This is a genomic window from Streptomyces sp. E2N166, assembly GCF_003671715.1.
Taxonomy (GTDB): domain Bacteria; phylum Actinomycetota; class Actinomycetes; order Streptomycetales; family Streptomycetaceae; genus Streptomyces; species Streptomyces thinghirensis.
The window spans coordinates 242,285-297,583 of sequence record NZ_RAIF01000006.1 but is presented as its reverse complement, the minus strand read 5'-3'; the positions used below and the strand labels follow the sequence as shown (position 1 = coordinate 297,583).

Below are 55,299 nucleotides of genomic sequence, written 5' to 3'. Positions count from 1 at the left end.
ACCCAGGTCAACTGGGAATCCGTCGCCGAGGCCGAGCCCGAAGTCATCGTCATCCTCGACTACGGCGACCTGCCCGCCGAAAAGAAGATCGACTTCCTGAAGAAGTCCCCTCACACCAGAGGACTCCCGGCCGTGAAGAAGAACAACTTCTTCGTCCTCGACTACAACGAGGGCATCAGCGGCCCCCGCAACATCGACGGCCTGGAGAAGTTCGCCACCTACCTGCGCGAACTCAAGGGTTGAGTCACCGCGTGCCAGGGCCTGTCCGGCGGACGTGAACGCCCGCCGGACAGGCCGCACTTCGACGTGGGCGCACACCACCCCGTTATGCGAGAGGAGAAGGACCCCATGGACCGCTACTCGATCGGCCAAGCTCTTCTGGAGCAGCTGCCCCCACCTCTGCCCGCCGACCGGATCATCGCCCTCAACCAGCCCAAGGCCGACCTGCACACCACTCGTACCTACGAGTGGAACGGCTGGACGTTCGACGTTCCGCCCGGCGTCTTCATACCCGGCTGGACCAGCCGCCTGATCCACGAGCGGGTGCTCGACGGCCGTATCGAGACCCGCGGCCTCCGGTACGCCGCCATGGGCGTCGGCCTGGGCGTCGAGGCCGTGGCGGCGGGCATCCGTGGCGCTCGGGAGATCCACGCGCTCGACGTCCACGCGGAGAGTGTGGCCGCCGCCACCGGTCACTACCGGCGCCTGGTCGGCGAGCGCCCCGAAACCGCGTTCCTCCCCGCGGTGAGTGACGTCTTCGACGCTCTCCCGGACGGTGCCCGGCTGGACGTGGTCACCTTCAACCCGCCCGCCGTCAGCCAGACCGTCAGCGACGACCCGGACGTCGTACGCAACGTCTGCGTGGGCGCCCCGCTGCTGGCGAGGTTCTTCGCCCAGATCGCGGAAAGGGACCTGCTGGCCCCCGGCGGCGAGATCTACGTCATCGCCTCCAACACCGCGGATCTGCGGACCCTGGTCCAGCACGCCTTGGACAACGGGCTCAGCCCTCGGATCGACCATCTCCACGACTGGCAGGACGGCGTTCTGACCTTCCTCTTCCGCGTCACCCACGACACGCCCCGCTCCGGAGGACAGCGATGAAGAACACCGAGGAACTTCTGGCCGCCGTCCTGGCCGGCGAGCACGGCCCCCGCCCCGCCGACCTCGTCGCCACCAGCGTGTTCTGGACGCACCACGGCACCCGGCTGGCCGGCGGGAACACCACTTACCTCAACCAGTACGTTCTCGTCCGCCTGGGTGGTTCCTTCGGCGGGTGCGCGTTCGAGGCGGGCGAGGTCGACGCTTCCATATGCCGCGACGCCTCCGGTGCCACGCTCGACACGCTGCTGCGCGAGTCGCCGAGGCCGCTGCGGGTCGCCGCGCTCGACGCCTACCTCAGTGCCGCCCGACCGCACCGGGAGGCGACCGAGGCGGAGCCGGTCACCCTGCCCGCCGGGACCCCCGAGACCCGGGCGCTGGCCCGGGACGCAGCCATCGCCGGGCTCTTGGACATCGAGGCCGGGGCCAGGGTGGGTCTGATCGGGGTGGTCAACCCGCTCGTCGCTGCCATCCGCGAGCGCGGCGGTGATCCCCTGCTCTGCGACTTCAACCTGCGCACCACCCAATGGGGCGACCCGGTCACCGACGACATGCACGAGGTCCTCGACACCGCCGACGCCGTCGTGGCCACCGGCATGACCCTCAGCAACGGCAGCTTCGACACCGTCCTGGCCCGCTGCCGCGAACGCGGCGTGCCCCTGGTGGTCTACGCCCAGACCGGCAGCGCCGTGGCAAGGGCCTTTCTCGGACAGGGCGTGACCGCCCTGTCCGCGGAGCCCTTCCCCTTCTCCCAGTTCAGCGCCGAACCCACGACCCTGTACCGCTACCGGGTGGCGGCCGACGCATGACGGCCGCCATCCGCCCGCCGGAGGCCGCAGCCCGTGGCACGGAGGGCACCGGACGCGCCGCCTGCCATCACGGCGAGATCTTGCAAGGCGTCTTCCTCGACGAGCGGCGTCGCGCCGTCCACGCACTGGTCACACTGCCCATGAACGGACCGGGCAGCACCGCCCGGTTCGTGCACCGGCCCGGCAGCCCGCCGGACGAGGTGACGGTGGCGCCCGCCGGCCGGACCAAGGCGCAGGCGGCGGCCGTACTCGCGGTACGGGAGTGCGCCGCACGCCGCGACACGGAGCCCTGCGGCGGGGAGCTGACCCTCACCGGGGACCTCCCCGTCGGTCTCGGCATGGGCTCCTCCACCAGTGACGTCATCGCCACTGTGCGGGCGGTCGCCGACTCCTGGGGCGTGCTGCTGCCGGCGGGCACGATCGCCCGGATCGCGGTGCGTGCCGAAGGCGCCAGCGACCCCCTGATGCACGGTGCACGCCCACTGCTCTTCGCGCAGCGCGAGGGCCGTGTCCTGGAAGTTCTGGGCTCCGCGCTACCGCCCGCCGTGGTGGTCGGGTGCGCGCTCGCCGGAGGCGCACCGATCGACACCCTCTCCCTCCCCGCCCTTCACCACGACGACGATCTCGCCGCCTACGGACACCTGCGCCGTATGCTCCGCAGGGCGGTGGCAGACGTCGACACCGCCCTGCTCGGCCGGGTCGGCACCGCCAGCGCCCGCCTGCGCCAACGTGTCCTGCGCCACCAGGAGTTCCCGGCCCTCACCGGCATCGCGGACAGCACGGGTGCCGTCGGCGTGCAGATCGCTCACAGCGGCAACGTCGCCGGGGTCCTCTACGACCCCCGCACTCCCGGACTGCACCACAGGCTGCGCCGCTGCACCCGTGCCCTGGACCGCGAGGGCATCACACCGACCCGGACCTTCACCACCTTCGCGTCCCACACCAGTGAGGAGCTCCCGTGGACGAACACATCTCGGAAGCCATCGGCCGCCCGGACCTGATACGCCTCGACGACGGCCTCCTCTGCCTTCGCTTCGAGACCATGAAGGTCGTCTCCGCCCTGGCCGCCGTACGCCACCTGCTCGACAGCGGATCCGTACGGCGCGGTGACACCCTCGTCGACAGCTCCAGCGGCATCTACGCCTACGCACTCGCCCTGGCCTGCCACCGCTACGGCATGCGATGCCACATCGTCGGCTCCACCACCGTCGACAACACCCTGCGTATCCAACTGGACATACTCGGCGCCCACCTGGAGCAGATGCCGCCCAGCAGCAGTCTCAAGCTCGACCAGAACCGCCGCGTCGCCCGCGTCCGCGAAATCCTGCGGGAGAACCCGGACTACCACTGGATGCGCCAGTACCACGACGACATCCACTACCTCGGCTACGAAGCCGTCGCCGAACGGATCCACGACCGGACCGGAGGCGACTCCCTCACCCTCGTCGGCGGCGTGGGCTCCGGGGCCTCCACCGGCGCCCTCGCCCACTACCTGAGTAAACGCTCCGTCGACGTACGACTCGTGGGCGTCCAGCCGTACGGGAGTGTCACCTTCGGCAGCGAGCACGTCGCCGATCCGGAGATCATCATCGCCGGCATCGGCAGCTCCATCCCCTTCGGCAACGTCCGCCACGACCTCTACGACACCCTGCACTGGCTCGCCTTCGACGCCGCCCTCGCCGGCAGCGTCGACCTGCTGCGCCGGCACGCCGTGTTCGCGGGCCTGTCCACCGGAGCCGCCTACCTCGCTGCCCAGTGGGAACGCCGCGGGGAGCCCGGCCGTACCGCCTTGTTCATCGCCGCCGACACCGGCCACCGTTACGCCGACACCGTGTTCGCCCGGCACCGGGAGGCCGCGCGTATCGAGGACCTGGCCCCCCGGCCGGTACGCGGCACGGACGAACTGACCCTCCCCTGGTCACGTATGAGCTGGGACGGGTCACCGGCGCCCGTGGGAGCGGTCCTCGGATAGGTCGCCACAGGAGCGGGCCCCGTGACGGCGGGGCAGCGTCCCAGCCTCAGCGTTCCTCGTGGGTCCAGGACGGCTCGGCGATCGCACGGACCGTCGTGGCGTCCGGCGCCGGGGGCCGGACCGCTGCCGAGCCCAGCTCGCCGTGGGGTGCGTCGGCCTCCGGTGCCCCGCGCCGCGGACGAAGGCCGGGGCGGCCGAACGCCGGGTGGAGAACGTCGCCGAGGTCATGGGCGCCCGGCCCGGAGTTTCAGTGCCCGCTCACCGCGGTGAGCGGGCCGTGCTCGTGCGCGCAGTTCTCGTCGAATGCGTAGGTGTCCCAGGCGGGGGAGGGGTCGGAAGCGGGCAGGGCTTAGGCATCGACACCAGCGGCGGAAGGCTCAGCGCACGCGGTGCCACCACGGAGACCGGTGCCGCCGACCGGGGCGTTGTTCAATGGAGTGCGGCAGCCTGTGGGCCCCATGGGACAGCTCCCGGGCGATGCGTTGCCAGACGCGCTCGGGTGGGGCGGTCGGCAGGTCCGACGCCTCCGCGTCACGCGCGGCAGTCACCACGCGGGTCATCAGCTTCAGTTCCTCGCGGCAGGGACGGCACGACGCGACGTGCCGCAGGGCGACGGCGTCCGCGTCGCTGCTCGCGTGACCGAGTGCCAGCTCCGCCAGGTGCGACGGCTCCACGTGGCCCACCGTGCCCCTCCTGTCTTCCGGACTTCGCTGTTCGGCGTGCACGCACCGACTGCATCCGACCGAATGCTGTCAACCCTGCAGAGGTTCCGCCGTGACGACGAGGTTCGCCCGGTAACCTCCTCGCTCGGGTACGAACGGCGGCGCACAAGTGATCAGTGTGAGGACCGGTGCGCCCGTCCGGCGGAACACGGAGGGCGGCAGTTCGTCCTTCGGTACGGTGGCACGCGAGACGACGCGGTAGACGGCCGGCGCTGCCTTCGCTCGCCGTACTTCGACACGGTCGCCGCGCTGTACCTCGTAGAGTGCGGCGAACTCGCCGAGGGCGCCCGTGTCGCTGTCCACGTGCCCGACGAGGACGGCTGACCCATGAGGGCTTCCCGGGACCGGACCGTAGCGGTACCAGCCGGACACGGAAGGATCCTCGGGTACGGTCATGGCGCCCTGTTCGGTAACGCCGACCGGCCGCACCCGGGCGTCAAGGCCGACGTCGGGGATCCGCACGCGCTCGGGCGTCGCCTCCAGGGGCGTGTCGGCCTGTGACTCCGTGCGGTCGGGCGAGGGAGCTGTGGCCGCCCTCTGGCCCGAAGGCGTGGACCCGAAGTCGGGCGGGGCGGGTCCCGGATTCGAGGTCCGCCCCGAAACGCCGAGGACGGCTGCCAGTGCGGCAGCCGCCATCGTCAGTCCGGCCAGCCGTCGCGCGGCGTCAGCCACGTCGGCCCGCGACCTGGCGAGCCACCAGGACGCCCGCCACGGTGATCGCTCCGGCCGCGGCGGCCCAGGCCAGCCACTGGTCGGAGGAGTTCGGCGTGGCGGCGGCGGCGCCGCCGCCACCCGCGTGCACTCCGCTGGGCATCGATTCCATGCCGCTGAACGTCTGGGTGGCCAGGGCCAGGTTCTTGTCCTCGGCGCTGCCCCAGGCGTAGACGACGTTGCTCGTCCCTTCCTTCAGGTCGAGGGCGGCCGGTCCGATGGCCACGGTGTCCGTGCCGGCTAGGACGACGTCGGTGTTCACGGTGCCCGCGTCGACTGCCGCGGTGTCCTCGTTGGGGTTGGTCAGGTCGGTGAAGACGGGCTGCCCGCCGGCCCGTACGTCCACGGCGGGAGCGGCCGCCACATGGCGGACGGTCAGGCGTGCCTTGCCGGCGTCCACCTTCGAGACGTCGTTGGTGAACGCCGTCAGCTGGGGGTCGCCGTCGGCGGAGAGGTGTGCGGCGACCGTGGCGTTGCCGCCTTCAGGCACCTTCACCTGCTTCTCGAGTGCCGGTGTGCCGTCGGGGCCTTGGCCCGCTTCGAATATCCGGATGTCGTAGGTCCCGGCGTCGAGGGACTGCGGATCGGTGACCGTGCCGGGCTTGAAGTCGCTGAGCAGCTCGTCACCGTTGGCGTAGACGTCGACCGTCATTCCCGGAATACCGTGGAAGACGGAGACCATGGCCTTGTCCTGTGCCTGGGCGGGAGCCGCCATGGCGGGTGCGGTCACGCCGAGGGCCAGGGCGCAGGCACCGGCCGAGGCGGCGACGGCGATGTGGGTCCGGGAAATCATGGGGATCATCCCTTCGAGCGGAGTCTCGGTTGTGTTTCGCTGTTCCGCGGTGTCACGGATGCGCCCGCGGCATGGGTCCCTCGATTCGGCCAGTCGTTCGTGCCGTGCGCGCGGGCCTGGTCGATCACCAGACGCAGCCGGTGCAGGCCGCGGCGGGTGTGACTCTTGACCGTGCCCAGGGGCACACCGGTGCGTTCCGCTATCTGCACCTGTGTCAGGTCTTCGTAGAAGGCCATGCACAGCACCTCTCGCTGAGCGTGAGGCAGCCGGGACAGGGCATCGACGAGGAGCACGCGGTCCAGTACTTCGTCAGGCGCCGACTGGACGAACCGGGCGGGCGTGGCGTCGTGCATGGCCGAGTCGACGAGGGCCAGACGCCTCGTTCTGGCTGCCAACGCATCGACGATCTTGCGGCGCGTGATGCCGATCAGCCAGGCGCCGAGCGCGCCCCGTTCGGGCCGGAAACCGTGCCGTCCGCGCCAGGCGCCGATGAAGACCTGCTGCGTCACGTCCTCGGCCTCGCAGGCGTCGCCGAGGGACCGGGTGGCCATGGTGTGGACGAGCGAGCCCCAGCGCCGGTAGATGATCGCGAACGCTTCCTCGTCGGCGGCGGCCAGGCCACGGGCCAGGTCCTCCTCGTTCAGCGTCTCCTCCACGGGCGGGACGAGGGCGGTGGCCGGTCGCGTGTTCGTCTTCATGGCCTGGTTCCTTCCTGCCGTGCGTCGTACGGGACGGAAGGCCGTCCACCGAGCGGCGAGTCCGCCGGTTCGTCGTGCCTGGCCGCCGGCCGCCGTGCGCGTGCCTTCAGTCTTGGACGCATAAACGACGCAGGCAACGTGCGTCGTTTATGCGTCGTACGATGGGGTCCATGAGCGCGCTTGCGGGAAACGGTGAGGACCTGAGCGGCGAGGACGGTCCGCCGGGCGGCGGGCTGACGACGGGCGAGGTAGCCAGGCGTCTGGGGGTCGCCCCCACCACGGTCCGTACGTGGGACCGCCGGTACGGGCTCGGCCCCGACGCGCGCACAGGTGGCCGGCACCGGCGCTGGGCTCCCGGGGACGTGGCCCGGCTGGAGCGGATGTGTGCGTTGACGGCGACGGGGATGGCGCCGGCGGAGGCCGCACGCATGGCGCGCAGCGACGAGCCACCGATCACGGCCCCACCCCGGCGGACGGCTGTCGAGCCAGGGCGTAGTACGGCCCGGGACCGCAGCCGGGCGGGGAGCGGGCTGCACCTGGGTGACGCACGTCAGGAATGCAGGGGGATCGCCCGTGCCGCCCTGCGCCTCGACGCCGCAACCCTGGACGAACTACTGCTCGCGGCGATCTCCGAGCACGGACTGGTCGCCGCCTGGACCGAGGTGATCGTACCGACGCTCCAAGCCGTCGGCCGCAAGTGGGAGACATCGGGCGAGAAGTACGTCGAGGTCGAGCACTTCCTGTCCTGGCACGTCTCCGGCGCGCTACGGAGAACCACGCCCAACACGGTCGCGGACCGTCCCGGCGCCACCACGGTGCTCGCCTGCGTGCCGGGGGAGAACCACACGCTGCCCTTGGAGGTACTGTCCGCGGCACTGACCGAGCGAGGTGTTCCCGTGCGAATGTTCGGTGGTGCCCTGCCCGTCGAGTCGCTCGTAGCGGCGGTGCGCAGGACCGGGCCGGCCGCGGTGGGGCTGTGGGCGCAGTCCCGCGGCACCGCCAGCCGGCCGCTGGCCCAGCACGTGGCCGCAATGCGGTGGGGAGTGCGTGGCGCCCGTCGCGGGCCGGTTGTCCTGACCCTCGGTCCCGGCTGGGCCGGACAGACAGCGGCCGGCTTGGCGCGCCCTTCGGGGCTTGCCGAGGCCGTCGCCACCCTGGAGTCGTCGGTGTCCTCGTGACCTCACCGCCAGCGGCGACCGGTCGTGACGCCCGGCAACGCCCGGCGGGCGCCGGGTTCGGGCACAGGTGTCCGAAGCCCAGCGTCCGCTAACCGTCGGGCGAGTTAGGGGAGGACCGACCGGTGACCTCCGCGCACTTGCTCCGCCTGGTCTGGCGGATCATGGACCGAGAGTCCCCGTACCTGCGGCGCCCGGACGACAAGGTCGGTCGGTCCCGGTACCCTCCTCACGCCGCTTCCTCCGCACGGCGCCGGGGCACGCACGTCGCGCGCTGGACCAGCCTGGTGAACTCCTGCCGGACGGCCGGGGGTGCGCCGGTGCGCTCGAAGTGCCCGAGACTCATGTCCGTCAGCTCCGTGATCTTCGCCTCCACCAGGTCCCGGGCACCGGTGCGCTTCAGTGCCGCCCGCATCCGCTCGACGGCGTGCTCGGACCTGGGATCCGCGTCCGGTGCCAGCGTTGCCGCGGCGTGATGGTCCCCGGTGGCGTCGGCGAGTCGCAGCGCGACGGCCAGGAGATAGGTGAGCTTGCGTGACCGCAGGTCGTCGTCGGCCGGCTTTCCGGTCAGTGCCGGGTCGCCGAAGGCGCCGAGGAGATCGTCACGGAGCTGGAAGGCCAGTCCCGCGCATCGGCCGGCCGCCCGCAGCGCGTCCAGCGCGTGGTCGTCGGCGCCGGCCAGGGACGCGCCCAGGGCGAGGGGCCGGGCGACGGTGTACAGGGCACTCTTCAGGGCGGCGATGGAGAGCGCCTCGTCGACACCGGACGAACGAGCGGCTTGAGCGCGCAGGTCGCGGTACTGTCCGGCGACCATCTCGGTACGCATCGCCTGCCACTCCTCGTGCAGGCGCCGTCCGTGCGGCGTGCCGAGTGCCGTCTCCGTCAACAGGTCGTCCGCCCAGGCCAGTGCGAGGTCGCCGGCGAGCACGGCGGCGGATGTACCGAACGACTCCGCGGAGCCGTGCATGCCCGCGGCCCAGTGCGCGCGGGCGAGTTCGACGTGCATGGCCGGTGCGCCCCTGCGCTGCAAGGACCCGTCCATCACGTCGTCGTGTACGAGGGCGCACGCCTGGAGCAGTTCGAGGGCGGCTCCGGTGTGCAGTACCGCGGTGGTGTCACCCGAGCCGCCCCCGGCGCGCCAGCCGCAGCAGGCGAACGCCGTGCGCAGCCGTTTGCCGCCCCGCTCGGTCAGCCGGGCCAGGCGATCGGCCAGCTCCTCGGCGAACACGGGGTCGACGGCACGCGAGTGACGTAGGCGTACGTCGATGACCTGCTTGAGGACGGTGCCGACGGCGTTCGTGGCGTCGGGCGCGGTGAGCGGGGCGTCGACGAGTTCGGCCGGTGCGGCCGCCGTCGGCGGCATTTCAAGCATGCGCAATCCCTTCCCGCTCTCGGCTGTCTGCCAGTCAGTGCTTCCGCCGGGTGCCCCGTCGTGGATGCGCTGATTCCTGCCCGGCACGGCGCCGGTGCGGGCGAACTCACCTCGGCAGCCCATCGCGCGGAACTCATGGCGGAGTGTCACTCAGCGCCTCTTCCTGGTCGCGTGCGTCCGCCGGGCCGGCCGACCGGTCGAGCCGGCATGCGGGCTGGGCGACGCGGTGGTTGCCTGCCGGCCGTTCGCGGCGCCGGTCGAGGGCCGCCCGGTAACCCGCCGTGTGGGCACGCGCGTGAACAGAGCGTGGCCGACCCGTCGGCAGGACATGCCGGCCGCTGCCGGGCGGGCTGCCGCGTTCCGGCAGTGGGCGGCGGGGACCCGGCACGCATCCATTCCGGGCACATGCGCCGAAATGGGGGCATGAAGCTAAGTGACGAACTTCCCGTCGATCACCATCTGGCCACCGTCTACCGCTATGGTGCCGGCTTCTGCGGCGTCGTCCTACTGGTTTTCGCAGGTCTGGGCTTCGCCGACGCGCTGAGCCCGTTCAACACGGCGGGCGACACGATCGCCGGCATGACCACCAACGTCGCGCTCAGCACCATCTCCACCATCGTCGGTCTGGCGCTGCTCGCCGGAGCGGTGATCGGCGGTAACTTCGCGTCTGTCCTCAACATGACGGTCGGTGCGATCTTCGTCCTGAGCGGCTTCGCTCACATCTTCGTACTGGATCGCCCTGCCAACATCCTCGGCTTCGGCATGACCAACGTGATCTTCAGCTTCGTCATGGGACTGGTCATCGCCACCTTCGGTATGTACGGCAGGGTCTCCAGCAAGCTGTCACACGAGAACCCCTACTGGCAGCGCCGGCATCCCGAGGAAGCGGCGCGAGAGCGCATGCCCGCCCCCGCCCTGCCGGACCCGGGGTGGGAAAAGCGTCCGCTGCCTGCCACACAGAGTGCCGACGGTGCTGTCGAACGGCGAGCACCGAAGCGACGTTCGTCCACAACCGGGATGCGGTGAGACACATCACCGACCCATGAACGCGGTCACCGTGCTGGCGGCCATGGCCACGGCCCGGCTACCGGCAGATGGTCGCGGCGCCGGCTGCCGCACACACCGCACTCCATGCCGCGGCGGGGCCGGCGACCTTGAAGCGGCGCTCGCTGTCCGGCAGCAGGGCGCCGAAGAGCGTCACGTCCGACCCGGGCAGGCCGAAGGTTCGCACGGTGTAGATCACCGGTCTGCTGAAGCCACGGGCCCGGGTACGCGGCACCCGGGACGGCAGGCGCCCGTCAGACCACGAGGCTGCGGGCGAACGCCAGGGAGTGGGTGAAGAGTCCCTCCACCTGGTCATCGGGCAGCCCATGCCAGCCATGGTCGGCGCGCGGTACCGTCCTCAGCTCGGCCGGCGAGCCCGCCTTCTCCAGTGCCGAGGCGAGGGATCGGCTGTGTGAGCAGTGCACCATGGTGTCCTGCTCGCCGTGGACGAGGAGGAACGGTGGCGCGTCGGCGTGCACGTGGGTGAGCGGGCTGGCCGCACGGGCACGTTCCGGGGCGGTGGCCGGGGCCGTACCGAGCATGAGTGCCTCGGGGGTGGCGGCGTCCTCGGGAGTGAAGCGGCCCCGTGCGGTGGTGAGGTCGCTCGGTCCGTACCAGATCACGGCGCCGACCAGCGGCGGGTCGGAGTGGGTCAGGGCGAGGAGCGAGGCGAGATGCCCGCCGGCGGACTCGCCCCACACGATCGTTCTGCTGGTGTCGATGCCGAGTTCGGCGGAGCGCAGGGCGAGCCAGCGCAGGGCGGCGCGCAGATCGTCGAGGGGGGCGGGGAAGGTGGCCTCGCCGCTGAGCCGGTAGTCGGCGCAGGCGACGGCGAAGCCCTCCGCCGCGATGCGTCCGAAGGGCCGGGGGGCCCAGTGGCGCGTGCGCATTCCCATGTCGTCGCGCCGGCCTCGTCGCCAAGCGCCGCCGTGTACGAACAGCACCAGCGGGAAGGGCCCTGTCAGGGAGGCCCCGGGCAACCAGAGATCGAGTTCCAGGGGACGGCCGCCTTCGACTTCGGCGTAGGGCACGCCGCGCAGTTCGTGTACGCCGGGCTCGCTCGGGGCGGCGGGCGGCAACGGAGCATGGTCGGGGTGAGGTGCGGCGATCAGTTCCCGCAGGGAGGGCCCGGTTGCCGTCACCGGTTCCGCCACTGGTGGTCCGGCAGAAATCGCACGTCGTACTGCTCGGGAACGCTGGCGAACTTGTGGGACGCCGGTATGACGGGCTGGTGCGGCAGACCGAGTTGCTCAGCGGGCGCGCCCAGGTTTTCGAAGAACCGCTCGAACGTGCCCCCCGGGCCGGCGGCGACGCCGACGACCTGGCTGTGGTGGCGCTCCATGCGGTAGGCGTGCCGGCAGTTCTTGGGTACGAAGCCGAAGTCGCCGGGGGTGAGCAGCTTCTCCTGCTGATTGCCCTCGGTGTCCTCAACGAACAGCCGTACGGCGCCCTGGGTGATGTAGAAGACCTCGTGCGTGTCGGTGTGCAGGTGGGCCGGGATGATGTCGCCCTTCGGGCCTTCGACGGTGAAGAAGTTGAAGGTGTTCTCGGTCTGCTCGCCGCCCGCGTAGATGGTGATCAGATCGCCGAACAGGTGGGCGCGGTCCCCCTCGCCCTTCTCGATGAAGTACGGCTTGCCGGGCTCCGGGGGAATGCGCGACGCCTGTCGGTAGCGGGTGGCGTATTCGATGGTCATGCCGTCTCCTCGGATCGACCATTGATGCTTATGTCAGGCAGCCTGACATTAGAGGCTGCCGAAATCAAGCTCTGAAGAAAGGCTGTCGGCTGTGACCAGGACGCCACGGTGTCCGAGCCGGCCCGGCGCATCGGCCGTGGGGCGGTCGACGTGCTGCGGGCGATGTCGGAGGAGCCGTGGGGGCGGCCACCTTCGCCGACTCGTGACGAGACCGCCGCCGCGGAGCCTTGTGGCGGGGACGGGGGAGGAGCCAACTTACGGGCTGCTGGGCCAGGTTGCGGTTCACTGATGACGGACAGACGAAATCCGGCGTTGGTGGAAGCATCGATCATGGCGTGCAACGGTGCAGGGCTACGTCGTCACCGAGCCTCCGCCTGGCGAGCGCCGGCATCCCGGCGCCGGCGCCGAACCCGGTGACGACTGCACCGGGGTCGCGCAGTGCGGCGGTCAGGGGCCCTGAGCCCCAGTCGGCGTCCAAGATCCGGTGGTCGGCCGGATATTCGATGCTGTGCCCGCCCGTGAGGATGCAGTATGGCGCCCATGACTTTGGCGACTCCCACACTGCACACCGCTCGCCTGCGACTGCGGCCCTTCACCGACGCCGACGCGGACCGCCTTTTCGCGCTGCACAGCAGCACCCACGTGATGCGCTTCTGGGACTCCGCGCCGTGGAACGACCAGGCTCGCGCTGAACGCTTCCTCGCGATTTGCGGGAAGATGGCGGACGAGGGCACCGGGGCGCGAGTGGCCATCGACCGTGCGTCCGACGGTGCCTTCGTCGGCTGGTGCGGTCTGACCGAATGGGACCCGGGCCACCGCAGCGCGTCGTTGGGCTACTGCCTCGACGATGCGATGTGGGGCAACGGATACGCGACGGAGGCCGCGCACGCCTTGCTGCAGTGGGCGTTCGACACGCTGGACCTGAATCGGGTTCAGGCCGAGACCGACACGCGCAACGTGGCCTCTGCCCGGGTTTTGGAGAAGATCGGATTCGTGCGTGAAGGGACGTTGCGGGAAGACTGCGTCGTGAACGGCGAGGTATCCGACTCATGGGTGTTCGGGTTGATCAGGCGAGAGTGGCGGCCGTCGACCGTGCCGATCCCGGCTCACTGAGTGGTCGGCGCCGTGCCGGTGATGCGATCGACGCCGACGCCGTCCACATTTGATCGCCACCTCACCGCCCCGATCCCCGTGCCGAACACGCACGGTCGCCGACCGTCGGTGGGGCAGCCGCGAACCGCTCTGTTACCGAGCCGGCACAGCCGCACGCGCATAACCGCGGTGTCCGACGCCGTCGCAACTCACCGCAACAGCAGGGCAGCCTTCCCTTGGCTGGAGGCGCCCGAGACGCGCAGGACCAGGGGTGTCGTTCGGATCTCGCCGAACGACAACCTCTAGGTCAGTTCGTCGGAGCGGCCGGCTTCGATGCGGGACCACTGGGCGATGGGGCGCCCGTTCGTACGCCACTCCTCGGGGTTCTCGGCGGAGTACCAGGGCTGGGGCCAGCCGCTGGGGGAGTCCTCCCAAGCCTCCTGGCGTCCGTAGACGGTCATGTCCAGCAGCCCGTGGGTGGGCGTCATGACCTCGACGCCGCGACCGCCTGTGTAGTACGTCTCGAACACCCGCTTCCCGTCGCGGACATAGCAGACGAGGTGGTGACGCTGCCAGTCACGGCCCTCCAAGAGCCGCGGCGCCGTCTTCTCGACCGAGTACCACGGCATGTCCAAGCCCAGGAAGTCTCGGTAGCGGACGCTCTCTCGGTATGGGCCCTTGCAGAGCGTGGCGTACGTGGCGTCGCGGGAGTGGATGTAGGACAGCTCGCGGACCTGACTGTTGAAGAACGTGCAACCCTCGCACTGCCCGGCGGCGGGTCGTCCGGGCCACCAGGCGTGGAAGTACGCGATGAGCTGCTTGCGGCCCTCGAACACGTCGAGGATCGTGATCGGTCCGTCAGGGCCAATGACCTCGATGGTGGCATCGACCTCCACCATCGGCAGCCGCCGCCGCGCCGCCGCGATCGCGTCTCCTTCACGGGTGTGCGCCTTCTCCCGTGCGAGCAGAGCTTCCCGCGCTTCCTGGTAGGTCTCTCTGTCCACCACAGGCGGAAGGGCCGGGCTCGGTGATTGATCGTTCACGAGCGTCTCCATTCGCTTCAGGGGAGGCTCCCTGGAGGTCACGTGCAACCACAATGCCGACCAGGCCGCACCGCGCTCCCGGGCGTCACGCAATGGCACTTCGACGGCTCGCTCATTCGGTCCAACAGCCGGATCCCTTGCGTTTGCCGGTGATGAGCAGCGCCAGGAGACCGGCGAGACGGTATGCGTCCTCGTGGGCACGGGCATCGTCGCAATTCTTGTCGCGGGCACGGTCGTGCCTCGTGCGGAGCCCGGCCTGCGATCTCACAGATGAGGGAGGGCCTGGGTCGTGTCGGTCGGAGACGTCGGAGTCCCGTTCGGCGAAAATCTCCCGGCGGGCGTCGCAGCCGTCGCGGTGGGCTCGGCCCACTGGCGGAACAGGTCGCGGTCGCAACCGGCGCGGTCCTCGTCCGCCGCGCGTGCGGCCGGGGCGCTCACCGTCGGCAGGATGCCGGCCTGGGACGCGGTGCGCGTGGGTCCGTAGGTGGGCGAAGGCCCACCGGTGGGACAGGCAACTCCAGCCTATAGGGCGGCACACCGTTCACCACGGCGGCATCCCGGCCCGGCGCAGCTCGGAGAGGGAGCGCACGTGCGGCCGCGACACCACCCGGCCGGCCCGGACGGCGAGTCCCATCCGGAAGCCGTCCTTCACCAGACTTCGCTGTGTCTCATGAGACAGCGGAGCGATCTCCTTCTCGGCACTCATTCTGCGTGGGGGCACTGGCCAGTCCGACGCAGGGCATGGGGCGCTGATGGCGCCGGGTGCGCAAATGGAAGACGAGCGCGGCCAGGGCGCTGGTGGCGGCGAACCAGGCGAGGGCACGGGCTGAGCAGGTGAGGGAATGCGTGGGGGTGAACGCGGAGGCAAGAGCTGCTTGGGCGGGGCCGTACAGCGGCAGGGCGTTCAGCCCGGTCTGGTCTCCCGCGGGGTTGGAGACGGGGCTCTGCATGCCGACGTCGATCAGCGTAGCCATGACCACGACGAAGAAGCCTTCCAGTTCGCCCCGCAGCAGGAAGCCGGCCACGAGGCCCAGCCCGCCGTACGCCAGGATCGCCGCCGCCAGGGCTGCGGCGACCGCCCACGGCTGGGCCAGCGGCCAGGACAGGAGCAGCAGGCCGGTGGAGTAGCAGGTCAGTGCCGCTGTGATCAGGAGCAGGGCGACGATCTTGGCGGCGAGCAGGTGGGCGCGGGGGTAGCCGGCGAGGACAAGGCGCTGGTCCATGTCCCGGGCGCTGAAGGTGGCCATGAACATCATGAAGCCGGCGATGACGGTGACGGCGTGCAGCGCGCTGGAGATCTGGATCGTGCGGTTCATCGAGGCGGTCACCTCGGTGCCGAGTGCGCTGGTGTGGAAGGTGATGCTCTTGTCCAGGGCGGTCGCGCGGACCACGTAGATCCAGGTGGGGATGAAGAACGCGGTCATGCTCATGGCCAGGCGGTTGCGCAGGTGGCCCGTCAGGGTGAAGCCGAGAGCGACGGTGAAAGCGGTCCAGTGGTGTTTCATCGCGTCACGGCCTCCGCATGCAGCCGGCCCTCGCGCAGGTGGTGGATGCTGTCGAAATGCTGGAAGTCGTGCAGGAGATGCGAGACCACGACCACGGCCTGGCCCCGGCTGCGGAGCCGTCCGGCCAGGTGCCAGAAGCGCTGGTGGGTGTCCCAGTCGAAGCCCTGGTAGGGCTCGTCTAGTACCAGCAGCGGCGGGTCGTGCATGAGCGCCAGGGCCAGGTTCAGTTTCTGGCGGGTCCCGCCGCTGAGTTCACCCGCTCGAGTGCGTCGTTCGGCGTGGAAGCCGAGCAGGTCCACCAGTTCCCATGCGTAGTGCAGGTCCGGCAGCCGGTAGGCGACCTGGAACAGCCGCAGATGCTGGGCGACGGTCAGCGTGTCGTTGATGACCGACTTCTGCGGGCAGTAGCCGAGCGTGCCGGAGCGCCGGACCGTTCCGCGGTCGGGCGAAAGCATTCCGACGGCGATGCGGAGCAGTGTGCTCTTCCCCGATCCGTTCTCTCCCACCACTCCGGCGAGCATGCCTGCCGACACGGTGAAGTCGGTGCCGCGGAGCACGGAGCGCCGGCCGTACGCCTTGTGGACGGCGTCGATGTGCAGTCGGGTGGCTGGTCCCACGCCGCTCTCCTCCCAGAAGGCCAACTTGTGTACGGCACAACGGCGGAAGGCCGCGCGGGGATGTGCCCGGCTGTGCAACTTCGCTGCGAACCGCTCGTTCACCGATCGTGCTGATGATCACTGTGGAATACGACCGGACGTGGTGGGCGCGGCTGCTGAGCACGTGCTTCACCCCGCCACTGCTGCCGGTGGTCGCCGGCGCCGCAGTCGGCTGGCACCTCGTCCGGCCGAGTCACTACGGGCTGCTGTGGGGGCTGGGGGGAAGTGGAAGCTGGGCACTGCTGTGTGCCGCTCTCGCTGTCGCGGGCGCCCGCCTGGGCTGGTGGCCGAGTCCCGTGCCCTCCCAGCGCGGGCCACGGCTGGCGCTGCTGGGGGCGAGTGTCATCGTTGCGGCTGCCGTGTGGCTGGTCTGCGGACACCTGGGCGCGCCCCCGGCTCTGCTGGCACTCGGGCGTACCGCCTTGCTTCTGACCGCTCTGGTGCTGGCTTGCACCTGGACCGGCAACGTCTCCCTGCACACCAGCTCCGCCGCTGCCAGCACCACCCTCGTGACACTTCTGGTGGACGTGCGGGGGTCTGTGCTGTATCTGCTCGTCGCGGCGATCGCCTGGTCCCGCCTGCATCTGCGCGTCCACACACCGGCACAGGTTCTCCTGGGAGCCGGTCTGGGGACCGCGGTATGCACGGCCACCGTGTACCTGCGCCTGTGACACGGTCCCTTCCATGCACAGCCGGCTGCCGCACTCTCAGCCATCGCCGGCGCCTCCCCACCCGACCGGAATCGCGGCACCACTCCCGGTGCCGACCGTCGTTGAGCCTGGCATGACTGAAGATCAGCGAACCCGGCCCGGGGCTGGTGCCCCGTCCGGATGCGGTCCTGCCGTGCCTCCTCCACCGTGGCGACGCTGGGCCCGCCCACGGGGCGGGTGGTCGCTGTCCGAGATTCCCGACCTGTCCGGGCGGACCGCGGTGGTCACCGGCGCCGACCGGGGTATCGGACTGGCGGCCGCTGAGTATCTGGCCCGGCACGGGGCTCACGTCCTCACGCTCTGCACCGCCGCAGGGGAGCGAGGGCACACGGCGGCGACAATGTCGCGCCGGCGAGCGTGGGGCAACCGAATGGACAACGTCCCGTGCGACTTGGCCCAGCTGGAGCAGGTGCGCCGAGCTGCCAGGGACATCCTTGGCCTGGCCGGCGGGCGGGTGGACGTCCTGGTCAACAACGCCGGCGTCGCCGCTCTGCCTCCCACCCGCAGCGCGGACGGCCACGAAGCCCACTTCGCCGTCAACCACCTCGGCCACTTCGCCCTGACCGGTCATCTGCTGCCGGGGCTGCTGAACGCGCCCCAGCCACGGGTGGTGAACGTGACCTCGGTGCTCCACTGGCTCGGCCGCTTCCGCCCCGATCAGGCGGCGGCGCCCCGCCGCTACCACCGATGGACGGCGTACTTCGACTCCAAGCTGGCGAACCTGCTGTTCACCCACGGCCTCCACGCCTTCGCCGACGCCCGCGGCCTGCCGCTGCGATCCATCGCCGCCCACCCCGGCCTGGTCAACACCACCCTGGGCTCCCGTGACCTGCGCGCAGACGCACGCCACCTGGAGGCGCGTGCCCTGGAGTGGGTGCAAGCGCGCCGGCAATCTCCCGCACAGGGAGCGCTGTCACTGCTGAGAGCCGCCACCGACCCGCACATCGACGGCGGGGACCTCCTCGGCCCCGGTGGTCGATGGGAGTGCTCCGGGCCACCCGTTCCCGTCCGAGCGGCGCGACGCGCCACCGACCCACGCGCCGCCGAACGCCTGTGGCGACTGTCGCAACACCTGACCGGCCACCCCTTCCCCACCGACGGCCGCAAGCCGACCCGTGACCATGGAGAGAACCTATGACCGAACACCGCGGCCCGGCCGCCCGAGCCGCAGCGCGCCTTCACCGAAGCCTCCTGACGGGCGTGGGCAACAGCCCGCTCCTGCGGCGCTGGGGGCCGCGCCTGCTCCCACCGCTGGACCTGCTGACCCACCGCCTCACCAAGAACCGGTGGATGCCCAGCCGCATCCTGTCTCCCACCGCCGTCCTGCGGACGACCCGCCGCGACGGCACACCCCACCTCACCCCCCTGATCACCGACCAGGACACCTCCGGCAGCTTCCTGGTCATGGCGACGAACTTCGGCCGGCGCCACCACCCGGCCTGGTCCTGCCACCTCCTGCGCGACCCCCGTGCCGTGATCGACTGGAAGGGCACATCCATTCCCGTCCACGCCCACCTGCTCACACCTCGCCAGCAGGACGAGGCCCGACACCGCATCCTCAAGGTCATGCCCGTCTTCGACGACTTCGTCAGACACAGTCGCCGCCACATCCGCGTCTTCTCCCTCACACCCGCCGCCGACTCAGGTGACCAGTAAGGGAGCCGGGCCGGCGTCGCGGACAGCGGGACGGCTGTGCGCGGGAAAGACATACGTGATCGGTCGGACGCAGCCGTTTCTCCCCTGGCCCGCCTTCAGCCGAGCTGCTCGGCCAGTCCGACGATGATGCCCTCGGGGCCGCGGACGTAGCAGAGCCGGTAGCCGTCCTCGTACCGCGCCAGCTCGCCGACAAGTTCGGCGCCGTGAGTGCGCAGGCGGGCGACTGTGCCCTCGATGTCGTCGACGGTGAACATGACGCGGTGCGTGCCCAGGATGTTGTGCGGCTGGTTGCGTGGCCCGGCACTGATCGCCGCGGGGCTGCGGTACTTCGCCGGCTCGAGCCGACTGTGGCCGTCAGGGGTTCTGACCATCGCGAGGTCACAGCGAACGCCCTTGAGCCCGGTGCACTGGTCGGCGACGGGACCCTCGACCTCCGCCCGGCCCTCCAACTCCATGCCGAGTTCCACGAAGAACGCGATGGCTGCGTCCATGTCCTCGACCACGATGCCGACGTTGTCCATCCGCTGAATCGCCATGCTGGCTTCTCCTTCTCCCGCTGCCGCCGGGTGCGGCTGCCGGCACCTCTGGGACGTAGCCGGTAGCTCGTTCTCGACATCCGCCGCCGCGCCTGACGAGCACGGCGCGATCGGGCATGCCGAGCTGCGCCGGCCCGGCGGCGGCGCGCTGGCGTTCGGTTCGACCCGGCACACCGACAGCGTGCACGGGCGCATGCGGACAGGCGCCCGTGCGGTCTACGTGGTGAGCGGCGACGTGGACGCGGTACATCAGCGGGTGGTCGACGCCGGCGGCCAGGCCCTCGAAGCGCCGCATGAGACCCGGTTCGGGTCGGGCGCCGCGAGGCTCACTGGCTGTCGGTGATTTCGCCGGTGCGTTCGCCGTGGAGGCCCGGTACGGGCGAAATCCAGGGGAGCGGACGGCCGCGCACTGCTACCGTCGGGCGCCATGAGCTGGCTTCCCGATGACTTCGTCCACCCTGCCCTGGTACCACTGCCGGGCGGTGGTCATCACCTGCGGCCGATCCGAGAGGCGGACACTCCGCTTGACTATCCGGCTGTGATGGGCTCGCGCGAGCGGTTGTGGAGCATCTTCGGCCCGGCTTGGGGATGGCCCGCGGCCACCATGACCTACGAGGCCGACCAGGCCGATCTGTTGCGGCACGAGAAGGAGATCGCCGCACACCAGTCCTTCAACTACGCGCTGTTCGACGCGGCGGAGACGGCTCTGCTCGGCTGCGTCTACATCGACCCGCCGGAGAGGGCCGGCGCGGACGGCGAGGTCTCCTGGTGGGTGGTGGACGATCTGGTGGGCAGCACGGTCGAGCAGGCCCTTGATGCGCTGGTGCCGCAGTGGATCGTCGCTGACTGGCCGTTCGAGCGACCGCGCTTTCTCGGCCGCGAGGTTTCCTGGTCGGACTGGCTCGCCCTGCCGGAGCACCCGTCGCGCAAGTAGCCGCTGTCGTACCGCTCTCGGGACTTGGTGATCGAACGGCCGTCTTGATCAGCCGGGTCGTTGCTGCTGGACTTCGCAGCGACGAGCCACTGACATCCACCGGCTAGCCTGGTGTCGTGGAACCCGTCGAAGCACCACCTGACTGGGCGTCGGTGGAAGTCGCCGTGCCCCGGCAGCCGGGCCGGCTGCCGGGCGTCAGCATGGCTGGGTTCCGCCAACGTGCGCCGGAACGCGTGGAAATCGCCATGGTCGCGCACCCCTCGGTCACCCTGTTCGTGGACCTGAGCGACGGAGGCAGCCTGGTCCACAACACCCCCGGCCGGCGCGACATCGGCAGCACGGTCGTTGGCCTGGTACCGGGCGATCTCCGGCTCGGAGGACGGGCGGCCGGGGGGATCGAGTGCCTCCAGATCCGGTTGTCGCCGGTCCTGGCGGCTGCGGTGCTCGGCGCATCGACCGACCTCAGCGGGAGGGTGGTCTCCCTGGAGGATGTGTGGGGCCGCGACGCCGGGCGAGCCGAGGACAGGCTGCGGGCCGCCGCGTCGTGGGACGAGCGGTTCGTGATCGCGGTGGATGCCCTTGACCGACGGCTGAGCACCCGCCCGCCGCTTGATCCAGAGGTGGCCGCTGCCTGGCGGCTGATGCTCACCAGCCGGGGACGGGTGCGCGTCGACAGTCTGGCGAACGAGCTGGGATGGAGCCGCAAGCGCCTGTGGTCCCGCTTCCGGTCCCAGATCGGCCTCACCCCCAAGCGCGCCGCCCGGCTGGTGCGCTTCGACCACGCCGCCCATCTCCTCGCGGCGGGCAACGCCGCCGCCCGGGTGGCGGCCGCAAGCGGCTACGCCGATCAGGCCCACCTCCACCGCGAGGTCGCAGCGTTCACCGGAACGACACCCACCGCCCTGGCCGCCGCGCCGTGGCTCGCCATCGATGACGTCGCGTGGCCGACCTCGTTCACGGATCTGACACCGTCGACATCTTCGAACCGTCAGGTTCTGGCGACGTGAGCCGAGGTCCCCCATGAGACGAGGCATCGCCTCCCAGCACGTGCTCGGAGGAAAAGCGCACAGCACAACGAGGGAGACAGGGAGCGACAGTGTTCACGCTGGGGCCCAGCGGTGATGAGCGCGACGCCCCGCTCGGTACCTACGGCTCGAGTATCCTTCCGGCCACCGCGTACCAACTGGGAGGACCGAGCAAGTTGACGGGTCTGTCTGCTTTTCCACTGCCGTTTCACGCTTCCCGTTCCATATCGTTCGCAAGCCCGCGAACGCGGCGGGAGCTTGAGATGATGCGGTGCAGCGCGCTCATTCGGGCGAAGCCGGGGTGGTTCGACAAGATGAACGATGCCGACATCGTCGCCCGGTGGACGCAGGAAGCTGTTGCCCAGGGCCTCACCGAAGCCCAAGCTGCCTATGTTCTTGCCGAACTTCGGCACTACGCAGCACTCCGGGACGAAAGAACCGGCGCCGAGGTGTCCGCCGTCGACGGGGTGTGGCAGTCGGACACGCTGGTCGACGACAAGCTCAGGTCGCGGCTGCGCGAGGCGGTTCGGGTCCTTGAGCAGGTGCCGGAAGCACAGCAGGACTGGCATCCCGGATCCGACCGCCAGGTACTGGATCTGGTTCATCCCTCACTGTTCTGCCTGGTGAGAGACGTAAGCGCGGCACCCGAGAGGGCATGGAGCAACCCGACCGACCGCTACTCGAAGTACGAGTTCTCGGAGAAGTTCCAATGGCTGCCCACAGACGTCGACGTGAGCACCGACGGCGACGTCGTCTTCCGTTCGTACGTCAACAATGTCCACCCCGAGAAGCACCGCGAACTGGCCTCCGTGCTCCCGGACTTGTTCGCGCGCTTCCGCCCGCTGCTGGAAAACGTCCTCACCGATCTGCGCCATCCGCGGCCCTTGCGGATCGAGGCCGACCCCTACGGGTGGTACGACTCGGAGCCCGAGTACCCGGACAAGTCCTCCTACAATGATGGCGAGGGTTACGCGGAAGCCCTTCGTGCATGGGAAGAGGCCCAGGACGACTGGTGGGAGAACCGCCGTCCGGTCATTCCGGACGCGCCGGCCTTCACACCGCCGGAGCTCCCCGACGACTCCGCCAGAGTCGATCTGCGCGGCCGCCGCCTCCAGGTCATCGTCAAGCTCGCCACCATTCGTCTCAGTCCGGACAAGCCCGAGTACTCCGGCGGTTCCTGGCATGTCGAGGGGATGATGAACGAGCGGATCGTCTCGACCGGCATCTACTACTGGGACAGCGAGAACGTCACCGAAAGCCGGCTCGGCTTCCGGGCGGCACTCGACGACCCGCGCTACGAACAGAACGACGACAACGGTCTGCGTGAGGTCTACGGGCTGGAGGACCAGGACGCGTTGAACCAGGTACTGGGATCGGCATCGACTCCAGCGGGCCGATGCCTGGCGTTTCCGAACATCCTGCAACACCGCGTCGACTCGTTCCGCCTCACGGACCCGACCCGCCCGGGACATCGTAAGATCCTCGCGTTCTTCCTGGTGGATCCGTCGACACCGATCGTCTCGACCTCCGACGTGCCACCGCAGCAACCATGGTCCGGCACCTCGACCATGACGCTTCAGCAGGCCAAGAGTTACCGTGAACAACTCATGCGGGAACGCAAGTTCTTCGTCGACGAACACAACGAGCAGCTCTTCGAGCGAGAGTTCTCCCTCTGCGAGCACTGAACCCTCGACCTGTTGCGTAAAAGGCCGGCGAGGACCGATGAGTTTCTCCGTGATGCACAGTCGTAGATCGTGACTGGTGCACCGCAGCCGCGAGGGTGGTCGAAACGTGCACCGGCCGCACCCGCTGAGATCCAGACACGAGACATCGAGGAACCGAGATGCGTATCCTGATCAGCACCGCCTTCATATCGCTCGACGGCGTCGTGGAGGGCCCGGGAGGCGAGCCCGGTTACCGGAACTCCGGGTGGACCTTCAAGGACGTCGAGTTCCTCCCCGAGGCCTTCGAGATCAAGGGCCGGGAGCAGAAGGAAGCTGCCGCGGTCCTGATGGGCCGGACCAGCTACGAGGCCTTCAGCCCGGTGTGGCCCGACATGGAGGACTTCGCCGACTACAAGCTGATGCCGAAGTACGTCGTCTCCACCACCCTCACCGAGGGCGACCTGGTAACGAACTGGGGCGAGACGACGATCCTGCGCAGCCTCGACGAGGTCGCCGCGCTGAAGGAGACCGAGGGCGGCCCCATCATCGTCCACGGCAGTGCCTCGCTGAACCGGGCCCTTTCGGACGCCGGCCTGATCGACCGTTACCACCTGCTCGTCTTCCCGCTGCTGCTCGGGGCGGGCAAGCGACTCTTCAGCGCGACCGACAAGGACACACAGAAGCTGAAGCTCGTTGAGCACGAGGCCTACGCCAACGGGCTGCAGAAGGACGTCTTCGACGTCGTCCGCTGACAACGCTCCCGCGCTCGCCCGGCGTCGCGGCACTCGAGACTGCGGCTTCTGCACCGCGGCGGTGCGTGTGATCGAGCGGAGGGTACGTCCTCGGTGTGAGACCACCCCCTGGCAGCGGGCCGACCTCGCGGTCCTGGGCGTGTGTCAGGAGCGCGCCCGGCGGGAGGTGCTGTGGGTGACACCCACGGCGGCTGTCCACGGCGGCGCGCAGGCTGTGGCCAAGCTCCTGACGAGCGCCGGGGGGTGGGCGGTCAACTCCTCGCGCCCCTCGCGCACCTCGCGTCGTTCACGTCCATGTCGGCCACGGCGCCGCACCGCTCATGGCGGTTCACCGCGCAGGCGGAGCCCGCGCCGGTCGGCGTCGGCCGACAAGCTGGCCGGCTCGAGGAGGCAGGACGCGTTGTCTGCGGGTCGGCGAATACCGCATGCGAGGTGTCTGGGGCCCACGGCTGTGCGGAACCCGGTCGCGGAGCCCGGGCAGAAGAATCGCATGGCGGGCCATCGCGACCCGCGCTACGCTGCCGTAGGCCGTGCGAGAGAACGAGGAGGTGGTACCCGTGAACGAATTCACTCGGGTGCTCTCCTCTGGGTTCACGGTCGGGCGATAGGCCGCTCGGGAGCGCCGTACAACAGCTCTCCCGAAAGGCTCGACCATGCATTTCACTTCCGAACGACGTCTCGACGGCGACGTTCTCGAGCGCGCGTTCACCCTCGACGGCATCCCCGGCGTCCTGTGGACGCCCGCGTCCGCCTCCGCCAACGCAGCGATGCCGCTGATCCTGCTCGGCCACCCCCCGCTCGGACTCGCCCGGATGTACCCCCGACTGGCGGCCCGCGCCCGGCACGCCGCTGCGGACGGTTTCGCGACGGCCACCATCGAACTCCCCGGTAGCGGTGACCGGCCCCGTTGGGCCGCCGACGAGCAAGCCCGCGCAGACCTGCACCGTACGCTGGAGGCCGGCGAGCCGGTCGGCGACGATATCGTCGATGCCCTCGTTCTGCCCCTGGTCGAGAGGTCGGTCCCGGAATGGCGGGCCGCCCTGGACGCCCTTCTGACGCTGCCGGAGATCGGCGGCCCGGTCGGATACTCAGGCGGAATCATCTCCATCGGCGTCCGCCTCGCGCTGGTCGAGCCGCGCATCTCGGCCGCCGTTCTGTTCGCGGGGAGTTACGTGCCTCGCGCCATACTCGAGGAGGCCCGCCAGGTCACCATTCCGCTGCATGTCCTCCTGCAATGGGACGACGAAGCGAACGACCGGCAGTCGGTCCTGGACCTGTTCGACGCTTTCGGCTCCAAGGAGAAGACGCTGCACGCCAACATGGGCGGGCACACCGGCGTCCCGCGGTACGCGGGGGACGCCGCGGCCCGGTTCCTCACCCGGCACCTGATGAAGTGAGGCCGTGGCGTCGGGCCACCGGCAGACGGCAGGTCGCGTGAGGCCAGGACGCTTCCCGTCGCGGGGCCGGCCCCGGCGCACACCTGCGCTCGTCGCGCGGGCGGGCCCGCTGCCGACCCGGCAGCGGGCCCGCGCTGACCGCACGACCTGCGGTGGTCCGGGCCGGTCGTCGAGTTGTGAGTGAACGTCCCCGGATACTTCGTGACCACGGACGCCTCCGCGGCTGCCGTCTCCCGTCCTGCCATGCGGTTCCCACGGAACCCAGGACCGGCAGGGAACCACGCGAAGGCGGGGCGGACATGGCGCGGCACGGTGACGGACGGGCCTGGTAGGGCAGGGTGGTCGGGGCGCTCGGGGTGACCGTGCTCGCCGTCGGTACCTCGGCGTGGACGCCCAGGCCGACTCCGTGGGCGGCGCGTCCCCGAAGCGCGGCCGCGTCGACCAGGCCGGGCAGTGCCATCGAGCCGGTCGACGTGACCATCGCACATGCGGTACGCCGACCAGCCTCAGCGGCCCCCTCACGGGTGAAGCGGGACTCAGTAGTTGCGCCACTCGTCCAGGACGTAGTCGAGCACGGCGGGGTCCATCAGAGTGCTGGCCCGTACGTCGGTGCGGCGGCGGTCGACGGGGAACACGGTCGCCGCCCTGAGCACCGCGTCGTCCAGGTACCGCAACTTCGGAACGTCCGACGCGAGTCGCAGTGGCGGGGGTTCGGTGCCCCGGCCGGCGAGGACGAATCCCCAGTTGCCGAAACTCGGAACGTCGACCTGGAACTTCGTCGTGGCGTAGCCCGCCGTCTCGATCGTCTTGGCGATCGACCAGTACGTCTTCGGGGCGAAGAAGGGTGATCCGCTCTGTACCATCACCCGGCCCTCCGGCCCCAGGACCCGGCCGAGCAGGTGGTAGAACTCCACCGAGTAGAGCTTGGCCAAGGACGCCGAATCCGGATCCGGGAAATCGATGATCACCGCGTCGTACTGCTGCCGGGCACCGCGCAGCCAGCTGAAGGCGTCGGCGTTCACCACCTCCACCCGGGGGTCGTCCAGCGCGCCCCCGTTGAGCGTGCGCAGTGGTGCGTAGGACCGCGCCAAGCGGGTCATGGCCGGGTCCAGTTCGACCAGGGTGACGTGCTCGACGTCTTCGTACCGGAGCACCTCGCGCAGCGCGAGCCCGTCGCCGCCCCCCATGATCAGCACGTTGGCGCGACGGCCCGACAGGGCGGGGTGGACGAGCGACTCGTGGTAGCGGTACTCGTCGACGGAGCTGAACTGGAGATCGCCGTTGAGGAACAGCCGGATGTCGGGGCTCCCGGTGAAGGCGGTGGACCGGGTGATCACGATGTCCTGGTACGGCGTGGTCTCGGCGTGCACGATGGGATCGGCGTACATGTGCTGACGCGCCGTGACCTCCAGGTCTTCGGCTAGCACGTACGTCGTGCCGAGCACGGCGAGTACGGCGACGACACCGGCCAGCAGACCGGCCCGTACCGTGCGGCGGAGCTCGCGGCGGAAGATGAGGACCACGACGATGACGCCGGCGACCGCGTTGACCACGCCGACCACCAGCGCGCCCTTCAGCTGTCCGAAGGTCGGCAGCAGCAACAGCGGGAAGCACAGACCGCCGACCAGTGCACCGATGTAGTCGACGGCGAACATGTCGGCGACGGCGCTGCTGGCCTCCTGCCGGCGAATCCGCTGCAGAAGGGTCATCAGCAGCGGGATCTCGGCGCCGATCAGCAGGCCGACCACCAGGGACACCACGATCATCGCGGGCATGTAGAGCTGCAGCCAGGCGAAGGCGGCGTACAGCACCAGGACGGACAGGCCGCCGATCAGTGCCAGTACCCCTTCCAGTACCGCGAACGCGACGACCGCGCGGCGGCGCAGCGGCTTCGCGGCCAGTGAGCCCACGCCCATGGCGAACACCATCACGGAGATGACCACGGAGGTCTGCAGTACCGAGTTGCCGATGAGGTAGCTGCCCAGCGCGGTCAGGGCCAGTTCGTAGACGAGGCCGCAGGCGGCACAGAGGAAGACGGAGAGCAGCAGAAGGAACCGCGCCCCCCGGGGAGGTTGGGTTTCCGGGGGGCGGGAGGGAGCGGCCGCGGTGTCGCGGTCGTCCACAGTGGTGGAGCTCATGGGTGGTGTCCTAGGAGAGGGCCGCGCCGACCATGAAGGCGGTGCCCAGGTACATGCCGGCCTGGACCCAGGCGGCGGGGTGCGGGCGGTTGTCCTCGTCCTCCAGCGCGATCGCGCCCATCTGACCCGGTGTGAGCATGCCGATCACGATGCCGACCAGCGTCATCACCAGCACGCCGGCCAGGCCGTAGAGGAGCGTGCTCAGCAGGCCCTGGCCCAGTCCCCGTTCCGACTCGCTCGCCCGGATGGCCTCCATGATGACCAGACCCACCGCGACGGACTGGCTGCCCAGCAGCACGGCCGCCCCGCGATTGCGGTCCCGCCACACCACGTGGAAGAGCTTGCCGGGTGTGACGAGGTCGAGGGCGACGAAGCCGACGGCCATCACGGCGAGGCCCACGACTCCGTAGAGCAGTGCCTGGCCGGCCGACTCGAAGATCTCGGTCACTGGGGTGCCTTTCTGGAGAGCGTCTGCAGGGTGGGGAGGTGGTGCCAGGATTCGAGCGCCGGAGTCACTTGCCTTCGCCGGGGCCGCCACCGCGATAGCTCTGGCTGTTCGGGTTGGGCCAGTTCACGAGGTGCTGCTGGTGCCGCCGGTACCCGTTGCGGTAGTCCTCGATCTCGATCAGACTGCCGCCCTTGTACGGCGAGACGGTCACCATGTCGTCGCCGTAGCGCAGGAAGCGCATGCCGCCGCCGGTAGACCGGTCGAGGGCCTTGCGGTGGTCGTGGATGGCGTCGGCGACCCGGGCCGGGGAACTGTCCTTGTCGAGCCACCGGGACCCGCCCGAAGCGGTGTACTCATCGCGGATCCAGGAGCGCGGGACGCCGTCGTCCCCGTCGCTGGAGCAGGCCGAGAGCAGGACCGTGACCAGCGCGGCGGCCACCGCTCCGCGGACGAATCGGACACTGTTCATCGGGCCTCCAGCGTGGTGTGCGTCGATACGATCTGCCCGTCCTGCGGGTAGGTGTGCCAGGTCCGCCAGGACAGTCGGGTGCGGCACGCCTCGTCGGACGCCTCGACGACCACTGCCGTCACAGCCTCCGGCGAACCGGGAAAGACTCCGCACAGACTGTGCTCCGCGTCGGCCGCCCGGCCGAGGATGTCCACCACCTGGGCGCTGAACCCGAGAGGGTCCAGGCGCGCCGTGGTGGCGCTGAAGTCGTAGTCCCAGGCGTCTTGTTGCCGAGTGAGCCTGGCCGGCAGGCCCCGGGTGGCACCCGGCAGGCACGCCACCGTCTCCCGCACGGGCCCGACGAAGACCTGGTGCGAGGCGCCGAGGAGCCTCATGCGTACGCTCACTCCCCCCACCAGCACCTCTCGTTCGGCGAGTGCTGGCCGTTCGGTCAGGTCCAGTGAGAAACAGAGCTGATCCGCGGCCGTGTCCAGGTAGGGGGCTCGCAGAGAGAGCAGAGATAGAGCGTGCACGCGGCCCCCCGGTCCGATATTGCTATGAGCGGCGCTGAGTATGGCACATGAGCCTCGAGGGGCGCCTGATGGCTGGGGTGCTCTCGCCGGTTAGCGCGCGCGCCCGCCGCCTGTTGCGTTCCGCACGAATCGGGCGCAGGGGCGCCGGCGTTTGGGCCGTGCGCTGTCCGTTCGTTCCGACCGTCCTCACCCTGATCGTGCGCGACGGCGTCACCGTGGTCCCCGACCACGACACCGTGCTGCGTGCCGGCGGTTCACTCCTGCTCATCCCCCCGGCAGCCCCGGGAGGTCGCGGAACGCCGCCTGCGTGCCATCGGCCGGCGCGGCAGACTCGCCCGCCGGCTCGGCGAGCGTGGTGCGAATCGGAGGTCACCGCCGTCTCGTCGGCCGACTGGCGAAAGTAGACAAGTGTCCAGCGAGTTGCCGCTCTCCCCGGCCTACTTGTTGCTGTATGCGATTACTTGCGGCTCAGGCGGTATTCGGCATGCGGTAAAATTCGCCTCGAGCCGCATCGCTCCATTGAGCGGTCGATTGCTCATTGTGTGGGGCTTGTCTTGCGGCGGGTCCGGCTCTCGGTGTGATGGGGGGAAGTGCCATGGATCGGATCATCCGGGCCGTTGACCTGCCCACTGCCGGGCCTTCCTGCCGTGCGCCCGGCGTGGTCGCCAGGACGGTACGCATCGACAACACGGCCCGGGACAGCGTCCCCGACTCGGGCAGTACTGCTTCCGGTATCTGACCGCCCGGTCCGACGCACACGCGGGCGGGGGAGCCGAAGCCGCCCCTGGACACCGCTGCCCCGGCCCTGCCTGACCGAACGGTGCCTCTCCCCGCCGGTCGTGATCATCCGATGACCCGAGACCGGTCCCGGCATGCCTCACTCGGTCCGACCGAGCAAACCCGTATGCCTGGCCGCATCGCCCGCCTCACCGGCAGCACCCACTCGACTGCCGTCGCCATGAAGGCACAGACGCCCGTCGCCGAACCGGAGGACCGACGCCCGTGCACAACACCACTGCCCTGCTCATCGAACTCGGAGCCATCATCCTCGCCCTGGGCCTGCTGGGCCGCCTCGCCGGCCGGGTGGGCTTCTCGCCCATCCCCCTGTACCTGCTGGCCGGGCTCGCCTTCGGCCACGGCGGCCTCCTGCCCCTCCAGGCGAGCGAGGAGTTCGTCGCCACCGGCGCCGAGATCGGCGTCATCCTGCTGCTGCTCCTGCTCGGCCTGGAGTACAGCGCCTCGGAACTGGTCACCAACCTCAAGACCCAATACCCCTCGGGAGCAGTGGACTTCGTTCTCAACGCGACGCCCGGCGCCATCGCCGCGCTGATCCTCGGCTGGGGGCCCGTCGGCGCCGTCGCGCTGGCCGGTGTCACCTGGATCTCGTCCTCCGGCGTGATCGCCAAGGTTCTCGGTGACCTGCGGCGGCTCGGCAACCGTGAAACGCCCGTAGTCCTCGGCGTCCTCGTCATCGAGGACCTTGCCATGGCCCTCTACCTGCCGATCCTCACCGCACTCCTGGCCGGGGTCAGCCTGGCTGGCGGCACCGTCACACTCCTGATCTCCCTGGGCACTGTCGGCGCCGTCCTCTACGTCGCACTCCGTCACGGACGGCTGATCAGCCGGGCGGTCTCCTCCGACAACGCGGAAATGCTCCTGCTGGTCATCCTCGGGCTCACCCTTCTCGTCGCCGGCCTCGCCCAGGAACTGCAGGTCTCCGCCGCCGTCGGCGCCTTCCTCGTAGGCATCGCCGTATCCGGGGAAGTCGCCGAAGGCGCCAGCAACCTCCTCACGCCCCTGCGCGACCTGTTCGCCGCCGTCTTCTTCGTCTTCTTCGGTCTTTCCACCGACCCCGCCGACATCCCGCCCGTCCTCGCCCCCGCCCTCCTCCTCGCCGTCGTCACCGCCCTCACGAAGGTCGCCACCGGCTGGTATGCCGCACGCCGCGCCGGAATCCAGGGCGGAGGCCGCTGGCGGGCGGGCGGCACCCTGGTCGCCCGCGGCGAGTTCTCCATCGTCATCGCCGGCCTCGCCGTGGGCGTCGAGCCCCGCATCGGCCCCCTGGCCACCGCCTACGTCCTGATCCTCGTCATCGTCGGTCCCCTCACCGCCCGCTACACCGACTCCCTGGCCCGCCGTGTCAGCCACCGTCGGGCGAAGCCGGCACCGGCCGCCACCGACACGGAGCAGACCGAGCCCTCGCGCATCACCGTCTGATCGCGGCCTTTGGGGCCTGGCCGACCTGGCCCATGTGACCACCCGCACCACCGGCACAGCCGGTCGCCATGGCTGGGGACATCGGCGGAGGCCACGCCGGTACAGGGAGCTGGGCCGGGCCCCGGCCGCAAGCGAGTCGACTGGCAGATGCAGCGAATTCTGGGAGCCGGAGGCGACCGGTGTACGGGTCCAACAGGGCCCGGACTCGTCGGACTCGATCAGCAGTAAGGGCAGGGAAGAGTGGACCGCATCTTCACGCCCGCTGTACCTGTGTGGCCAGGTCATGGCGGACCCCACAGCGGACCCTGATCCCCGGCAACGGCGTGCGCGCCGCGCGTGTGTGGTGGGCCCTGCCATCAGGTGGTGACTGACGGCCGGGTCTCGGCCACCGAACATGCGCAGCGAGCACTGCCGCCGAGCGCCCGTCCTCGCCCCTGTCGGCGGGCGGGCATCCGTGGCGCCGTTCATGCGCAGAGTTCCTCGCCTGATCGGTTGCACCGCTGCGTCGGGCTCGGGCACTCGCGGTTGGTCTTCAATCAGGCAGGTAGCCCTTACGGGTGTAAAAGCGACAGGTTCCTCGGAGCCACGGATGGAGTAAATCTGTTCTGTCTGCTGTAGACATTGCCGCCGTCGGAGGGTAACGTTCTCGTCGTAGCCCAGAAGTCGATGGGCACGGCAGAGACGAACTGCCGTGCAGCAGGTCGAAGAAGGTGGCACGGCAGCGGAGTGGTGGAGCCGGAAGTGACGGGTTCCTCCACTGGCTGCCGGGCCGAGCGGCCCCAGGGGCCGCACAGCAGTACCGCGCAACCCGGCAGTACAGACGGATCAACACGCAACAGGTAAGGAGCAGAACGCCATCAGGATCGCCCGGGCTGAGGAAGACCGCCCGGGTACCGCAGGCCCCGGATTGGAAGGTGGTCCCCGGTCACGCATCCGCGATCCCCGCAGCCCCGCCCTCCCAGGCGGACCGCAGCGGAAAAAGAAGGCCGGCGTACGTCAGCCGGCAGATGGTGTTGAAAGCTCGGGGCCCGGGCGCCAGTCGGCGCGCGGGCCCCTCGACGCGTCCCACGAAAGAAGAGGTCTATGCCCCCTGGCAGTACCCGCCCCGCCGTCCCGCTCGATGACGACGACTATCCCGCCTACACCATGGGCCGGGCCGCCGACATGCTCGGCACCACCCCCGCCTTCCTCCGGTCCCTGGGCGAACACCGCCTGATCACCCCCCTGCGTTCCGAAGGCGGCCATCGCCGCTACTCCCGCTACCAACTGCGCATCGCTGCCCGCGCCCGCGAACTCGTCGACGCCGGCACCGCCGTCGAGGCCGCCTGCCGGATCATCGTCCTCGAAGATCAGCTCGAGGAGGCCCAGCGCATCAACGAGCAGCTGCGACAACGTCCCGCTGACCACTCTGACAAGACCGACGCCTGACCTGGCCTGCTCGAGAGGATGGCGGTCGGGGACGGTCGCCTCTCCGCAGGCGTTCGGCAGGGTCAGGACGGTGAGTGGCCCTACAAGCAGGCGTAGGGCCACTGTGCTTGCCCAAGAAGACGGCCAGGCGGCACGGATCTGAAGCTGTCCGTCGGCCGCCCCTGCAGCAGGAACTGTGCCCCGCACGAGCTGACACAGCTGTCCGACCACTACGTGGGGATGGAGGGAGCCGCCTGTCACCCGGGGGACTGGCGTTTCCCGTGCCCCGGGGTGCGGAGCTGGTCTGTGCGGCGGGTGAGGTTGTCGATACGGACGACGAGGTCTGAGTGGTCGGCCGCGAGGTGGTCGCGGGCGCGGGTCAGAGGATCGATGAGACCGGCGGCGTCGTCGTGGCCGAGTGCCTGCAGGAGGGGGTTGCGGGCCTTGGCCGGGAGGTCGGTGAGGGCGATGACCTGGCCGGCGAGCTGGCGCAGGTCGGCAGCGTTGCCGCGGGCCCAGGCGGTGACGGTGCGGTCGGCGGCGCGGCGGTCCCGGGTGGCTTGTACGCGCTGTTCGCCGGTGGAGCCGGGGGCTCCGGGGCGCAGGCGCAGATAGCGGCGTTCGGCGGCCTGCCGACTGGCGACACCAAGGGGGTGGGCGAGGTCGGCCCAGCTGGCCCCCGCGTCACGTGCGGTTTCGATCAGCCCCGTTTCCCATCCCGCGAGGCGGGCGCGGACCTGGCGCAGGAGCAGCAGCGCGGCCAGGGCCTGGTCGGGACTGACCTCGGTGCCGGGCCGCTCCGCGGTCTGCGGTCCCTGGGCGGTGTGGACGGCTTCGTCAATCGCTGCCAGTGCAGCCTTGGCGGCGAGGAACGACGCGGGCTGCGTACCGGCTTTCTGGGCGTCCGCGGTCATGATTCACCTCCACTCGAGGGCGTCACCCGTCGGGTGACGCCTTAGCTTGTCATCCATTCGATGACATGCTACAAGAATTACAGGAAGCAGCGCATGAGCGGTTCTGCTCGTACTGGAGGTGTTTCACGATGCTGATGCGCACCGACCCTTTCCGTGAGTTCGACCGACTCACCCAGCAGCTCTTCGGCAGCACGTCCGGCACCTGGTCGCGTCCGTCGGCGATGCCCATGGACGCCTACCGGGAGGGCGACGCCTACGTGATCGCCCTCGACCTGCCAGGTGTCGATCCGGCCGCGATCGACATCGACGTCGAGCGGAACATGCTGACCGTCAAGGCCGAACGCCGTCCCGTCACCAAGAGCGACGACGTCCAGATGGAGCTCTCGGAGCGCCCCCTGGGTGTCTTCTCCCGCCAGGTGGTACTGGCCGACTCCCTGGACACCGAACACATCAGCGCCGACTACGAGTCGGGCGTGCTGACCCTGCGCGTCCCGATCGCCGAGCGGGCCAAGCCTCGCAAGATCTCCGTCAGCGGCGGCGCGGACCGCAAGGAGCTCTCCGGCTGACGCGGAGCCACCACGGCGGCGGAGGGCGGGCAAGGCTCCCGCAGCGCCCGCCCTCCGCCCGCCTGCACGGACCGCCGGACCGTCGGACCGCCGGACCGTCGGACCGCCGGGGCAAGGGGGAGCCCGACGGCCATGCCGGGACGTGTTCCTCGACCAGATACAGGAACGCGGCGAGTACGAGACCCGCGGGGCGGCTGACCGTACCGCGCACGCCGTGCTGGGACTGATTGGCACGCCCCCCACCTGGTCGGCGAGGTACGGGCGGGCCGCATCCTGCCGCAGCTCCCACCCGGATATGACCTGCTCTTCCGCCGGCCGCAGGACACCACGACCTTCGACACCACGTCCGGTGACTGACACATGCCGTGTCCGCGGTCACCGGCCCACACCGTCACCCCACCTCACGAGCGAGAAAGGCACCCATCACCGATGCAGACCAAGACGGCCCCGGCGACGCTCACCACCATCCCGGCCATGTCGTACGGCCAGATGCTGGAGCAGGTCCGCTACAACGGCGCCTACCCCACGCGTGAACGGGCCGAGGAAGTCGTCCTTGCCGTCCTGGCCGCCCTCGGCCGCCGCGTCACCGGCGAGGAACGCGTAGAGCTGGCAGCCCGCCTGCCCCGCGAAGCCGCACAGGTCTTCGCCGCCCAGATTCCCGCCACCGACTCGATGACCGGCTGGGCCTTCGTCAGGGACCTCGCCACTCGTACCGGCGGCACCCTGGCCACCACCCGCTGGGACGTCGGATCCGTCCTGGGCGTCGTCGCCCGCATCGCCGGGCCCGACCTGCTCGACCGCGTCCTCGCCCAGCTCCCCTCCGGCTACGCGATCCTCTTCGGCCGCGCAGAACTCACCCAGGCAGCCTGACCCTCCGGCGGAACGGAACAGGGGGCATCGCCGTACAGGGCCGGGCTTCCGGGCCGTCCCAGGAGACCGATCAGGACCTGCGGCACGAGCGACGCCAGAGGGGAATGACGATCGGGAACGGTGATGCCCGGGCCTTGGGCAGCAGGGCCCGTGAGCCCCACCCGACGAATAGTGTCACTGCCCAGGCCGCTTGGCGTATAGAATCCCGTCTCATGCCGAAGTCTGACGGGCTGATCGTTGACATTGTCGCCCTCGTGGAGTCCGGGCAAAGCAGTCGGATGTCCCTGACCGTGGTCACCGGTGGCGCTGTCCTAACGGGTCGCCTGGCTCCCGAAGCCGTGTGGCGACAGAGAGTGTCGGAGGTACTGGCGGGCTCCGCCGACCTCGGCGAGTTCTCTGCCGTCTTCGACGCTCCTGTAGAGAGAGACGGACCGCCCACGCACCTGCACTTCCATGTCGCGCGCATTCTGCAGGGCACGATGGGGATCCCGGAAACAGGCGGGATGTACCGCGTGGCGATCGAGGACGTCAGCGCCTGGACCGTGGGTGACTTCAGCTACTCCGAGTACTGAGCACCTGGCTCCCGTCCGCAGGCCGTCGCCGGCCGGGCACGCCGCGCACGCGGTCGGGGCCCCCACCCGTGTACGCCGGTGGGGGCCCCGACCACTGTTTGTCCGTGCCTCTTCCGCCGGGTCAGACGGACAAGGGGGCGCCGAGCATCGCGGACGCCCGCTGGAGCGGGTCGACGATCCTCGCGGTCACGGTCGCAGCCTCGGGAGCGGTACGGCAGGTGAAGCCGAGCCGGGCCATGGCCCGGAGGACCTCGCCGCCGCTGAAGTCACGGCGGTCCTGGTGGGTGATGACCTGGCCGACCTGCTTGGCGGGATAGTGGCGGCGTCCGATGATCACTGAGTCGCCGGTGACCGGCTCGGGCTTGACGCCCTTCATCGTTTCGAGCACGCCGCCCTTGGTGAGCTCGAACGGAAAGCGGGCGATGACACAGCGCATGATGCCTCACAGCGAGTAGAGGGGCAGGGACCGACCATGGCGAGGCTGGTCAGCGGGAGTGGGCGAGAACGCCCAGGGCGTTGCCGTGTCCGTAGACCACGGGCAGGGCCCCCAGCCGCCGGTGACGGATTGCGCGCTCGGCATCGGCCAGTGTGGTCAGCGGGGGAGCGACCGGCCCGTCGCTCCCGGTGATGTCGCGTAGACGGACCCGGTCCGAATATCCGGAACCGTCCCGCACGGTATTGAGCCGGTCCCGGGTGACCAGGCCGGTGTACTGCCCGTCTTCGTCGCGGACGACGAGGTGACCCGTGTGGGCGGCAGCCATGACGGACAGTGCCACCTCGACGGTCATGTCCTCCCAGACATGAAGCCCGGCCGCGTCCATGGCGTCGGCGGCCGTCGGGTATGCGGCGTCGGTGCTCATCGGGCGCGTTTGCGTCTGGGCCAGCGTCAAGAAGTGCCTCCTGCGGTGTTCGGTCAACTGATGGGCCAGCCTTCTGATCAGGACGGTTCTAGGCTGCCGCCTCCGTGACAGGCCGTCGGGCCGCCGAAGCCGGGCGGCGTCGGCCCCGCGAGGTGGCGCCACGCTTCTTGGGGCGCTCAGCCACCGGTGCGGTGATGACGACCGGGACACCGGAGGGAGCCTGGGCGCCGGTGATGCGGTGCAGGGCCTCCGCCCCGGCCCGGACCTGCGTGGTCTGCGGGACGATGCCGGCCGTCGCCATGAGGCGGGTTACGGCGCGGCGCTGGGACGGCGTGACCAAGGTGACGACGCTGCCGGACTCGCCGGCACGGGCCGTACGGCCGCCGCGGTGGAGGTAGTCCTTGTGGTCGGTCGGGGGGTCGACGTTGACGACAAGGTCGAGGTTGTCGACATGGATGCCGCGCGCCGCGACGTTGGTCGCCACCAGCACGCTCACATGCCCGTTCTTGAACTGCGTCAGCGTACGGGTCCGCTGCGGCTGCGACTTGCCTCCGTGCAGGGCGGCGGCCCGGACCCCGCTGCTGAGGAGTTGCTCGGTGAGACGGTCGACGGCGTGCTTGGTGTCCAGGAACATCAACACCCGGCCCTCGCGTGCGGCGATCTCGGTGGTGGCCGCGTGCTTGTCGGCGCCGTGCACGTGCAGCACATGGTGCTCCATCGTCGTCACCGCGCCGGCTGACGGATCGACGGAGTGCACGACGGGGTCGCTCAGGTAGCGGCGCACCAGCAGGTCGACGTTGCGGTCGAGAGTGGCGGAGAACAGCATGCGCTGGCCGCCGGGACGCACCTTGTCGAGCAGCTCGGTGACCTGCGGCATGAAACCCATGTCGGCCATCTGGTCCGCCTCGTCGAGAACGGTGACGCGGACCCGGTCCAGCCGGCAGTCGCCGCGCTCGATGAGGTCCTTGAGGCGCCCGGGGGTGGCGACAACGACCTCGACGCCGCCGCGGAGCGCGCTGGCCTGCCTGCCGATCGGCACCCCGCCCACGACGGTGGTCAGTCGCAGCCTCACCGACCGGGCGTACGGCGTGAGCGCGTCGGTGACCTGCTGCGCCAGTTCACGCGTCGGTACGAGGACCAGTGCTAGCGGCTGCCGCGGCTCGGCACGCTCCCCGGCCGTACGAGCCAGCAGGGCCAACCCGAAGGCCAGGGTCTTGCCGGAACCGGTGCGTCCCCGGCCGAGGATGTCGCGGCCGGCGAGGGAGTTCGGCAGGGTCGCGCCCTGGATCGGGAACGGAACCGTCACGCCCTGCGCGCCGAGGGCGGCCAACAGCTGCGCGGGCATGTCGAGATCGGCGAAGCTTTCCGAGGCGGGGAGCGCCGGGGTGACCGTCTCCGGGAGGGCGAACTCGCCCTGCACCGCGGCTGGACGACGGCCGCGGCCGCCGCCGTTGGAACGGAACGGCCCGCCGACGCGGGCCGGGGAACCGTATCGGCTGCCGTTCATCGTGGGGGCGGCGCTGCCGCTGCGAGTGCGGGGGAAGCGGTCGTTCGTGCGTGTGCGGTTCATGCGGAACCTTCCTCGATGCGGCACATATCAAGGAATTCCCGCAGCAGCGAACGCATCGAGAATTGCAAGAATGGGCCCAGTGAACGGGAACCCGCGCGTTTGGCTCGCGGATTCCCCGCGGTCATGCAACAGGTGAAAAGGGGCTACGAAAAAGCATGCAGCTGGGGCCCGCACCCCGAAGGATGCGGGCCCCAGCTACGAAGTGCGCGCCGACGGGCGCGCCGGCGTCAGGCGAGGACGATGTTCTCGGCCGTCGGGCCCTTCTGGCCCTGCGCGATGTCGAAGTTCACCTTCTGGCCTTCGAGCAGCTCGCGGAAGCCCTGGGCTGCGATGTTCGAGTAGTGGGCGAACACATCGGCGCCGCCGCCGTCCTGCTCGATGAAGCCGAAGCCCTTTTCCGCGTTGAACCACTTCACGGTGCCACTGGCCATGTTTTTCTCCTTCGGGGCAGTGCGTCGGCGCCCGTACTGTACGGATGCCGCGTCGCCGCGATGATCACCCCGTCCGGAAAAACCGGTGCCAAAAGTACTTCCATTCGCACAAATTTCGACAGGAAGTACTGGAATTCGGGAGCCATAACTGCAACTGGCTATGACAGTAGCACGTTGTGGCGCTCTGGGCGTGTGGAACAAATCCGCTCCGCTCGTTACTGTAAGAAACCTTGTGTCTGTTTCCTGGAATTCTCAATCCGCGGGTGCAGATAAAATGGTGCCCAGGGCGGGATACCGCTGACCACGGCCAGCGGGCATCGAACAGGCCGCCATGCCGACCGTACCGATCAAGGCTTGAATCGCGTGACTTGATGGTCGTGCGGCAGGATGCCGGTCGTGGGCGATGGTCGGCGGCATCCGCCGCCGACGTTCGGCACGTCGACCGCCACCGTGCATCGCCGCTTCACGGTATGGACCGTGCCGGGGGACGTTGCGGCTGCCCGAGCCGGGCGGGCTAGGCTGTTGGCCATGGCATTGGACCAAGACGGCGTGATGCTGCCGCGACTGCGGCCGGCCGACGTTGCGCGGCGAGGGGTGGTCTTCGGCCTGCTGGGCGTGGTGCCGCTCGTGGTGGCGACTTTGAGCGTCAGCGGCCACAGCGACCGACGAGATTTCCTGGCCGTCGTCGGCGCTTTGGTCCTCTTCGGTGCGATCTTCCTTGTGATCGGGGCTGGCTTCTGGTGGGCCAGCGCGGGGGACATCCGACGTGTGCGGGACTGGCGCACCCTCACGGGGCAGGCCGCCTCAGCCACCATCGTGGGTCCGGTGTTCCTGCGTTCCGGGCTGTTTCTCGTTGTCCTCGTAGCTGCCGCTCTCGGTCTGTACCAACTTGTGGACACTGCGCCTTACGACAGCTGGTTGTACAGCTAGCGTCCCTGGACAATGAATGGCTGCCGGCAGGCTGCGGTGCGCTCAGTCGGCTGCGCGTCGACCGGGCCGCCGCATCCGTGTGTCGGTGTGGCGGCGCCGGCAGGCGGGCGGCGCCGGTGGGGGAGAGGCTGGGGTGGGCGCGATGCCGGGGCGCGGGATGGCGCGGCCGCCTGGAGGTATCACGGGTGACGTCGACGTCGAATCCGGCTATCAGCTACGGCCCCACCAGCGTCATGTCCAGCTGCTTCTGGTAGCCACACCTGGCGGGTTCCCCGTCAGTTCAGCGTGTTGAGCTGAGCCAGCGCGCTCAGGAGCACCGTCGAAGCGGGCGCGTATCTCGGCCAAGCCGTGCCCTCGCTGCGGTTCAGCGGCTGCTCGCAGCCCTATTGCATGAACCGACGGCCTCCGCTTCGCCAAGATCCGCGGTGACAAGGAGCATGTCGCCACCGCCGGCTACACCTGCAACAAGGCCCTGCGTCTGGACCACTACCAAAACGGCGGCACCCGGCTGACGACTCCGCTGCGCCGGGAGGCGGACGGCACCTTCACCCAGATCGACTGGGACACCGCGATCGGCGAGATCGCCGCCCGGCTGAAGACCGTGCGGGACACCTACGGCGGCGAATCGATCTTCTTCTACGGCGGCGGTGGCCAGGGCAACCACCTTGGCCGAAATACCCAGTTGGCGAGGTCGCCAGTGGCGGACACCCGCATGGCGCAGAGGACGGTGAAGGGCTCCTTGCCCGCGTCGATCAAGTCGGGGCCCACCTCCGCCTCGGTGGGATAGGGGACAGCGCCGAGGATGCCGTCTCCAGGAGTGAAGGGTTGCGTGGACATCGGGGGACGAGGTGGCCTCGGTGACCACGGCCTCCAGGGCATACCGTCTGGCAGCGGAGAGGCCTTCAGGGCGTCCTCCAGCGCCGAGTTCATCTCGTCGGCAGACCCGGCGTGGGGCCTCCTCGTCGGTCGCCGGACACACCCCGCGCGGTGGGCCCCGTCGGCGGGCACGGCTGACGCCGCGGTGACCCTGGAGATCCGCAAGCTGGAACAGGACCTGGGCGGCGAGTTCCTGGCCCGGCCCCCGGCGGAGACAAACACCCCATGCGGCTCACCAGTCTCGGCAAGAAGGTCGTGGCCGCCGCGACGCCGTGTACAGACCGGGCCGGTGGTAATCCCCCCGGACCACGCCACAAGCCGAAGGTCCTCGCCTCGCCCGAGCCGCGACAGCCCGCGGGCATGGGCAAACGGTGAATCCGGGCGATCCCCCTGCGCGGGCCGCGAGGTCCGGATCACGGGAGGGGGTGTTCCTCACCCGCGTCGAGGAGCTCGGTCACGAGCCGACGGGCGTACGCGGCGTCGAGTCCGTCCGGGCGGAAGAGGATGCGGTACATCATGGGAGCGACCACGCGGTCCATCGTCGTCTCGACGTCGGGAGCGTTCTCCTCGCGACCGATCGCGCGGGCGCGTATGACGTCGACCTGTTCGGCCGCGTAGGCCGAGCACTGACCGGCGTTGGTGCCGTCCGGGTCGCCGAGCAGAGCGTCACGGACGTAGGCGCGGCCGGAGGGGGATGACATCTCGTCGAGGAACTGTTCGGCCCAGGCCGTCAGGTCGGACAGCAGGTCGCCGTGGTCCTCCGGCGCGGTGTCGGGCCGCAGGCGCTCCACCGCGACGTCCGACAGCAGTTCCTGGAGGTCGCCCCAGCGGCGGTAGATCGTCGAGGGAGTGACTCCGGCGCGCTGGGCGACCAGCGGCACGGTCACCCCGTCGCGGCCCCGCTCCGAAAGGATCTCGCGGACAGCGGTGTGCACCGAAGCCTGGACCCGTGCACTGCGCCCGCCGGGGCGCACCATCGGCTTACGACTCATGCCTCCACCTTAAAGCACAGCTATTGCGTTTAGGGGGAGCGTGCTGGCTCGACGGCCGCGTCAGGGTGCCCTCTCGCCGCCCTCCTCGCCGCCGGCATCCGGTCCTGACCCGGACCGGAGCCGAACGGCATATGGGCCGGGCCGAAGCCGTCCGGCCCGCACGCCGTCTCAGCCGGCCGGCGCGAGCGATCGGGCGGACTGCGTCCGCTCGTAGGCGTGGCCCACCCGCAGCAACTGCCGCTCGCCGAAGGGCCGTCCGAGCAGCTGCATGCCGATCGGCATGCCCGCCGTGTCGTTGCCCACCGGGACGGACAGAGCGGGCACTCCGGTGATGTTGGCCGGGGAGGACAGACGCACGTAGGCGTCGGAGACCGCCTCGGTCGAGCCGTCGGACCAGGTGACGCTCTCCTGACCGGCCTTCACCGCGGTCATCGGGACCGCCGGGGCGGCGATCACGTCGACCTTCTCCAGAACGCGGGCCCATTCCTCCCGCATGAGCGTCCGAGAGCGCTGGGCACGCAGATAGTCGCCCGCGCCCATCAGCTCACCGGCCTCCAAAAGGATGCGGACGTCCGTCTGGTACAGCTCGGGGACCGTACGCAACGTGCCCTGGTGATAGGCGGTGGCCTCCGGCACCATCAGTCCCCACTGGGTGGCCTGGATGTACCGGGTCATCGGGATGTCGATCTCGATGAGACGGGCGCCGAGCGTCTCCAGCTGTGCGATGCCCCGGCGGACGGCGCTCTCCACCTCGGCGTCGACGTGGTCGAAGTAGTAATTGCGCGGTACCCCGACGCGCACGCCCGTCAGGTCGGGCTCCCGTTCCGGCCGGTGATCGACGGCGGGGGCGTCCAGCGACGCGGGGTCACGCGGGTCGTGCCCGGCGAGGACGGTCAGGACCAGGGCCGCGTCCTCGACGGTGCGGGTGACCGGGCCGACGTGGTCCAGCGACCAGGACAGCGACGTGACGCCGTGGCGCGGCACCAGCCCGTAGGTCGGCTTGAAGCCGACGACTCCGTTCAGCGCGGCGGGAACCCGGATCGACCCGCCGGTGTCGGTGCCGAGGGCGAAGGTCGCCGCCCCGGCCGCCACCGCGACGGCGGATCCGCCGCTGGAGCCTCCCGCGACCCGGCCGCGGTCCCAGGCGTTGCCGGTCTGCGGGGTGGTCAGGCCGTAGGCGAACTCGTGGGTGTGGGTCTTGCCGACCAGGACGGAGCCTGCGGCCCGCAGCCGGGCGGCGACCGTGCTGTCGGCGGCGGCGCGGTGGCCGGCCCGGACCCGGGAACTGGCGCTGGTGGGCGAACCGGCGACGTCGATGAGGTCCTTGAGCCCGGCCGGGACACCGTGCAGCGGTCCCCGGAACACGCCGCGGGCCGCTTCCTGCTCGGCCTCCCGCGCCGCGCCGCGGGCCTGTTCGGCGGTGACCGCGACGTACGCCTCGACGTGCGGGTCCACCTGGTCGATGCGGTCGAGGACCGAGTCCACCAGCTCGACGGGGGAGAGCCGGCGGGCTCGGATCTGCTGCGCGGCGTCGGCGAGGGTCAGCTCATACGGCTGCATCGTGCTTCTCCTTTCCGGCGCGGTAGGCGCCGGCGGGCGGGGCGTCCCCGAAGTCCAGCTCACGCAGGACCGCGACGACGGAGTGGATGTGGTTGGCGGTGGCGGCGACAGCGGCGTGGCGGTCATCGGGCAGCGGAAGTCCGGCACGGGCGGCCCAGCGGGCGGCCTCGGGCGGCGTGAGGTCGACGGAGGTCACAGGTTTCTCCTGATCAGGGGGCACGGCAGCCGAGCACCCCACGGCAAAAGCTAACAGTTTGCTTTAACTCGACCGTAGGGCCTACGGTCGAGTTAAAGCAAATGCGTTGCTTTTACGGAAGGAGTTCCATGTCCGGCGTCATCTCCGACGTTCAAGCGGTGGCCGACGCACCCGCGAGCTCCGACGCACTCGCGCACGTCGCTGACCAGGACGCCCGCACCCGGAGGAAGAGGCGCACGGCCTCTTTCGCCCTCGACGTGTCGATACTCGCGGCCCTCCTGGCCGCGTCCAGTGCGCCGACCCCGCTCTACCCTCTCTACCAGGACCAGTGGGGCCTCTCCGCGCTCGCCGTCACCGTGGTCTTCAGCGCGTACGCCCTGGCCCTGTTGCTGGCCCTGCTCACCACCGGAGCGCTCTCCGACCACCTGGGGCGACGCCCCGTCCTGGCAGGCGCCCTGCTCATGGCGGCCGCCTCCATGGCCCTCCTGGCCTCAGCGGACGGTGCGGGCTCTCTGACCATCGCCCGGGTCCTGCAAGGAGCGGCCACCGGCGCGGCCACCAGTGCCGCGGGCGCGGCGCTCCTCGACCTGGAAAACCCCCGGCGCCCAGGCCGGTCCGCCCTGGCCAACAGCGTCACCCCGGTTGCCGGCATGGCCACCGGCGTGCTCGTCTCCATCCTGCTCGTCCGTTTCGCCCCCGCCCCCACCGTCACCGTCTACGTTCTGCCGGCGGCGTTGTTCCTCGCCCAGGCGATCGCGGTCACCTTCAGCACGGAGACCGCCGACCCTCACGCGGGAGCGCTGCGGTCGCTGCGCCCGCGGGTCAGCGTCCCGCCCCCGGCCCGGCGCACCCTGCTGGCCGCGGGCACCGCTGTCGGCACCGTCTGGGCGCTGGGCGGCTTCTACTCCTCCCTCGGCCCGGCTCTCGTACGCCTGGTGGCCCCCGGCGCCCCGCAAGCAGCCCGCGGCATGGTCTTCTTCACCCTCACCGCCACCGCCGCGCTCACCGTATGGGCGCTGCGGCGCAGGCCGCCCCGTGCCACGGCGATCGGCGGCTGCCTGTCCGTCCTCCCCGCCGCGGCCCTGACCCTGAGCGGTCTGCACGGCGCAGGGCTGCCCGCCGTCTACGGCGGCGCGGTGCTGGCAGGCATCGCCTTCGGCGCCGTTTCCCAGGGGGCGCTGCGCATGCTCCTCGCCTCGCTCGACGAGCGGGACCGCGCCGCGACACTGGCCGCCTACTACATCCTCAGCTATCTCTCCATGAGCCTGCCCGCCGTCGCCGCGGGCGCCGCCACCCAGCACTACGGGCTGGGGACCACCGCACACGCCTACGTCATCACCGCAGCTCTCCTCGCCCTGGCGGCCCTGGCGGCGCTCACCGCGTCACGACGCGGGGCGGCCCGCCCCCAAGCCGACCGTTCCCACTGAGACAGAACCCGACCGCTTCCGCTGACGAGAACGAAGGAAACGAAACACCATGCACGCTTCCCCCGCCGTCACCCCCTCCTGGACCGTGGGCGGCGTCACCGTCCACCGGATCGACGAAGTCGCCCTGCCGTCCACGACCGGGCCCTGGCTGCTGCCCGACGCCACCCCTGACGTGGTGGCCGCCCAGGACTGGCTGCACCCCCACTTCGCCGGCCAGGACGGAATTCTGCACATCGACAGCCACAGCTTCGCGTTCGTCGTGAACGGGCTTCGCGTTCTCGTCGACACCGGCGTCGGCAACGGCAAGGAGCGGGCCAACCCGGCCTGGCACAACCTGCGGACCGACTTCCTGGAGCGCCTCACCGCCGCCGGTTTCCCCCCGGACTCCGTCGACCTGGTGATCCTCACTCACCTGCACGCCGATCACGTCGGCTGGAACACCCGGCAGGTGAACGGCGAATGGATCCCCACCTTCCCCAACGCCCGCTACCTCACCTCCAGCGCCGAGCGGGAGTTCTGGGCCACGTACGACATGGACGAGGCACGCGAACAGATGTTCCGCGACTCCGTCATCCCGGTCGAACAGGCGGGTCTGCTGAGCACGGTCGACGTCCCGCACGAGGGAGCCGAGATCGCCCCCGGCCTGCGGTTGATCCCGACACCCGGCCACACTCCCGGCCACGTCGCCGTGGAACTGACCAGTCAGGGGGAGACGGCGCTGATCTCCGGCGACTGCGTGCACCACCCCGTCCAGCTCGCCCACCCCGCCATCGGCGCCTGCGTCGACATCGACCCACGGCAGTCCGAGGCCACCCGCCGCAAGCTGCTCGGCTCCCTCGTCGGCACGGACACCCTTCTCCTCGGCACCCACTTCGCACCGCCCACCGCCGGCCGCGTGGTCGCCCACGAGGACGCCTACCGGCTGGAGAGCGTCCCCGGGGCATAGGTGAGCAACGGTGCCGGCACGAGGGAGAAGACCATCGTGCGCGCCGCCGGCGGCCACGTACGGAAGTACTCGGCGAAAAGCCCGTCGTAGACCAGGGCACAGGGGTACACGGCGATGATCGTCACCAGGGACATCCTCCAGCGCCGGCGGGGACGTACACGGGCCGTCCCCTGCTGGATCCCCAGCTCGCCACCTCGCATGACACCTGGCCGGCCAAGGACCCGGCGCGGGCCGCGAAGATCCGCGAGTACGGCGTGCACTCGCTGCTGATCCTCCCGATCCACACCCGAGGCGTCCTCCTTGGCGTTGCGGTCTTCGTACGGACGTCGAACCCGACGCCGTTCGCCGAGAACGGCCGGCTCCTTGCCGAGGAACTGCCGGCCCGGGCCGCACTGAGCCCGGACAGCGCCCGCCGGTACCCCGTGAGCGCGGCGCCAAGGCCACTGGGGTCGCCGGGCCGTGGACCATGGCGTGCGTCGAGGGCGCCCCACCGGCCCCTGCGCCCGTGCCGCAGGGCTCACCCGTCTGCCGGGCACGGCCGCGAGGTCCAGGTGCCTGCGGCAGACTGAGGGCATGGGCGACCTCAAGGGCGCGGGGGCGTCGTCGCGACGGTTGCCGCGGCGGCCACAGAGCGTGGCGGAGGCGCGGCGCTTCGTGCGGGCCGCTGTCGACGGCGTCGCGCCGGTCCTGGTGGACACCGTCGAGCTCCTGGTGAGCGAGCTGGTGACGAACGCCTTGTTGCATGCCCGGACGGACATCGACGTGTCGGCCCGCGTCGAGGACGGCACGGTCCATGTGCGCGTGCGGGATCAGCGGCCGGACCGGAAGCTGCTGCCGCAGGAATGTTCCGCGTACACCGGGACGGGACAGGGACTCGCCGTCGTCGGCCGACTGGCGTCCCGGTACGGCGTCGAGGCGGACGAGGCGAGCAAGACCGTCTGGTTCGAACTGGGACCCGACGGAACGCCACCGCGGGTGGCTGACTGGGGGCCCGCCGAGCCGCCCGACTCCGGTGAGCGTGTGACGCTCATCGACATGCCGGGCGCGCTGTACGTCGCGTCCCAGCAGCAGCGTCACACGTTGCTGCGCGAGACGATGCTCGCCGCGGCGGCGGGCTTCGATCTCGGCGTGCCGCCGGAGGACCTCACCACCGCCCAGGACGTGAGCAGCCTGATCAGCGCGCGGGTGACGGCTGCCCTGCGCCGGGGGTCCGCCGAGAAGGAGGCCCCGTCCCTTTGCGTGCGGCTGCCGGCGGACGCCGGGCCGGCCGTGGAGACCCTGCGCCGCGTGCTCGAACTCGCCGAGAAAGCGGCCCGCGACGAGCGTTTCCTCACCCTGCCGAGACTTCCCCGCAGCGATGTCTTCCAGCAGTGGCTGTTCGACCAGATCATCGGCCAGCTCGCCGGCGGCCCCGCCACCGCGTGGACCGTGGTGCCGCGCGAGCCCGGCGCCAGCCCCGTGGAGCTGGTGCCGTGGGACGCCGCGCAGGTGCGGTCCAGCAGGGTCCCGACCATCGCCGCCGACGAGCGCAACCGCATCATCGCGGCGAACGGACCGGCGGCGGACATGCTCGGCTGGCAGGCGGACGACCTCATGGGACGGCCACTCACCGCGCTGATCCCGGAACATCTGCGCGAACGCCATCTCACGGCGTTCACCTCCCTGTTGCTCAGCGGGCAGCCCCGTATCCTGGGCCGCTCGATCCCGCTCCCGGCACTGCACCGCGACGGCGGTCTGGTCCCCGTCCGGCTGTTCATCCAGACCCAGGAGACGACCGACGGCCACACCGTCTTCGTCGCCCAGCTCACCCCCAGGGCCTCCGCACCCCCTGCTACGGCCAAGGCGCCTCCCGGCCGCAGCCGCCCGGCTGCGGCGCAGGACCCGCGCGGCACGTCCTCGGAGCTGCCGGGAGGCGAGGCTGTCCTTGACGGCGGCCGCGACGGTGCGGCGGCAGGCGCCCCGAGGAACGACCTGGACCACGTCGGCCTATCGGCCCTGGAACGCCTCTCCCTGCTGGTCACCACGAGTACCGTCATGAGCCACACCCCCGACACGGAGGAGGGGCTGCGGGGCGCGGGCAGGCTCATGACCGAACGGCTGGCCGACTGGTGTGCCGTGGACCTGTTCGCGGACGACGCCCAGGTGCAACGGATCTGCGTCGTCCACCGCACCCCTCATGGTCTCCGCCCCGAGCGACACGAGGGCCTGATCCCGCCCGTGACCGATGCCGCCCGCGGCCCGTTGGCCCGTGTCCTGCGCGGAGCCGGGCCCTTGCTGCTCACCGGAGCTCCGCCACCGAGCCAGTCGGCGGGGCCTCTGGACACGCACTACCTCGATCTGTTGGGACATCTGCGCGCCCACAGTGCCATCGTCGCCCCGCTGCGGGCGCGGCGTCAGGTCATCGGAGCCCTTACCGTGGCCCGTGGCGACGGGCGGCAGCCCTTCACGGAAGAGGACCTGTCCCTGGTCGACGAACTGTGCCGCGGCCTCGCCCTGGGCGTGGACAACGCCCGTCTGTACCAGGAAACCCGCAACATCGCCGAACGACTCCAGCGCTCACTGCTGCCCGTACTGCCCAACGTCGGGCACCTCCAGCTGGCCGCCCGTTACGCCGCATCCTCCACGACCGCCCAGGTCGGTGGGGACTGGTACGACTGCTTCGTCGTCCCCAACGGGGAGACGGCGCTGGTCATCGGCGACGTCACCGGGCACGACCTCGAGGCAGCCGTCGTCATGAGCCAGCTGCGCAGCATGCTGCGCGGTATCGCGGTCGACCGCCAGGAGCCCCCGGAAGTAGTCCTGCGCCGCCTGGACATGGCCAACCACACTCTCGACCGGGAGGCCACCGCCACGTGCATCTACGGTCTCGTCCGCGGCGGCACGGACGGCCCCTGGGAGCTGGTGCACTCCTCCGCCGGGCACCTGCCGCCACTGCTGACCGCCCCTGACGGCCGGACCCGCTACCTGGACGCCGGCTCGGGATTGCTGCTCGGCATGGACCCCGACGCGCAGCGTCCCAGCGCGACGGACATGATCCCGCCTCACTCGACCCTGCTGCTGTACACCGACGGACTCATCGAACGGCGCGGCGAATCCCTGGACGCCGGGATGGAGCGTCTCCGCCGGCGCGCCTCCGACCTGGCACGTGAACCCCTCGACGTGTTCTGCGACGAGCTGCTCATCGGACTCGGCGCCGACAACGACGACGACATCGCCGTCCTCGCCGTCCGCCCCGCGCCGCCCGCCGCCCCCGGCTGAGGCGGCACGGGTGCGGTACGTCGCCTCTACCACCGCTCAGCTCGGCGCACGGGACGTCCGCTGGGAGCCGGCAGGCAGGAGTTGTGGGCCGGGTCGATCAAATTCCGCGTCCGGGGCAGACGGCGTCGGCCCGGGGCACCGTGCGTCGACGCGCGTCAGCTCGTACGGCGTTGTGCCAAGCGGGCTGCGCCCCGGTAACTCGGCTACGAGGTACGCCCGGCTGGCGGGGCAGTGCAGGGCTCGCGCCGTCATGGGGTCGGGGGTGTGCGCAGCGCGATCAGGGCGACGTCGTCATCGTTGTCACTGGGGCGGACCTGGTCCAGCAGCAGGTCGCAGAAGGAGTCGAGGGGGCGGTGGGCGAGTGAGGCCGCGTGTCGGCGCAACCGGTCAAGCCCGTGATCGATGGAGCGGTGCGGGGATTCGACCAGTCCGTCGGTGTAGAGCAGGAGCGTGGCCTGGGGTGGCAGGACGGTGACGGCGTCGGGGCGAGGTCTGGTGACTCCGGTTCCGAGGAGTATGCCGTGAGCCTCGTTGAGGTAGCGGGCCCGACCGTCGTGGGTGATCAGCAGGGGCGGCGGGTGGCCGGCGTTCGTCCAGCGCAGACGCCACAGTGTGTCGTCGCCGAGTGTGAGCCTGGCCAGGATCATGGTGGCCATGGGTACCTCGGCTATGTGCATCACAGCCTCGTCGAGCCGTGTGACGACGGCGCTGGGGGCGGCCTCGGGGTGGGACCAGGCGAAGGCGCGCAGCATGTTGCGGACCTGCGCCATGCCGGATGCGGCGTCGAGATCGTGTCCGACGACGTCGCCGATGACCAAGGCGTGGGCGTGGGTGGCCAGTGCGAAGGCGTCGTACCAGTCACCGCCCACGGATGAGGCGTCCGGAGCGGGTACGTAGCGCGCGGTCATCTCCAGCCCGGGCAGGACGGGCAGCTGGGGCAGCAGGTGGCGCTGCATGGTTTCGGCGACTTTGCGCTGGCGCTGGTACAGGCGCGCGTTGTCCAGTGCCAGGCCCGCCCGGCGGGTGAGGTCCTCCAGCAGCGGCAGGTCGGCCGGGGTGAAGGCGTCATGGCGCTGGGCGCGGCCCAGGGTCAGGGCCCCGAGTACGTCGCGCAGTCCGCGAATCGGTGCGATGACGGCTGAGTGCATTCCTGTCGCGGTGAACAGGCGCTGCTGCTCGACCGCGATGCCGGAGTCGGGCGGACCTTGGTATGTGGCGGGGCCGGCGAGGGAGGAGGCGGCGCCGCGCAGGGCCCGCGACAGGGGCATCGGCGACTCTGCCGGCACGGGAGGCATCGGGCCTTGCAGGTCTTCCCGCTCGACGAGAATGCCGTCCTTGTGCTCCATCACGAGAACACGTCGTACTTCGTCACGTTCGGTGAGCAAGTCGAACACGGCCCAGTCCGCGAGCCGAGGAACGGTCAGGGCCGCCAGGCGGTGCAGTGCCTCTTCCACGTCCAGGGTGGATGTGAGCTGCGTGGTCGTCTCCGCCAGCAGCGCCAGGCGGTCCAGATCCGTCAGCGGCGCGGAGTGCTCGCCATCGCTGTGGTGCAGGTCCGGCTCCTTGGCCTCGTACAGCAGCGCCAGCGCACCTGTCCTGCTCGGATCGGGTGTGTAGGGCGTGATCAGCCAGGACAACCGGACCAGAGTGCCGTCCCCTCGGGCGAACCACTCGGCGTCACCATGCCCGGTGACGCCCATGAGGAGCGCCTTTCTGATCGGGCAGCGCGTGCGCGGCACCGAGTGCCCGTACCTGTCCCGGCGCAGCAGGTCGTGGAAGTCCTGACCTACGAGTTCTGAGGCTTCCCTGCCCAGCAGGGTCTGGGTCGCGCTGTTGACTGCGACGATGAGGCCGTCGTCATCGACCGCGATGGCGGACGCCCGGAGATTCTCCAGCGGTCCGTCGAGCGCGTCGTCCGAACACGCCTGGTTACCGGACAGGGCTGCACCTTCCCTACCTGGAGCGGCGACGTCGTCCATGCCCCTCCTCTGTTCAAGCCGAATTGGAGCGAGTACCCCAACTGGAGGATGGCATGCACCGCAATCTCGTCTTCCCTGCACGGCTCGGCCCGCGTCTTGGTGAGCCGGGTCGGGTGTCACCCAACCCTGCAGCATTCCCCAGCCCGAACGGCGCTGTCCACGCCTGCCTGCGGTGGCGCCATGCCAATGGTCTGCTCGGCCTGGCCCGGCCCGCGCGTCCAAGGGTCTGACCCCGTGCACTACTGACCAATTCCCCGGCACGGATGACAAAGTCCGAAGCCCACGATGACCCTAAAGTCTATGGGCGGGGCCGTCACCGAGACGACAGCACCGACCGGAAGGAAAGAACGCTGGCCTGCCGCACAGCAGACGGTGTCCACGCTTCGGGGGAAGTTCCCGGCAGCGGCCTGCCGCTGCTCAACACTGTCGCAGGGTGCTGGGGTGTGTGGCTGACGCCTGCCGGCAAGACCGTTCAGCTGGTGGGAACTGGACCGCCACCCTGGAACTCTTCAGGTTGCCCCGGAGACCCGACCCGCCGAGCCTGTCCCCAACACCACCATGCCTCCGGGGTATCCGCATGAACTTCCGTATGACTCGCACCGGCCTTCCACGGTCGGCCAGGTTGTCTTCGCCCTGCCGGCCACCGCCTGCTTGTTGCGTTCTACCGCGCTGCGCGCCGGTATCCGGTGGTTCCGGCCGTGCCGCCGCGGCATCTGGGCGATACTGGACAGGGCGATGTTCCGGTGGAACCGACGCCGATGAGCGTCTTGATCCGCTTCAGGTTATGTTCTGGTCCGGTCCGCCGTGCGGGGCAGGTCCCGTGACCGACTTCTGCTCCAGCACCGCGAACAGGACCTCGCTCGGCTTCGGTCGGCTCGCGGCCCCGTTCCACCGCACGGCTCGCCGTTCGCCGCTCTGCCGCGATCGGCGCCACCGCCGTACCGACCGAACGCTGACCCGCAACTCCATGGCAAGCGGTTCGTCCTTGAACTGTCGGTCGAACGACCGTCACAACATGCGCGGTACCCCGGGTACCTTCCACGTGTCGTCGCCTGCCCGCAGCAGATCACTGGCATGACATCGGGTCACGGACGTTCAGGGGGAAGACCGCCGCAGACGGTCGTGTCGGGGGGAGTGGGTATGGGGATCGACGGTGCGCGCGCACAAGAGGTCAATCGACATGAGATCGATTACTTGTATGAGGAGATCTTCGTCAAGAAGAGCTACTTGCCGACGTTTTCTCCAGCGGGCCCTCGAACGGTGATCGGCAGGAGGAATTCACCTTTCCATCCTGTGAGCATCGTGATGTCCGCCCAGAACACCCCGACCGATACCACGGCAGACAACGCATTCGTTCGGAAGGGGAGAGGGGGAAGTGCTGCGAGGAGGCCCGGTGGGTGAGTTCGATGCTCGCGTGTCCGCCAGCCCGGCAGTCGATGTGTTTCCACTGCTCGTGGTCGAATCCCCTTATATGGCAAAAGGAGTCGGGTAGTTGTCCACTGTGCACTCTTCTCTCCTTGCTGAACGTAGTGCCAATTCCCTCCAGGGTGCGCTGCCCACCCGGAAAGGAAGGCTTGAGTTAGGGCTTCTGGGGCCACTCGAAGTCAGGTTCAACGGCCACGCCGTATCTGTCGGCGGCCCTCGCCAGCGCGCCGTGCTGGCCACCCTCATGTTGTCCCCGGAGCGAGTCATCTCCGTCGACTACCTGATAGAGGAGGTCTGGAACGGCGACCCCCCGAGCACCGGACGGGCGCAGATCGCGATCTGTGTGGCAGCGCTTCGCAAAGTCTTCCGTACCGTTGGCGTTCCCCATCAGGTCATCGTGACAGCCGCGCCCGGATACAAGCTGGTCACGGGTGAACTCAGCATGGAAACAGTTGAGTTCATGCGCGGGGTGGAGTCCGCACAGCGCGCCACGGAGCAGGGAGGACGGGGGCAGGCCATCGCCCTGCTACGGGATGCACTGGGTCTGTGGCGAGGTCCGGCGCTGGACGGCGTCTCCTCACGGGCTGCCGAGACGGAGGCGATGCGCCTGGAAGAGCAGCGCCTGCTCGCCATCGAGCAGTACATGGCGCTGCGCCTGAAAGCTGGCGAGCACCAGACGTTGCTGAGCGAACTCAGCACTCTGGTACGGGAGAACCCCTTCAGGGAGCGCTTCCTGACACAGCTGATGCTGGCCCAGTACCGCTCGGGGCAGCGCGTCGAAGCACTGCGTACGTTCCGCGAGGGGCGCCGGGAGTTCGTGGCGGAGCTCGGTCTGGAACCGGGCACGGAGCTGCAGGAACTGCACCACGCCGTCCTGCGCGACGACTCCGCCGCGCTGGGCCCGGCAGCCGGACCGGCGAGCGCCGCACCCACCTCGGCCGAGCCGTCCGGGAACTGGCCCAGCCCGGCCCAGCTGCCGTCGAACATCGGGGCGTTCGTCGGCCGCGAGGACGAGCTGAGCGAACTGGACGACCTGCTCGCGGAACGCTCCGACAACGACGCCGTGGGGATCGGCTTCGTCACCGGGGCCCCGGGGGTCGGCAAGACGGCCTTGGCGATCCACTGGGCACACCGGGCAGCCGCACACTTCCCCGACGGCACGCTCTACGCCGACCTGCAGGAGGCCGGTCAGCCGCTGTCCCCCCAGGTTGTGCTGCAGCGCTTCCTGCGCGGTCTGGGCGTGGAGCCCGAGCGCATACCGGGCAGCCTTGAGGAGTGCGCCGCCCTCTACCGCACCGTGCTGCGGGGCAGGCGGACCCTGGTGATCCTCAACGACGTGCACTCCTTCCGCCAACTGCGCCCCCTGCTCCCGGGCAACGGCAGGTCCTGTGCCCTGGTCACCGGCCGTACCGAACTCCAAGGGCTCATCCACAGCGGCAGCCCACTGCGGCTGTGCCTTGGCCAGTTGCGGCAGATGGACTCGGTGAGACTTCTGAGCGGCGTCGTACGGGATCGCCGGATCGACCGCGACCCGGCGACCGTCAGGCTCGCCGAACTGTGCGACCACCATCCGCTCGCCCTCCGTGCGGCCGGCGCCCGTCTGGTGAACAAGCCGCACTGGAGGGTCGCCGACCTCTTGGCCCGACTGGAGAACCCGCGCAGGCGGCTGGCCGAACTCAGCCACGGCGAGTACTCCGTACGCGCCCGGCTGGAGTGCGGCTACGGCAGCCTGGACGCCGCGGCGGCGCGCGCCTACCGGGTGCTCGGCGCTGGGCAGAGCGTGGACTTCGACGTACGGGAGGCCGCCGACGCGCTGGGGCTGCCGCTCGCCGAGGCGGAGGACACCATCGAACGGCTCCTGGACACCCACCTGCTGGAGGTCGCCGCGGACGGCGGCGGTGTCTCCGGCCGCCGCTACCGACTCCAGGAACTGCTGCGCCTGCACGCACGGGAGACCGCGGCCTCCACGCTCCCTGTGTCCTCGGGATGCTGAACCGATAGCGCCCCGATAGCCATGCCGCCTAGCGTCCGTGACGCACACCCAGGTCTGAGCGACGGAGGAACACCAAGGTGACAGTGTCGATGTCCGCTCGGTCCGCCGGCCGCCGGCCCGTGTCGAGCCCGCCGCCAGGAGCGGATCCGGGCGACGGTGGCGAGCCCGGTGGTCCACCGGCCAAGGAGCCGGCCCCGGTCGGACTGCGGTCGCTCGGGCCCTACCTGCGGGCCTACTGGGGAACCCTGGTGGTCGTGGCGTTGCTCTCGCTCCTGGAGACGCTGGGCACACTCGCACAGCCGCTGCTCACCCGGGAGCTGCTGGAGAGGATGGAGCATGGCGCCGGCGTCAACCGCTTGATCATCGGCCTGCTGGTCATCCTGCTGGGTGCGGCCGTCGTCGGCGGATGCCGGGACTACCTTCTGCAGCGTACGGCGGAGGGCATGGTGCTCACCGCCCGGCGCAGGCTCGTTGGGCGGCTGCTACGACTGCCGATCGCCGAGTTCGACCGGCGCCGCACCGGTGATCTGCTCTCCCGGGTGGGCGCGGACACCACGCTGCTCCGTGCCGTCGTCACCTCCGGCGTCTTCGAGGCCGCGACCAGCGTGGTCCTGGTGGTCGGCTCCGCCGTGGCCATGCTGCTGCTGGATCCGGTGCTGTTCGGCGCCACCGCCCTGGGCATCGCCGCCGGCGTCGCCGCGGTCGTGGGGCTGGCCCGGCGCGTCCGTGGCGCCTCCGCCGTGGTGCAGACCCGGGTGGGGGAGATGACCTCTGCAGTGGAACGCTCCGTGTCGGCGGTGCGTACGATCCGTGCCAGCCGGGCCGAGGAGCGCGAGGCCCAGACGATCGACGGCACCGCCAAGTCCGCCTACGCGGCGGGCCTGCGCATCGCCAGACTCCAGGCGATGATCACCCCGCTCACGTCCACCACGATCCAGGCCGCCTTCCTGATCGTACTCGGCCTGGGCGGCGCGCGGGTCGCGAGCGGTGCGATGACCATCGGCGACTTGGTCGCCTTCATCCTGTTCCTGTTCACCCTCTGGTTTCCGCTCGGCCGGGCGCTGGGCGCCTACACCCGGCTGCAGAGCGGCCTGGCCGCGCTGCACCGGATCGAGGAGGTCCTGGTCCTGCCGCTGGAGAGCGGCACGGACCGGACGGACCCGGTCGCCACGCTCAACGTGCGCGAACGCGCCGAACCGGCCACGGCCGAGGAGGAGCCACCGGCCATCGAGTTCTCCGGGGTCAGCTTCGGCTATCCGGGCGGCGAACCGGTGCTCAGCGAGGTCAGCTTCACTGTCCCCCGCGGCACCAGAAGCGCGCTCGTCGGGCCCTCCGGCGCGGGCAAGACGACCCTGCTGTCCCTCGTGGAGCGTTTCTACGACGTCACCGGCGGAAGCCTGCGGGTGTACGGCGACGACGTGCGCGACATTCCCCGCTCCGAACTGCGCCGCAGGCTCGGCTACGTGGAGCAGGAAGCCCCCGTGCTCGCCGGCACGCTGCGCGACAACCTTTCGCTGGCGGCGCCGCACGCCACCGAAGAAGACATGCTCAAGGTCCTCGCGGGCGTCAACCTCACCGACGTGGTAGAGCGCGGCTCGCTCGGCCTGGACGCCGCCGTCGGTGAGGCGGGAGTGCTGCTGTCCGGTGGTGAGCGCCAACGCCTGGCCCTGGCCCGTACGTTCC

54 protein-coding genes and 5 pseudogenes (1 of these 59 running past the window's edge) are annotated in these 55,299 nt (G+C 70.2%); 31 read left to right on the top strand and 28 right to left on the bottom strand.

Annotation, left to right across the window (positions count from 1 at the left end):
• The 5 genes from EBH09_RS01610 to EBH09_RS01590 form a co-directional block, all read left to right on the top strand.
• Positions 1–243 carry the end of an ABC transporter substrate-binding protein gene (locus tag EBH09_RS01610; RefSeq protein WP_121745248.1) on the top strand. It extends 768 nt beyond the left edge of the window, so 243 of the gene's 1,011 nt are visible here — the last part of the coding sequence; its start codon lies beyond the left edge, outside the window; its stop codon occupies positions 241–243.
• Between the two features lie 84 nt (positions 244–327).
• Positions 328–1,101: a methyltransferase gene (locus EBH09_RS01605; protein ID WP_238697146.1), complete on the top strand. Its 774-nt coding sequence runs from the start codon at positions 328–330 to the stop codon at positions 1,099–1,101.
• Entirely contained in the window at positions 1,098–1,907 is an 810-nt protein-coding gene (locus EBH09_RS01600) for a DUF364 domain-containing protein (protein ID WP_121745246.1), read from the top strand. Before EBH09_RS01605 ends, EBH09_RS01600 begins: the two co-directional genes overlap by 4 nt.
• On the top strand, positions 1,904–2,908 hold the full coding sequence (locus tag EBH09_RS01595; RefSeq protein WP_121745245.1) for a GHMP kinase: 1,005 nt from the start codon (positions 1,904–1,906) through the stop codon (positions 2,906–2,908). Before EBH09_RS01600 ends, EBH09_RS01595 begins: the two co-directional genes overlap by 4 nt.
• Positions 2,866–3,879, top strand: coding sequence for a pyridoxal-phosphate dependent enzyme (locus EBH09_RS01590; RefSeq protein ID WP_121745244.1), 1,014 nt, complete (start codon positions 2,866–2,868; stop codon positions 3,877–3,879). The genes EBH09_RS01595 and EBH09_RS01590 overlap by 43 nt, the downstream gene beginning before the upstream one ends.
• Before the next feature lie 377 nt (positions 3,880–4,256).
• Here the strand turns inward: EBH09_RS01590 and EBH09_RS01585 are convergent, their stop codons facing one another.
• The 4 genes from EBH09_RS01585 to EBH09_RS01570 form a co-directional block, all read right to left on the bottom strand.
• Positions 4,257–4,562 (bottom strand): hypothetical protein, encoded by a 306-nt coding sequence (locus tag EBH09_RS01585; RefSeq protein ID WP_238697145.1) that lies wholly within the window; start codon positions 4,560–4,562, stop codon positions 4,257–4,259.
• 69 nt (positions 4,563–4,631) lie between these two features.
• On the bottom strand, positions 4,632–5,237 hold the full coding sequence (locus tag EBH09_RS01580) for a class F sortase (protein WP_238697210.1): 606 nt from the start codon (positions 5,235–5,237) through the stop codon (positions 4,632–4,634).
• A gap of 28 nt (positions 5,238–5,265) precedes the next feature.
• On the bottom strand, positions 5,266–6,105 hold the full coding sequence (locus EBH09_RS01575) for a DUF4397 domain-containing protein (RefSeq protein WP_121746178.1): 840 nt from the start codon (positions 6,103–6,105) through the stop codon (positions 5,266–5,268).
• Positions 6,106–6,110: 5 nt separating this feature from the next.
• Positions 6,111–6,803: a sigma-70 family RNA polymerase sigma factor gene (locus EBH09_RS01570; RefSeq protein WP_121745243.1), complete on the bottom strand. Its 693-nt coding sequence runs from the start codon at positions 6,801–6,803 to the stop codon at positions 6,111–6,113.
• 170 nt (positions 6,804–6,973) lie between these two features.
• On the opposite strand from EBH09_RS01570, the gene EBH09_RS01565 reads away from it, so the two are divergent.
• A complete protein-coding gene (locus tag EBH09_RS01565) occupies positions 6,974–7,981 on the top strand; it encodes a MerR family transcriptional regulator (protein ID WP_121746177.1) in 1,008 nt (335 codons plus the stop codon).
• Positions 7,982–8,207: 226 nt separating this feature from the next.
• Here the strand turns inward: EBH09_RS01565 and EBH09_RS01560 are convergent, their stop codons facing one another.
• Complete coding sequence (locus EBH09_RS01560) at positions 8,208–9,350, bottom strand: polyprenyl synthetase family protein (RefSeq protein ID WP_121745242.1); 1,143 nt, start codon at positions 9,348–9,350, stop codon at positions 8,208–8,210.
• A 423-nt stretch (positions 9,351–9,773) separates the two neighbouring features.
• Between EBH09_RS01560 and EBH09_RS01555 the strand changes: the two genes are divergently transcribed.
• Entirely contained in the window at positions 9,774–10,376 is a 603-nt protein-coding gene (locus EBH09_RS01555; RefSeq protein ID WP_121745241.1) for a DUF4383 domain-containing protein, read from the top strand.
• 58 nt (positions 10,377–10,434) lie between these two features.
• Here the strand turns inward: EBH09_RS01555 and EBH09_RS37670 are convergent, their stop codons facing one another.
• The 4 genes and pseudogenes from EBH09_RS37670 to EBH09_RS38440 all read right to left on the bottom strand — a co-directional run.
• Positions 10,435–10,593, bottom strand: a complete 159-nt coding sequence (locus EBH09_RS37670; RefSeq protein ID WP_193776065.1) for a hypothetical protein — start codon at positions 10,591–10,593, stop codon at positions 10,435–10,437.
• Positions 10,594–10,648: 55 nt separating this feature from the next.
• Positions 10,649–11,536: an alpha/beta hydrolase gene (locus EBH09_RS01550; RefSeq protein ID WP_121746176.1), complete on the bottom strand. Its 888-nt coding sequence runs from the start codon at positions 11,534–11,536 to the stop codon at positions 10,649–10,651.
• Entirely contained in the window at positions 11,533–12,090 is a 558-nt protein-coding gene (locus tag EBH09_RS01545) for a quercetin 2,3-dioxygenase (protein ID WP_121745240.1), read from the bottom strand. The genes EBH09_RS01550 and EBH09_RS01545 overlap by 4 nt, the downstream gene beginning before the upstream one ends.
• 245 nt (positions 12,091–12,335) lie before the next feature.
• Positions 12,336–12,574, bottom strand: a pseudogene (locus EBH09_RS38440) (hypothetical protein); the annotation flags it as partial.
• A gap of 56 nt (positions 12,575–12,630) precedes the next feature.
• On the opposite strand from EBH09_RS38440, the gene EBH09_RS01535 reads away from it, so the two are divergent.
• A complete protein-coding gene (locus tag EBH09_RS01535) occupies positions 12,631–13,203 on the top strand; it encodes a GNAT family protein (RefSeq protein WP_121745239.1) in 573 nt (190 codons plus the stop codon).
• Between the two features lie 281 nt (positions 13,204–13,484).
• Here the strand turns inward: EBH09_RS01535 and EBH09_RS01530 are convergent, their stop codons facing one another.
• The 3 genes from EBH09_RS01530 to EBH09_RS01515 form a co-directional block, all read right to left on the bottom strand.
• Positions 13,485–14,237: a DUF899 family protein gene (locus EBH09_RS01530; RefSeq protein ID WP_121745238.1), complete on the bottom strand. Its 753-nt coding sequence runs from the start codon at positions 14,235–14,237 to the stop codon at positions 13,485–13,487.
• 656 nt (positions 14,238–14,893) lie between these two features.
• The gene (locus EBH09_RS01520; protein ID WP_121745236.1) at positions 14,894–15,730 is read right to left on the bottom strand and encodes a hypothetical protein; all 837 of its coding nucleotides are present in this window, start codon (positions 15,728–15,730) and stop codon (positions 14,894–14,896) included.
• Positions 15,727–16,347 carry an ABC transporter ATP-binding protein gene (locus EBH09_RS01515; protein WP_238697144.1) on the bottom strand — a complete coding sequence of 207 codons (621 nt, stop codon included), beginning with the start codon at positions 16,345–16,347 and terminating at the stop codon, positions 15,727–15,729. Before EBH09_RS01515 ends, EBH09_RS01520 begins: the two co-directional genes overlap by 4 nt.
• Positions 16,348–16,460: 113 nt before the next feature.
• Between EBH09_RS01515 and EBH09_RS01510 the strand changes: the two genes are divergently transcribed.
• The 3 genes from EBH09_RS01510 to EBH09_RS01500 all read left to right on the top strand — a co-directional run bounded on the left by EBH09_RS01510 (position 16,461) and on the right by EBH09_RS01500 (position 18,752).
• Positions 16,461–17,057, top strand: a complete 597-nt coding sequence (locus EBH09_RS01510) for a phosphatase PAP2 family protein (protein WP_153182583.1) — start codon at positions 16,461–16,463, stop codon at positions 17,055–17,057.
• 13 nt (positions 17,058–17,070) lie between these two features.
• Complete coding sequence (locus tag EBH09_RS01505) at positions 17,071–18,234, top strand: SDR family NAD(P)-dependent oxidoreductase (RefSeq protein WP_121745234.1); 1,164 nt, start codon at positions 17,071–17,073, stop codon at positions 18,232–18,234.
• Positions 18,235–18,296: 62 nt separating this feature from the next.
• Positions 18,297–18,752: a nitroreductase/quinone reductase family protein gene (locus EBH09_RS01500; protein WP_193776063.1), complete on the top strand. Its 456-nt coding sequence runs from the start codon at positions 18,297–18,299 to the stop codon at positions 18,750–18,752.
• Between the two features lie 95 nt (positions 18,753–18,847).
• Here EBH09_RS01500 and EBH09_RS01495 read toward each other — a convergent pair whose 3' ends face one another.
• Positions 18,848–19,288, bottom strand: a complete 441-nt coding sequence (locus EBH09_RS01495) for a VOC family protein (protein ID WP_121745232.1) — start codon at positions 19,286–19,288, stop codon at positions 18,848–18,850.
• On the opposite strand from EBH09_RS01495, the gene EBH09_RS01490 reads away from it, so the two are divergent.
• The 7 genes and pseudogenes from EBH09_RS01490 to EBH09_RS01455 all read left to right on the top strand — a co-directional run bounded on the left by EBH09_RS01490 (position 19,287) and on the right by EBH09_RS01455 (position 25,060).
• The gene (locus tag EBH09_RS01490; RefSeq protein ID WP_238697142.1) at positions 19,287–19,631 is read left to right on the top strand and encodes a hypothetical protein; all 345 of its coding nucleotides are present in this window, start codon (positions 19,287–19,289) and stop codon (positions 19,629–19,631) included. The genes EBH09_RS01495 and EBH09_RS01490 overlap by 2 nt on opposite strands.
• 84 nt (positions 19,632–19,715) lie before the next feature.
• Positions 19,716–20,222: an N-acetyltransferase gene (locus tag EBH09_RS01485; RefSeq protein ID WP_121745231.1), complete on the top strand. Its 507-nt coding sequence runs from the start codon at positions 19,716–19,718 to the stop codon at positions 20,220–20,222.
• A 200-nt stretch (positions 20,223–20,422) separates the two neighbouring features.
• Positions 20,423–21,229 carry a helix-turn-helix domain-containing protein gene (locus tag EBH09_RS01480; RefSeq protein WP_121746174.1) on the top strand — a complete coding sequence of 269 codons (807 nt, stop codon included), beginning with the start codon at positions 20,423–20,425 and terminating at the stop codon, positions 21,227–21,229.
• A 194-nt stretch (positions 21,230–21,423) separates the two neighbouring features.
• Positions 21,424–22,932: a DUF4246 domain-containing protein gene (locus EBH09_RS01475; protein ID WP_121746173.1), complete on the top strand. Its 1,509-nt coding sequence runs from the start codon at positions 21,424–21,426 to the stop codon at positions 22,930–22,932.
• A gap of 158 nt (positions 22,933–23,090) precedes the next feature.
• Positions 23,091–23,663, top strand: a complete 573-nt coding sequence (locus EBH09_RS01470; RefSeq protein ID WP_121745230.1) for a dihydrofolate reductase family protein — start codon at positions 23,091–23,093, stop codon at positions 23,661–23,663.
• Between the two features lie 61 nt (positions 23,664–23,724).
• Positions 23,725–23,916 (top strand): annotated as a pseudogene (locus EBH09_RS38435) (DUF393 domain-containing protein); the annotation flags it as partial.
• Between the two features lie 400 nt (positions 23,917–24,316).
• The gene (locus tag EBH09_RS01455; RefSeq protein WP_121745229.1) at positions 24,317–25,060 is read left to right on the top strand and encodes an alpha/beta hydrolase; all 744 of its coding nucleotides are present in this window, start codon (positions 24,317–24,319) and stop codon (positions 25,058–25,060) included.
• A gap of 536 nt (positions 25,061–25,596) precedes the next feature.
• Here EBH09_RS01455 and EBH09_RS01450 read toward each other — a convergent pair.
• The 4 genes from EBH09_RS01450 to EBH09_RS01435 form a co-directional block, all read right to left on the bottom strand.
• Positions 25,597–27,198 carry a polyamine aminopropyltransferase gene (locus EBH09_RS01450; RefSeq protein ID WP_121745228.1) on the bottom strand — a complete coding sequence of 534 codons (1,602 nt, stop codon included), beginning with the start codon at positions 27,196–27,198 and terminating at the stop codon, positions 25,597–25,599.
• Positions 27,199–27,208: 10 nt separating this feature from the next.
• Positions 27,209–27,646, bottom strand: a complete 438-nt coding sequence (locus EBH09_RS01445; protein WP_121745227.1) for a DUF350 domain-containing protein — start codon at positions 27,644–27,646, stop codon at positions 27,209–27,211.
• Positions 27,647–27,710: 64 nt separating this feature from the next.
• Positions 27,711–28,115, bottom strand: a complete 405-nt coding sequence (locus EBH09_RS01440) for a DUF4247 domain-containing protein (protein WP_121745226.1) — start codon at positions 28,113–28,115, stop codon at positions 27,711–27,713.
• Complete coding sequence (locus tag EBH09_RS01435) at positions 28,112–28,627, bottom strand: DUF2617 family protein (RefSeq protein ID WP_121745225.1); 516 nt, start codon at positions 28,625–28,627, stop codon at positions 28,112–28,114. Before EBH09_RS01435 ends, EBH09_RS01440 begins: the two co-directional genes overlap by 4 nt.
• Positions 28,628–29,629: 1,002 nt before the next feature.
• Here EBH09_RS01435 and EBH09_RS01425 point away from each other — a divergent pair.
• Both EBH09_RS01425 and EBH09_RS01420 read left to right on the top strand, forming a co-directional pair.
• Positions 29,630–30,844, top strand: a complete 1,215-nt coding sequence (locus EBH09_RS01425) for a cation:proton antiporter (RefSeq protein ID WP_121745224.1) — start codon at positions 29,630–29,632, stop codon at positions 30,842–30,844.
• Positions 30,845–31,927: 1,083 nt separating this feature from the next.
• Positions 31,928–32,272 (top strand): MerR family transcriptional regulator, encoded by a 345-nt coding sequence (locus tag EBH09_RS01420; RefSeq protein WP_121745223.1) that lies wholly within the window; start codon positions 31,928–31,930, stop codon positions 32,270–32,272.
• Positions 32,273–32,508: 236 nt separating this feature from the next.
• Here EBH09_RS01420 and EBH09_RS01415 read toward each other — a convergent pair whose 3' ends face one another.
• A complete protein-coding gene (locus EBH09_RS01415) occupies positions 32,509–33,165 on the bottom strand; it encodes a type III effector protein (RefSeq protein ID WP_121745222.1) in 657 nt (218 codons plus the stop codon).
• 128 nt (positions 33,166–33,293) lie between these two features.
• On the opposite strand from EBH09_RS01415, the gene EBH09_RS01410 reads away from it, so the two are divergent.
• The 3 genes from EBH09_RS01410 (at position 33,294) to EBH09_RS01395 (ending at position 35,173) form a co-directional block, all read left to right on the top strand.
• Positions 33,294–33,731: an Hsp20/alpha crystallin family protein gene (locus tag EBH09_RS01410; RefSeq protein WP_121745221.1), complete on the top strand. Its 438-nt coding sequence runs from the start codon at positions 33,294–33,296 to the stop codon at positions 33,729–33,731.
• Between the two features lie 429 nt (positions 33,732–34,160).
• Positions 34,161–34,601 (top strand): DUF2267 domain-containing protein, encoded by a 441-nt coding sequence (locus EBH09_RS01400; RefSeq protein WP_121745220.1) that lies wholly within the window; start codon positions 34,161–34,163, stop codon positions 34,599–34,601.
• A gap of 212 nt (positions 34,602–34,813) precedes the next feature.
• Complete coding sequence (locus EBH09_RS01395) at positions 34,814–35,173, top strand: hypothetical protein (RefSeq protein WP_121746172.1); 360 nt, start codon at positions 34,814–34,816, stop codon at positions 35,171–35,173.
• A 121-nt stretch (positions 35,174–35,294) separates the two neighbouring features.
• On the opposite strand, the gene EBH09_RS01390 is transcribed toward EBH09_RS01395, so the two are convergent.
• The 4 genes from EBH09_RS01390 to EBH09_RS01375 form a co-directional block, all read right to left on the bottom strand.
• On the bottom strand, positions 35,295–35,609 hold the full coding sequence (locus EBH09_RS01390) for an SCO5918 family protein (RefSeq protein ID WP_121745219.1): 315 nt from the start codon (positions 35,607–35,609) through the stop codon (positions 35,295–35,297).
• A 49-nt stretch (positions 35,610–35,658) separates the two neighbouring features.
• Positions 35,659–36,063, bottom strand: a complete 405-nt coding sequence (locus EBH09_RS01385; protein ID WP_121746171.1) for a CBS domain-containing protein — start codon at positions 36,061–36,063, stop codon at positions 35,659–35,661.
• A 58-nt stretch (positions 36,064–36,121) separates the two neighbouring features.
• A complete protein-coding gene (locus tag EBH09_RS01380; RefSeq protein WP_121745218.1) occupies positions 36,122–37,603 on the bottom strand; it encodes a DEAD/DEAH box helicase in 1,482 nt (493 codons plus the stop codon).
• Positions 37,604–37,830: 227 nt separating this feature from the next.
• Entirely contained in the window at positions 37,831–38,034 is a 204-nt protein-coding gene (locus EBH09_RS01375) for a cold-shock protein (RefSeq protein ID WP_121745217.1), read from the bottom strand.
• 528 nt (positions 38,035–38,562) lie between these two features.
• Between EBH09_RS01375 and EBH09_RS01370 the strand changes: the two genes are divergently transcribed.
• Positions 38,563–38,964: a DUF6336 family protein gene (locus EBH09_RS01370; RefSeq protein WP_121746170.1), complete on the top strand. Its 402-nt coding sequence runs from the start codon at positions 38,563–38,565 to the stop codon at positions 38,962–38,964.
• A gap of 418 nt (positions 38,965–39,382) precedes the next feature.
• Positions 39,383–39,568 (top strand): annotated as a pseudogene (locus EBH09_RS39925) (hypothetical protein); the annotation flags it as partial.
• Positions 39,569–39,642: 74 nt separating this feature from the next.
• Here EBH09_RS39925 and EBH09_RS38425 read toward each other — a convergent pair.
• The 4 genes and pseudogenes from EBH09_RS38425 to EBH09_RS01350 all read right to left on the bottom strand — a co-directional run.
• Positions 39,643–39,774 (bottom strand): annotated as a pseudogene (locus EBH09_RS38425) (succinyl-CoA--3-ketoacid-CoA transferase); the annotation flags it as partial.
• A gap of 479 nt (positions 39,775–40,253) precedes the next feature.
• Entirely contained in the window at positions 40,254–40,832 is a 579-nt protein-coding gene (locus EBH09_RS01360; protein ID WP_121745215.1) for a TetR/AcrR family transcriptional regulator, read from the bottom strand.
• 168 nt (positions 40,833–41,000) lie between these two features.
• Positions 41,001–42,392: an amidase gene (locus EBH09_RS01355; RefSeq protein WP_121745214.1), complete on the bottom strand. Its 1,392-nt coding sequence runs from the start codon at positions 42,390–42,392 to the stop codon at positions 41,001–41,003.
• On the bottom strand, positions 42,379–42,588 hold the full coding sequence (locus EBH09_RS01350) for a hypothetical protein (RefSeq protein ID WP_121745213.1): 210 nt from the start codon (positions 42,586–42,588) through the stop codon (positions 42,379–42,381). Before EBH09_RS01350 ends, EBH09_RS01355 begins: the two co-directional genes overlap by 14 nt.
• Before the next feature lie 128 nt (positions 42,589–42,716).
• Here EBH09_RS01350 and EBH09_RS01345 point away from each other — a divergent pair, with 128 nt between their 5' ends.
• Both EBH09_RS01345 and EBH09_RS01340 read left to right on the top strand, forming a co-directional pair.
• Positions 42,717–44,015: an MFS transporter gene (locus EBH09_RS01345; RefSeq protein WP_121745212.1), complete on the top strand. Its 1,299-nt coding sequence runs from the start codon at positions 42,717–42,719 to the stop codon at positions 44,013–44,015.
• Between the two features lie 49 nt (positions 44,016–44,064).
• Positions 44,065–44,961 carry an MBL fold metallo-hydrolase gene (locus tag EBH09_RS01340; RefSeq protein ID WP_121745211.1) on the top strand — a complete coding sequence of 299 codons (897 nt, stop codon included), beginning with the start codon at positions 44,065–44,067 and terminating at the stop codon, positions 44,959–44,961.
• Here EBH09_RS01340 and EBH09_RS38420 read toward each other — a convergent pair.
• Entirely contained in the window at positions 44,931–45,086 is a 156-nt protein-coding gene (locus tag EBH09_RS38420; RefSeq protein ID WP_238697141.1) for a hypothetical protein, read from the bottom strand. The two genes, EBH09_RS01340 and EBH09_RS38420, sit on opposite strands and share 31 nt — an antisense overlap.
• Positions 45,087–45,122: 36 nt before the next feature.
• On the opposite strand from EBH09_RS38420, the pseudogene EBH09_RS01335 reads away from it, so the two are divergent.
• Positions 45,123–45,530: pseudogene (locus tag EBH09_RS01335) on the top strand (GAF domain-containing protein); the annotation flags it as partial.
• Positions 45,531–45,534: 4 nt separating this feature from the next.
• Positions 45,535–48,219, top strand: coding sequence for a SpoIIE family protein phosphatase (locus tag EBH09_RS01330; RefSeq protein WP_121745210.1), 2,685 nt, complete (start codon positions 45,535–45,537; stop codon positions 48,217–48,219).
• 248 nt (positions 48,220–48,467) lie between these two features.
• Here EBH09_RS01330 and EBH09_RS01325 read toward each other — a convergent pair whose 3' ends face one another.
• A complete protein-coding gene (locus EBH09_RS01325) occupies positions 48,468–50,198 on the bottom strand; it encodes a SpoIIE family protein phosphatase (protein ID WP_121745209.1) in 1,731 nt (576 codons plus the stop codon).
• Positions 50,199–52,065: 1,867 nt separating this feature from the next.
• Between EBH09_RS01325 and EBH09_RS01315 the strand changes: the two genes are divergently transcribed.
• Positions 52,066–53,616, top strand: a complete 1,551-nt coding sequence (locus EBH09_RS01315) for an AfsR/SARP family transcriptional regulator (protein ID WP_238697140.1) — start codon at positions 52,066–52,068, stop codon at positions 53,614–53,616.
• 89 nt (positions 53,617–53,705) lie between these two features.
• Positions 53,706–55,299, top strand: a 1,594-nt coding sequence (locus EBH09_RS01310; RefSeq protein ID WP_153182594.1) for an ABC transporter ATP-binding protein, incomplete at its 3' end; no start/stop codon positions are given.

Bases quoted from the DNA above. Each gene is read 5' to 3' on its own strand.
- EBH09_RS01505 (WP_121745234.1), top strand. From the start codon at position 17,071: ATGCACAGCCGGCTGCCGCACTCTCAGCCATCGCCGGCGCCTCCCCAC.
- EBH09_RS01370 (WP_121746170.1), top strand. From the start codon at position 38,563: ATGGCATTGGACCAAGACGGCGTGATGCTGCCGCGACTGCGGCCGGCC.
- EBH09_RS01490 (WP_238697142.1), top strand. From the start codon at position 19,287: ATGCTGGCTTCTCCTTCTCCCGCTGCCGCCGGGTGCGGCTGCCGGCAC.
- EBH09_RS01485 (WP_121745231.1), top strand. From the start codon at position 19,716: ATGAGCTGGCTTCCCGATGACTTCGTCCACCCTGCCCTGGTACCACTG.
- EBH09_RS01535 (WP_121745239.1), top strand. From the start codon at position 12,631: ATGACTTTGGCGACTCCCACACTGCACACCGCTCGCCTGCGACTGCGG.
- EBH09_RS01595 (WP_121745245.1), top strand. From the start codon at position 1,904: ATGACGGCCGCCATCCGCCCGCCGGAGGCCGCAGCCCGTGGCACGGAG.
- EBH09_RS01565 (WP_121746177.1), top strand. From the start codon at position 6,974: ATGAGCGCGCTTGCGGGAAACGGTGAGGACCTGAGCGGCGAGGACGGT.
- EBH09_RS01330 (WP_121745210.1), top strand. From the start codon at position 45,535: ATGGGCGACCTCAAGGGCGCGGGGGCGTCGTCGCGACGGTTGCCGCGG.
- EBH09_RS01600 (WP_121745246.1), top strand. From the start codon at position 1,098: ATGAAGAACACCGAGGAACTTCTGGCCGCCGTCCTGGCCGGCGAGCAC.
- EBH09_RS01510 (WP_153182583.1), top strand. From the start codon at position 16,461: ATGATCACTGTGGAATACGACCGGACGTGGTGGGCGCGGCTGCTGAGC.
- EBH09_RS01605 (WP_238697146.1), top strand. From the start codon at position 328: ATGCGAGAGGAGAAGGACCCCATGGACCGCTACTCGATCGGCCAAGCT.
- EBH09_RS01575 (WP_121746178.1), bottom strand. From the start codon at position 6,105: ATGATTTCCCGGACCCACATCGCCGTCGCCGCCTCGGCCGGTGCCTGC.
- EBH09_RS01495 (WP_121745232.1), bottom strand. From the start codon at position 19,288: ATGGCGATTCAGCGGATGGACAACGTCGGCATCGTGGTCGAGGACATG.
- EBH09_RS01470 (WP_121745230.1), top strand. From the start codon at position 23,091: ATGCGTATCCTGATCAGCACCGCCTTCATATCGCTCGACGGCGTCGTG.
- EBH09_RS01380 (WP_121745218.1), bottom strand. From the start codon at position 37,603: ATGAACCGCACACGCACGAACGACCGCTTCCCCCGCACTCGCAGCGGC.
- EBH09_RS01390 (WP_121745219.1), bottom strand. From the start codon at position 35,609: ATGCGCTGTGTCATCGCCCGCTTTCCGTTCGAGCTCACCAAGGGCGGC.
- EBH09_RS01545 (WP_121745240.1), bottom strand. From the start codon at position 12,090: ATGACCATCGAATACGCCACCCGCTACCGACAGGCGTCGCGCATTCCC.
- EBH09_RS01415 (WP_121745222.1), bottom strand. From the start codon at position 33,165: ATGACCGCGGACGCCCAGAAAGCCGGTACGCAGCCCGCGTCGTTCCTC.
- EBH09_RS01355 (WP_121745214.1), bottom strand. From the start codon at position 42,392: ATGCAGCCGTATGAGCTGACCCTCGCCGACGCCGCGCAGCAGATCCGA.
- EBH09_RS01340 (WP_121745211.1), top strand. From the start codon at position 44,065: ATGCACGCTTCCCCCGCCGTCACCCCCTCCTGGACCGTGGGCGGCGTC.
- EBH09_RS01455 (WP_121745229.1), top strand. From the start codon at position 24,317: ATGCATTTCACTTCCGAACGACGTCTCGACGGCGACGTTCTCGAGCGC.
- EBH09_RS01395 (WP_121746172.1), top strand. From the start codon at position 34,814: ATGCCGAAGTCTGACGGGCTGATCGTTGACATTGTCGCCCTCGTGGAG.
- EBH09_RS01360 (WP_121745215.1), bottom strand. From the start codon at position 40,832: ATGAGTCGTAAGCCGATGGTGCGCCCCGGCGGGCGCAGTGCACGGGTC.
- EBH09_RS01480 (WP_121746174.1), top strand. From the start codon at position 20,423: ATGGCTGGGTTCCGCCAACGTGCGCCGGAACGCGTGGAAATCGCCATG.
- EBH09_RS01315 (WP_238697140.1), top strand. From the start codon at position 52,066: ATGGAAACAGTTGAGTTCATGCGCGGGGTGGAGTCCGCACAGCGCGCC.
- EBH09_RS01520 (WP_121745236.1), bottom strand. From the start codon at position 15,730: ATGAAACACCACTGGACCGCTTTCACCGTCGCTCTCGGCTTCACCCTG.
- EBH09_RS01580 (WP_238697210.1), bottom strand. From the start codon at position 5,237: ATGGCGGCTGCCGCACTGGCAGCCGTCCTCGGCGTTTCGGGGCGGACC.
- EBH09_RS01555 (WP_121745241.1), top strand. From the start codon at position 9,774: ATGAAGCTAAGTGACGAACTTCCCGTCGATCACCATCTGGCCACCGTC.
- EBH09_RS01410 (WP_121745221.1), top strand. From the start codon at position 33,294: ATGCTGATGCGCACCGACCCTTTCCGTGAGTTCGACCGACTCACCCAG.
- EBH09_RS01420 (WP_121745223.1), top strand. From the start codon at position 31,928: ATGCCCCCTGGCAGTACCCGCCCCGCCGTCCCGCTCGATGACGACGAC.
- EBH09_RS01450 (WP_121745228.1), bottom strand. From the start codon at position 27,198: ATGAGCTCCACCACTGTGGACGACCGCGACACCGCGGCCGCTCCCTCC.
- EBH09_RS01400 (WP_121745220.1), top strand. From the start codon at position 34,161: ATGCAGACCAAGACGGCCCCGGCGACGCTCACCACCATCCCGGCCATG.
- EBH09_RS01440 (WP_121745226.1), bottom strand. From the start codon at position 28,115: ATGAACAGTGTCCGATTCGTCCGCGGAGCGGTGGCCGCCGCGCTGGTC.
- EBH09_RS01325 (WP_121745209.1), bottom strand. From the start codon at position 50,198: ATGGACGACGTCGCCGCTCCAGGTAGGGAAGGTGCAGCCCTGTCCGGT.
- EBH09_RS01345 (WP_121745212.1), top strand. From the start codon at position 42,717: ATGTCCGGCGTCATCTCCGACGTTCAAGCGGTGGCCGACGCACCCGCG.
- EBH09_RS01560 (WP_121745242.1), bottom strand. From the start codon at position 9,350: ATGCTTGAAATGCCGCCGACGGCGGCCGCACCGGCCGAACTCGTCGAC.
- EBH09_RS01530 (WP_121745238.1), bottom strand. From the start codon at position 14,237: ATGGAGACGCTCGTGAACGATCAATCACCGAGCCCGGCCCTTCCGCCT.
- EBH09_RS01375 (WP_121745217.1), bottom strand. From the start codon at position 38,034: ATGGCCAGTGGCACCGTGAAGTGGTTCAACGCGGAAAAGGGCTTCGGC.
- EBH09_RS01570 (WP_121745243.1), bottom strand. From the start codon at position 6,803: ATGAAGACGAACACGCGACCGGCCACCGCCCTCGTCCCGCCCGTGGAG.